This is a genomic window from Rhizobium sp. 01N424, assembly GCF_056399485.1.
In genome coordinates, this window is record NZ_JBFTRK010000015.1 from 57,672 (window position 1) to 111,129 (window position 53,458).

Annotated in this window: 54 protein-coding genes; 35 read left to right on the forward strand and 19 right to left on the reverse strand. The window is 57.0% G+C overall.

Annotated elements, in window-relative coordinates; all coding sequences use genetic code 11:
- The first annotated feature begins 1,668 nt into the window (after positions 1 to 1,668).
- The 5 genes from mctS to AC1DNK_RS26670 all read left to right on the forward strand — a co-directional run bounded on the left by mctS (position 1,669) and on the right by AC1DNK_RS26670 (position 6,134).
- Positions 1,669 to 3,048, forward strand: coding sequence for a two-component system sensor histidine kinase MctS (gene mctS, locus AC1DNK_RS26650; protein WP_477944107.1), 1,380 nt, complete (start codon positions 1,669 to 1,671; stop codon positions 3,046 to 3,048).
- A complete protein-coding gene (gene mctR / locus AC1DNK_RS26655; RefSeq protein ID WP_477944108.1) occupies positions 3,045 to 3,695 on the forward strand; it encodes a two-component system response regulator MctR in 651 nt (216 codons plus the stop codon). Before mctS ends, mctR begins: the two co-directional genes overlap by 4 nt.
- Before the next feature lie 191 nt (positions 3,696 to 3,886).
- A complete protein-coding gene (locus AC1DNK_RS26660) occupies positions 3,887 to 4,087 on the forward strand; it encodes a DUF3311 domain-containing protein (RefSeq protein WP_112444283.1) in 201 nt (66 codons plus the stop codon).
- Positions 4,077 to 5,555, forward strand: a complete 1,479-nt coding sequence (gene mctP / locus AC1DNK_RS26665) for a monocarboxylate uptake permease MctP (RefSeq protein WP_477944109.1) — start codon at positions 4,077 to 4,079, stop codon at positions 5,553 to 5,555. The genes AC1DNK_RS26660 and mctP overlap by 11 nt, the downstream gene beginning before the upstream one ends.
- A 354-nt stretch (positions 5,556 to 5,909) precedes the next feature.
- The gene (locus AC1DNK_RS26670; RefSeq protein ID WP_477944110.1) at positions 5,910 to 6,134 is read left to right on the forward strand and encodes a hypothetical protein; all 225 of its coding nucleotides are present in this window, start codon (positions 5,910 to 5,912) and stop codon (positions 6,132 to 6,134) included.
- 43 nt (positions 6,135 to 6,177) lie between these two features.
- Here AC1DNK_RS26670 and AC1DNK_RS26675 read toward each other — a convergent pair whose 3' ends face one another.
- Both AC1DNK_RS26675 and AC1DNK_RS26680 read right to left on the reverse strand, forming a co-directional pair.
- The gene (locus tag AC1DNK_RS26675; RefSeq protein WP_477944111.1) at positions 6,178 to 6,549 is read right to left on the reverse strand and encodes a response regulator; all 372 of its coding nucleotides are present in this window, start codon (positions 6,547 to 6,549) and stop codon (positions 6,178 to 6,180) included.
- Between the two features lie 163 nt (positions 6,550 to 6,712).
- Positions 6,713 to 6,949, reverse strand: a complete 237-nt coding sequence (locus AC1DNK_RS26680; protein WP_477944112.1) for a hypothetical protein — start codon at positions 6,947 to 6,949, stop codon at positions 6,713 to 6,715.
- Between the two features lie 227 nt (positions 6,950 to 7,176).
- Between AC1DNK_RS26680 and AC1DNK_RS26685 the strand changes: the two genes are divergently transcribed.
- Both AC1DNK_RS26685 and AC1DNK_RS26690 read left to right on the forward strand, forming a co-directional pair.
- On the forward strand, positions 7,177 to 7,437 hold the full coding sequence (locus tag AC1DNK_RS26685; protein WP_112599132.1) for a DUF982 domain-containing protein: 261 nt from the start codon (positions 7,177 to 7,179) through the stop codon (positions 7,435 to 7,437).
- Complete coding sequence (locus AC1DNK_RS26690; protein WP_477944113.1) at positions 7,437 to 7,757, forward strand: SDR family NAD(P)-dependent oxidoreductase; 321 nt, start codon at positions 7,437 to 7,439, stop codon at positions 7,755 to 7,757. The genes AC1DNK_RS26685 and AC1DNK_RS26690 overlap by 1 nt, the downstream gene beginning before the upstream one ends.
- 315 nt (positions 7,758 to 8,072) lie before the next feature.
- Here AC1DNK_RS26690 and AC1DNK_RS26695 read toward each other — a convergent pair whose 3' ends face one another.
- The 3 genes from AC1DNK_RS26695 to ku (AC1DNK_RS26705) are packed head-to-tail and all read right to left on the reverse strand — an operon-like array spanning position 8,073 to position 10,149.
- Positions 8,073 to 8,414 (reverse strand): DUF982 domain-containing protein, encoded by a 342-nt coding sequence (locus AC1DNK_RS26695; protein WP_477944114.1) that lies wholly within the window; start codon positions 8,412 to 8,414, stop codon positions 8,073 to 8,075.
- 3 nt (positions 8,415 to 8,417) lie between these two features.
- The gene (gene ku, locus AC1DNK_RS26700; RefSeq protein ID WP_477944115.1) at positions 8,418 to 9,230 is read right to left on the reverse strand and encodes a non-homologous end joining protein Ku; all 813 of its coding nucleotides are present in this window, start codon (positions 9,228 to 9,230) and stop codon (positions 8,418 to 8,420) included.
- Positions 9,231 to 9,240: 10 nt separating this feature from the next.
- Positions 9,241 to 10,149 carry a non-homologous end joining protein Ku gene (gene ku, locus AC1DNK_RS26705; protein ID WP_477944116.1) on the reverse strand — a complete coding sequence of 303 codons (909 nt, stop codon included), beginning with the start codon at positions 10,147 to 10,149 and terminating at the stop codon, positions 9,241 to 9,243.
- Between the two features lie 599 nt (positions 10,150 to 10,748).
- Between ku (AC1DNK_RS26705) and AC1DNK_RS26710 the strand changes: the two genes are divergently transcribed.
- Positions 10,749 to 11,975 carry an adenylate/guanylate cyclase domain-containing protein gene (locus tag AC1DNK_RS26710; protein ID WP_477944117.1) on the forward strand — a complete coding sequence of 409 codons (1,227 nt, stop codon included), beginning with the start codon at positions 10,749 to 10,751 and terminating at the stop codon, positions 11,973 to 11,975.
- A 52-nt stretch (positions 11,976 to 12,027) separates the two neighbouring features.
- On the opposite strand, the gene AC1DNK_RS26715 is transcribed toward AC1DNK_RS26710, so the two are convergent.
- The 3 genes from AC1DNK_RS26715 to AC1DNK_RS26725 are packed head-to-tail and all read right to left on the reverse strand — an operon-like array spanning position 12,028 to position 15,228.
- Positions 12,028 to 12,876: a TIGR01459 family HAD-type hydrolase gene (locus AC1DNK_RS26715; RefSeq protein WP_477944118.1), complete on the reverse strand. Its 849-nt coding sequence runs from the start codon at positions 12,874 to 12,876 to the stop codon at positions 12,028 to 12,030.
- A complete protein-coding gene (locus AC1DNK_RS26720; protein WP_477944119.1) occupies positions 12,869 to 14,149 on the reverse strand; it encodes an FGGY-family carbohydrate kinase in 1,281 nt (426 codons plus the stop codon). Before AC1DNK_RS26720 ends, AC1DNK_RS26715 begins: the two co-directional genes overlap by 8 nt.
- Positions 14,146 to 15,228, reverse strand: coding sequence for a class II aldolase/adducin family protein (locus AC1DNK_RS26725; protein ID WP_477944120.1), 1,083 nt, complete (start codon positions 15,226 to 15,228; stop codon positions 14,146 to 14,148). Before AC1DNK_RS26725 ends, AC1DNK_RS26720 begins: the two co-directional genes overlap by 4 nt.
- A 192-nt stretch (positions 15,229 to 15,420) precedes the next feature.
- On the opposite strand from AC1DNK_RS26725, the gene AC1DNK_RS26730 reads away from it, so the two are divergent.
- From AC1DNK_RS26730 to AC1DNK_RS26755, 6 genes are all read left to right on the forward strand, one after another.
- Positions 15,421 to 16,197, forward strand: coding sequence for a DeoR/GlpR family DNA-binding transcription regulator (locus AC1DNK_RS26730; RefSeq protein WP_112389163.1), 777 nt, complete (start codon positions 15,421 to 15,423; stop codon positions 16,195 to 16,197).
- Positions 16,197 to 17,603, forward strand: coding sequence for an FGGY-family carbohydrate kinase (locus tag AC1DNK_RS26735; protein ID WP_477944121.1), 1,407 nt, complete (start codon positions 16,197 to 16,199; stop codon positions 17,601 to 17,603). Before AC1DNK_RS26730 ends, AC1DNK_RS26735 begins: the two co-directional genes overlap by 1 nt.
- Positions 17,600 to 19,144 carry a sugar ABC transporter ATP-binding protein gene (locus AC1DNK_RS26740; RefSeq protein ID WP_477944122.1) on the forward strand — a complete coding sequence of 515 codons (1,545 nt, stop codon included), beginning with the start codon at positions 17,600 to 17,602 and terminating at the stop codon, positions 19,142 to 19,144. Before AC1DNK_RS26735 ends, AC1DNK_RS26740 begins: the two co-directional genes overlap by 4 nt.
- A 29-nt stretch (positions 19,145 to 19,173) precedes the next feature.
- Positions 19,174 to 20,157 carry an ABC transporter permease subunit gene (locus AC1DNK_RS26745; protein WP_112389160.1) on the forward strand — a complete coding sequence of 328 codons (984 nt, stop codon included), beginning with the start codon at positions 19,174 to 19,176 and terminating at the stop codon, positions 20,155 to 20,157.
- Between the two features lie 65 nt (positions 20,158 to 20,222).
- On the forward strand, positions 20,223 to 21,161 hold the full coding sequence (locus AC1DNK_RS26750; RefSeq protein WP_112389159.1) for an ABC transporter substrate-binding protein: 939 nt from the start codon (positions 20,223 to 20,225) through the stop codon (positions 21,159 to 21,161).
- A gap of 77 nt (positions 21,162 to 21,238) precedes the next feature.
- Complete coding sequence (locus AC1DNK_RS26755; RefSeq protein WP_477944154.1) at positions 21,239 to 22,138, forward strand: sugar phosphate isomerase/epimerase family protein; 900 nt, start codon at positions 21,239 to 21,241, stop codon at positions 22,136 to 22,138.
- Positions 22,139 to 22,301: 163 nt separating this feature from the next.
- On the opposite strand, the gene AC1DNK_RS26760 is transcribed toward AC1DNK_RS26755, so the two are convergent.
- Complete coding sequence (locus AC1DNK_RS26760) at positions 22,302 to 22,679, reverse strand: hypothetical protein (protein WP_477944123.1); 378 nt, start codon at positions 22,677 to 22,679, stop codon at positions 22,302 to 22,304.
- Between the two features lie 188 nt (positions 22,680 to 22,867).
- Between AC1DNK_RS26760 and AC1DNK_RS26765 the strand changes: the two genes are divergently transcribed.
- A complete protein-coding gene (locus AC1DNK_RS26765) occupies positions 22,868 to 23,632 on the forward strand; it encodes a 3'-5' exonuclease (protein ID WP_477944124.1) in 765 nt (254 codons plus the stop codon).
- Between the two features lie 266 nt (positions 23,633 to 23,898).
- Here AC1DNK_RS26765 and AC1DNK_RS26770 read toward each other — a convergent pair whose 3' ends face one another.
- Positions 23,899 to 24,132, reverse strand: a complete 234-nt coding sequence (locus tag AC1DNK_RS26770; protein ID WP_477944125.1) for a hypothetical protein — start codon at positions 24,130 to 24,132, stop codon at positions 23,899 to 23,901.
- A 42-nt stretch (positions 24,133 to 24,174) separates the two neighbouring features.
- The gene (locus AC1DNK_RS26775) at positions 24,175 to 24,738 is read right to left on the reverse strand and encodes a transglutaminase-like cysteine peptidase (RefSeq protein WP_477944126.1); all 564 of its coding nucleotides are present in this window, start codon (positions 24,736 to 24,738) and stop codon (positions 24,175 to 24,177) included.
- A 183-nt stretch (positions 24,739 to 24,921) separates the two neighbouring features.
- On the opposite strand from AC1DNK_RS26775, the gene AC1DNK_RS26780 reads away from it, so the two are divergent.
- Positions 24,922 to 26,586 carry a hypothetical protein gene (locus AC1DNK_RS26780; protein WP_477944127.1) on the forward strand — a complete coding sequence of 555 codons (1,665 nt, stop codon included), beginning with the start codon at positions 24,922 to 24,924 and terminating at the stop codon, positions 26,584 to 26,586.
- Between the two features lie 189 nt (positions 26,587 to 26,775).
- On the opposite strand, the gene AC1DNK_RS26785 is transcribed toward AC1DNK_RS26780, so the two are convergent.
- Positions 26,776 to 27,273 carry a hypothetical protein gene (locus tag AC1DNK_RS26785; RefSeq protein WP_477944128.1) on the reverse strand — a complete coding sequence of 166 codons (498 nt, stop codon included), beginning with the start codon at positions 27,271 to 27,273 and terminating at the stop codon, positions 26,776 to 26,778.
- Positions 27,274 to 27,477: 204 nt separating this feature from the next.
- Between AC1DNK_RS26785 and AC1DNK_RS26790 the strand changes: the two genes are divergently transcribed.
- Both AC1DNK_RS26790 and AC1DNK_RS26795 read left to right on the forward strand, forming a co-directional pair.
- Complete coding sequence (locus AC1DNK_RS26790) at positions 27,478 to 27,750, forward strand: hypothetical protein (protein WP_477944129.1); 273 nt, start codon at positions 27,478 to 27,480, stop codon at positions 27,748 to 27,750.
- A 157-nt stretch (positions 27,751 to 27,907) separates the two neighbouring features.
- Positions 27,908 to 28,912, forward strand: coding sequence for a lysylphosphatidylglycerol synthase transmembrane domain-containing protein (locus tag AC1DNK_RS26795; protein WP_477944130.1), 1,005 nt, complete (start codon positions 27,908 to 27,910; stop codon positions 28,910 to 28,912).
- Between the two features lie 568 nt (positions 28,913 to 29,480).
- Here the strand turns inward: AC1DNK_RS26795 and AC1DNK_RS26800 are convergent.
- Positions 29,481 to 29,903, reverse strand: coding sequence for a pyridoxamine 5'-phosphate oxidase family protein (locus tag AC1DNK_RS26800; protein WP_477944131.1), 423 nt, complete (start codon positions 29,901 to 29,903; stop codon positions 29,481 to 29,483).
- A 246-nt stretch (positions 29,904 to 30,149) separates the two neighbouring features.
- Positions 30,150 to 30,530 (reverse strand): hypothetical protein, encoded by a 381-nt coding sequence (locus AC1DNK_RS26805; protein WP_477944132.1) that lies wholly within the window; start codon positions 30,528 to 30,530, stop codon positions 30,150 to 30,152.
- Positions 30,531 to 30,821: 291 nt separating this feature from the next.
- Between AC1DNK_RS26805 and AC1DNK_RS26810 the strand changes: the two genes are divergently transcribed.
- The 3 genes from AC1DNK_RS26810 to AC1DNK_RS26820 all read left to right on the forward strand — a co-directional run bounded on the left by AC1DNK_RS26810 (position 30,822) and on the right by AC1DNK_RS26820 (position 34,977).
- Entirely contained in the window at positions 30,822 to 32,678 is a 1,857-nt protein-coding gene (locus AC1DNK_RS26810) for a flagellin N-terminal helical domain-containing protein (RefSeq protein ID WP_477944133.1), read from the forward strand.
- A 621-nt stretch (positions 32,679 to 33,299) separates the two neighbouring features.
- Positions 33,300 to 33,710 (forward strand): helix-turn-helix domain-containing protein, encoded by a 411-nt coding sequence (locus tag AC1DNK_RS26815; protein WP_477944134.1) that lies wholly within the window; start codon positions 33,300 to 33,302, stop codon positions 33,708 to 33,710.
- Positions 33,697 to 34,977: a type II toxin-antitoxin system HipA family toxin gene (locus AC1DNK_RS26820; protein WP_477944135.1), complete on the forward strand. Its 1,281-nt coding sequence runs from the start codon at positions 33,697 to 33,699 to the stop codon at positions 34,975 to 34,977. The genes AC1DNK_RS26815 and AC1DNK_RS26820 overlap by 14 nt, the downstream gene beginning before the upstream one ends.
- Positions 34,978 to 35,602: 625 nt before the next feature.
- On the opposite strand, the gene AC1DNK_RS26825 is transcribed toward AC1DNK_RS26820, so the two are convergent.
- On the reverse strand, positions 35,603 to 35,890 hold the full coding sequence (locus AC1DNK_RS26825; protein WP_477944155.1) for an ArsR/SmtB family transcription factor: 288 nt from the start codon (positions 35,888 to 35,890) through the stop codon (positions 35,603 to 35,605).
- A 286-nt stretch (positions 35,891 to 36,176) separates the two neighbouring features.
- Between AC1DNK_RS26825 and AC1DNK_RS26830 the strand changes: the two genes are divergently transcribed.
- From AC1DNK_RS26830 to AC1DNK_RS26840, 3 genes are all read left to right on the forward strand, one after another.
- Positions 36,177 to 37,073: a LysR substrate-binding domain-containing protein gene (locus AC1DNK_RS26830; protein ID WP_477944136.1), complete on the forward strand. Its 897-nt coding sequence runs from the start codon at positions 36,177 to 36,179 to the stop codon at positions 37,071 to 37,073.
- Between the two features lie 162 nt (positions 37,074 to 37,235).
- Entirely contained in the window at positions 37,236 to 37,439 is a 204-nt protein-coding gene (locus tag AC1DNK_RS26835; protein WP_477944137.1) for a hypothetical protein, read from the forward strand.
- Between the two features lie 1,334 nt (positions 37,440 to 38,773).
- Positions 38,774 to 39,466, forward strand: a complete 693-nt coding sequence (locus AC1DNK_RS26840; protein WP_477944138.1) for a hypothetical protein — start codon at positions 38,774 to 38,776, stop codon at positions 39,464 to 39,466.
- Here AC1DNK_RS26840 and AC1DNK_RS26845 read toward each other — a convergent pair.
- Positions 39,431 to 39,643 carry a hypothetical protein gene (locus AC1DNK_RS26845; RefSeq protein WP_477944139.1) on the reverse strand — a complete coding sequence of 71 codons (213 nt, stop codon included), beginning with the start codon at positions 39,641 to 39,643 and terminating at the stop codon, positions 39,431 to 39,433. The two genes, AC1DNK_RS26840 and AC1DNK_RS26845, sit on opposite strands and share 36 nt — an antisense overlap.
- 124 nt (positions 39,644 to 39,767) lie before the next feature.
- Positions 39,768 to 40,004: a hypothetical protein gene (locus AC1DNK_RS26850; RefSeq protein ID WP_477944140.1), complete on the reverse strand. Its 237-nt coding sequence runs from the start codon at positions 40,002 to 40,004 to the stop codon at positions 39,768 to 39,770.
- 592 nt (positions 40,005 to 40,596) lie between these two features.
- Between AC1DNK_RS26850 and AC1DNK_RS26855 the strand changes: the two genes are divergently transcribed.
- The 10 genes from AC1DNK_RS26855 (at position 40,597) to AC1DNK_RS26900 (ending at position 48,921) form a co-directional block, all read left to right on the forward strand.
- On the forward strand, positions 40,597 to 41,022 hold the full coding sequence (locus tag AC1DNK_RS26855; protein WP_477944141.1) for a hypothetical protein: 426 nt from the start codon (positions 40,597 to 40,599) through the stop codon (positions 41,020 to 41,022).
- A gap of 107 nt (positions 41,023 to 41,129) precedes the next feature.
- Entirely contained in the window at positions 41,130 to 41,708 is a 579-nt protein-coding gene (locus tag AC1DNK_RS26860; RefSeq protein ID WP_477944142.1) for a hypothetical protein, read from the forward strand.
- A gap of 29 nt (positions 41,709 to 41,737) precedes the next feature.
- Positions 41,738 to 42,277 carry a hypothetical protein gene (locus AC1DNK_RS26865; RefSeq protein WP_477944143.1) on the forward strand — a complete coding sequence of 180 codons (540 nt, stop codon included), beginning with the start codon at positions 41,738 to 41,740 and terminating at the stop codon, positions 42,275 to 42,277.
- 355 nt (positions 42,278 to 42,632) lie between these two features.
- The gene (locus tag AC1DNK_RS26870) at positions 42,633 to 43,319 is read left to right on the forward strand and encodes a hypothetical protein (protein WP_477944144.1); all 687 of its coding nucleotides are present in this window, start codon (positions 42,633 to 42,635) and stop codon (positions 43,317 to 43,319) included.
- Between the two features lie 674 nt (positions 43,320 to 43,993).
- Positions 43,994 to 45,469, forward strand: a complete 1,476-nt coding sequence (locus tag AC1DNK_RS26875) for an N-6 DNA methylase (RefSeq protein WP_477944145.1) — start codon at positions 43,994 to 43,996, stop codon at positions 45,467 to 45,469.
- Entirely contained in the window at positions 45,459 to 46,382 is a 924-nt protein-coding gene (locus AC1DNK_RS26880; RefSeq protein WP_477944146.1) for a hypothetical protein, read from the forward strand. Before AC1DNK_RS26875 ends, AC1DNK_RS26880 begins: the two co-directional genes overlap by 11 nt.
- Positions 46,383 to 46,926: 544 nt before the next feature.
- Positions 46,927 to 47,499, forward strand: a complete 573-nt coding sequence (locus AC1DNK_RS26885; RefSeq protein ID WP_477944147.1) for an alpha/beta hydrolase — start codon at positions 46,927 to 46,929, stop codon at positions 47,497 to 47,499.
- Positions 47,500 to 47,795: 296 nt separating this feature from the next.
- Entirely contained in the window at positions 47,796 to 48,089 is a 294-nt protein-coding gene (locus tag AC1DNK_RS26890; RefSeq protein ID WP_477944148.1) for a hypothetical protein, read from the forward strand.
- Between the two features lie 88 nt (positions 48,090 to 48,177).
- Entirely contained in the window at positions 48,178 to 48,360 is a 183-nt protein-coding gene (locus AC1DNK_RS26895) for a hypothetical protein (protein WP_477944149.1), read from the forward strand.
- A 126-nt stretch (positions 48,361 to 48,486) separates the two neighbouring features.
- A complete protein-coding gene (locus tag AC1DNK_RS26900; protein ID WP_477944150.1) occupies positions 48,487 to 48,921 on the forward strand; it encodes an N-acetyltransferase family protein in 435 nt (144 codons plus the stop codon).
- 530 nt (positions 48,922 to 49,451) lie between these two features.
- Here AC1DNK_RS26900 and AC1DNK_RS26905 read toward each other — a convergent pair.
- Positions 49,452 to 49,679 carry a hypothetical protein gene (locus AC1DNK_RS26905; RefSeq protein WP_477944151.1) on the reverse strand — a complete coding sequence of 76 codons (228 nt, stop codon included), beginning with the start codon at positions 49,677 to 49,679 and terminating at the stop codon, positions 49,452 to 49,454.
- A 703-nt stretch (positions 49,680 to 50,382) separates the two neighbouring features.
- Positions 50,383 to 51,572 (reverse strand): IS3 family transposase gene (locus AC1DNK_RS26910; protein WP_112988616.1). Its coding sequence is split into 2 segments (ribosomal slippage): positions 50,383 to 51,320 and positions 51,320 to 51,572, totalling 1,191 coding nucleotides; the frame shifts between segments, so codons are not numbered across the junction.
- 366 nt (positions 51,573 to 51,938) lie between these two features.
- Between AC1DNK_RS26910 and istA the strand changes: the two genes are divergently transcribed.
- Positions 51,939 to 53,458 (forward strand): IS21 family transposase (istA, locus tag AC1DNK_RS26915; RefSeq protein ID WP_477944152.1); only part of this gene is annotated, 1,520 nt, incomplete at its 3' end.

The following is a 53,458-nucleotide window of genomic DNA, read 5'->3' on the forward strand; positions in this document are numbered from 1 at the left end:
CCTTATCGAAAGGTCGGGATTGCCTCTTCAATTCTGGACTCAATAGTTTCGCAACCGATTCGTTCCTCTTCGGGAATTCGGCGTCTAAGGAAAGTCACGACTGACGTATTGGCTTATGGGACGGGTGCGCTAAATTGGGAATGGGCTTGATGCTGATCCTCTTCGTCATCCTGTCCGCTCCTATGCCCATTCCTGAGCATCACCTTTGGCGCCACCTCCACGGCGCTATTTTTTGCCTGGATTTCTTGACGAGCCGCTAAGCCCCGCTACTTGCTTACGGGAACGTATCCAGCTTTGACCCAAGCACGCAACGTTCACCGCTGACCTCCCTTAGATAAGCAAAGAAAAACCCTCACAGTGGCTGTGAGGGTTTTTCTGCGTTTATCGAAATGGAAGGCCGCCTCTCAAGGCTATCTAGCGTGAGACGAACTGCAAAATCACGTTTCGGGCGGATGTTGGTTTGAAACGCTCGGCATTGTCGTCGGGACGTCTGTGACCTGGACGCTCCCGGCCACGGGCGCGATTTATATCCTCGCCGCAGTTGCCGACGTGACCACCGGGTCTACATCAGGGCCGACTAGCGATCGGGACCCTCAAGCAACCTTGCTGGCGAACGCCTCTGCTATTTCAGCAGCTTCCAACCTGGCAGACGTCTTGTAAGGGTAGTGTTTCCAGCACCAGTAGTTTTGCTGAGCACCTTTGCCAAAACCGAACCCTGCCCAATCCCCGCATTCGCACTTGTGGGCGACGAGAACAGGTGAGCGCTGGAGCGTTGGGCGGTCTATGTCACTCATTTGGCAAGCTCTATCTGGAGGAGAGGGCAAAATTATATGTTCCCTTTTTGTTCCGATCACTTTAGAATGTCAACTCTTTGATAAGGATCACAGGGACCAACGTTCATGGGCAAACGCTTGACCCAAACGACCATAGATCGTGGATGGCCATATCAGGTTGCCATCCTAGCCGTCCATTCTGAAGGGAGCCTTGCAGATGAGCAGGCTCTTTACTGCAATCGGTTACTCCGTTGCAGTATGATCAACTCAATCACCTTCGAGGGACAAACCTACAAGGTGAACTGCTTCGCGACGCGAGCGGGAGCGGAAGCGTTCATCTCGAAGTTCGGCGGAGAATGGTTCGACCCGCGAGAGCGAGGGCGGGGCGTGAATGCTGACATGTGGCTAAAAGGGTCTAGCTCGCGGTCGACGCCAGGTTCAAGGCCATGATTGACCAAGCCTTCACGGTCGCATGATTTTGCGCCGCCGTGCAGCTTGTCGAACAAAGGAATTGGATGCTTAGCGTATTTGTTTGCTCGATGTGGTCTGCGGGTCAGCAAGATCGCGACCGAATGGGTTTGCAGCGACCAATAGGGATAAAATGAAGATCGCGGCCGACAGGGAGACTGGTCGGGATGTCATGCTGAATCCTGAAGAGAAACGCGAACGCACTACCTATCGCGCTCAGAAACTGTAGGGTCCAAGTGTCGAGCATTCGTGAAAACGAGAGGATTATCTCTGCCGCCCGAGGGTCTCTAGGCGTTGCAATAGTGGGACCCTCCCAAGCGACAAGGTCGGCGGACGGTCAGTGGCTGCTTGACGCAAGAAGGGGTTGGCAACCTACTCGCCTGATTCCAGCCCCTGAGGTAACATCAGTCGATCCACGGGAGGCGAGATGACCTTTATACAAAAGCTTATGACGTTGGCCGTGGCCCCGCTGATAGTCGTGACGATCGCCGTCACCATGTTCCTGACTTGGCAGTCCACGCGCCTAGCAAGATCGAACATCGAAGCGTTTCAACAAAGCATGCTGAGTTCAAAGCAAGCCGAGATCGAAAACCTGACACACGTTGCCCTGTCCTCGATCAACTCGATCTACTCCACTGCAGCGCCGGACGACGTTGAAGCCAAGGCACGCGTATCGGAAATACTCATGTCTCTCGACTACGGCAAGGACGGCTATTTCTTTGTGTATGACTTCGATGGCAACAGCGTTGTCCATCCCCGACAGCTCTTCAGAAACGGCAAGAACTGGATGAGCCTCGTCGATCCCGATGGCGATCGGGTCATCAGCGAACTGATTAAGACAGCGCGCGGCGGTGGCGGTTATCATCGATACAAATGGCAACAACCATCGACGGGCGCGCTGTCCGACAAGATTTCGTATGTTGTCGCGTTGCCCAAATGGAATTGGGTACTCGGAACGGGAGCTTACCTAGACGACGTGGCGGCACAGGCCAGAGCTGCCAACTTGGCGATCCAGGATCGAACCCGGCAAAGTTTCGTCCTTGTTGCATTGTTCGCGTTGCCTGCTGTGTTCATCGTCTTCGCCACCTGCATTTTCGTGACTTTCGACCAGCGAAAGCTCGCAAACGCCGTGCAAAAGCAGCTGACGCAACGGGTGATCGAAACCCAGGAAAGGGAAAGGTCGAGGCTCGCCCGCGAGCTGCATGATGGCATTTCTCAGGAATTGCTGGGCGTCAGGTACGCGATGGAACTGGCAGGCAGGCGTGCTGGCGACGTTTCGCCCGAGCTGAACCGCGCGATCGAAGAAACCATCTCGACGCTCAATACCACTATCCGTGAGATCAGAAACATATCCCATGACCTTCGGCCTCGCGCCCTGGACGACATCGGCCTCGTAGCCGCGATCAAAAACCTTTCCGAGAAGTTTTCTGCTCGTTCGGGAGTCGCGATCTCGCTGGATGCGGACGGCTTCGTCGATGATCTTGTTCCCGATGCGCGCACGGCACTGTTCAGGGTGACCCAGGAAGCATTGAGCAACGTCGAACGACACGCCGGCGCGAGCCGTGTGGCGCTCCGCTTATGGAATGAGCGTGGAAGAACCCGCATGCAGATATCCGACGATGGGCGGGGCGTCGATTTCAGTCGAACCCCACAGGCAAGGGGGCTTGGAATGGAAAACATGCGCGAGCGGATAGGGCACTTCGGCGGCGTCCTTTTGATCGACGGAGACGCAAACGGGACGCGCCTGCTTCTCATGTTGCCGAAATCTGCCAGCCAGCCGGTCGCTGAGAGCGGGGCAGCAGCGTGACTGGGCCAATATCGCTTATCCTGATCGACAACCACCCCGTTGTCGCCGAGGGCCTTCGCGGAGTGCTGAACACTTACTGCGGGATCGAGGTGGTTGGCGTGGCGTTCGACGTTGAGACGGCCTTGCCCCTGGTTGCAGAGAAACGGCCGAGCGTTGTTCTGCTGGACATCAACATGCCCACGATTAGCGGGATTGACGCCATCTCAATGGTGAAGGCTCACCACCATGCTGCCCATGTCGTGATGCTGTCGATGCACGACACCCGCGAGTACATCTCGTCGTCGATCCTCCGCGGAGCCTCCGGTTACGTCCTCAAGGACGTCCCAACGGCAGAGATCGTAGAGGCGATAGAAGCCGTTGCCCGCGGCGAGACCTACTTCTCGCCTGCTATTCGCGAAACCTTGCTTAGCCAGGGGAGAGAGGCGCAGCCGGAAAAGATCACCCAACGAGAACACGAGGTCGCCACTCTTATCGCAAGCGGCAAAAGCAACCGGGACATTTCAGGCGTGCTCGGGATTTCCGAGGCCACCGTCGAGACCCACCGAAAAAACATCAAGCGTAAACTTGGTGTCTCGTCCACGGCAGAATTGGTTCGTTTCGTCCTAGAACATCCCGAGCGCCTTGTTACACTACCCAGTAGTGGGTAGATGCCGGCCAGAATGGCAGATCGGCCTCTTGTGATCTGACCGCTCCAAGGCTAGCCCATGACATGCGCATGGGGGAGGACCTGTGCCTGGGGAGGAACTCGCGTTGCGTGCGGCCATAGGACGATACGCTGACGATCGGTGCCTCTCCGGCCAAAGCTGATTTTGGGCCGGTTTTCGAGAGGATCGATGACGTGGACACTAAACCCACCAGTAAAGCAGCGCTCTGGCTGCTAGTAATTCCGTATATTGGGCTCCTATGGGTGCCCTTCTACAATTTCAGTGAGCCGTCGCTTTTCGGCTTTCCGTTCTTCTACTGGTACCAGCTCGCGTGGGTGCCGATCACCGCTTTCCTGATCTGGATCGCCTATCGGAGCGTGCGCCATGACGACTGAGATCGACACCACGGCGCTGGCCGTCTTCATCTTCTTCTTCATCCTGGTCACTGTCATGGGCTTCGTCGCAGCCCGTTGGCGAAAGCCCGAAACGCTTGCCCATATCGACGAATGGGGCCTTGGCGGCCGCTCGTTCGGCACTTGGATCACCTGGTTCCTGGTCGGCGGCGACTTCTACACGGCCTACACCGTGATCGCGGTGCCAGCGCTCGTTTACACGGTCGGTGCGTATGGCTTCTTCGCACTGCCTTACACGATCATCGTCTACCCCTTTGTCTTCATGGTCATGCCGGTTCTTTGGAAGCGTGCCAAGGACTTCGGCTATGTGACCGCAGGTGACGTCGTGCATGGCCAATATGGCTCGCGAGGCCTTGAGCTTGCGGTCGCCGCGACTGGCGTTATCGCGACGATGCCTTACATCGCTCTTCAGCTGGTCGGCATGACTGCCGTCCTCAAGGGGCTTGGTCTTCACGGCGAGCTTCCGCTGGCTATCGCCTTCATTGTGCTGGCGCTCTACACATACTCTGCAGGCCTGCGCGCTCCGGCATTGATCGCTTTCGTCAAGGACATCATGATCTATATCGTGGTGATCGCGGCCGTGGCGCTCATCCCCTCGAAGCTCGGAGGCTATGCCAATGTTTTCGCTTCTGCGGACGCCGCTTTCCAGGCAAAAGGCTCCGGCAACCTGCTGCTCGGTGGCAACCAATATGTCGCCTACGCGACGCTGGCGCTCGGTTCCGCGCTCGCGGCCTTCATGTATCCCCACACGCTGACCGGCATCTTTGCCTCCAACAGTGGCAATACGATCCGAAAGAACGCCGTGCTGCTGCCCGCCTATACCCTGCTGCTCGGACTGTTGGCGCTGCTCGGCTATATGGGACACGCAGCCGGTCTCAAGCTTGACAGCGCCAATGATGTCGTCCCGGCTCTGTTCAAAACCCTTTTTTCGGGGTGGTTCTCCGGATTTGCCTTTGCGGCGATCGCCATCGGCGCACTCGTACCGGCGGCTGTCATGAGTATCGGCGCGGCCAACCTCTTCACGCGCAATTTCTGGAAGGCCTACGTCAACCCCCATGTCAGCGATGCGGGTGAGGCGAAGGTCGCCAAGATTACCTCGTTGGTCGTCAAGATCGGCGCTCTGCTCGTCATCCTCTTCCTGCCGACGCAGTTCGCGCTGGACCTGCAGCTCCTCGGCGGTATCTGGATATTGCAGACGCTCCCGGCGCTGGTCTTCGGCCTGTACACGAACTGGTTCCGTGCCCCGGCCTTGCTTGCCGGTTGGTTTGTCGGGTTCTTCGGGGGGACATATCTGGTTTGGGACGCCGGGTGGAAGCCTCTCCACTTGATCGCCTTCGGCAACGTCAGCTTTACGATGTACACGGGCTTGCTGGCGCTCGCAGCCAATATTTTAATCGCAGTTGTGCTGAACCTAGTGACTTCCAAGCGTTCCGTCTCGACCGCAAACTGATTGGCGATTTCTGATAAGGGTGAAGGCGAACGGCGTGCCTTCACCGCCACCGCTTCGTCCAGCATGCGCGGGTGTCTGCTAGCCCGGGATTCTGGACAGGGCCTCGCTGCTACCTTGGACACTCTTCCGAGATGGTCGGCAACCGTGGCCCGGCGGCCTAAGGTCGGCAGAGGTTCGATCTCCTCGTAAAACCGAACCTCCCCGTGGTCGCCTTCTCAGCGAAGCGCAACGCCGGCGTTTTAGGCACGCGAGATTCAGCCGTCAACGGCCGTCAGGGCGATTTTCGGGATACGCAATTCGGTGCTGGAGGAACCTATCAGTGCCGAGACGATTAACGTCCAAACAGGAAAGCCAATGACCCGCGAACAACTCGACGCCGATTTATTCCGAGCAGCTTGGGTTGCCGGTATTAACGCTGTAACAGACGATGCAGTCGAGAGCCTGCAATACTTGGCTATGATGGCTAGGCCGTCGAAAGCTCGCTACCAAGCAACTACTGGCGATCTTAGGCGCGATATGGACGCCGTTCTCGAAATCGGATTAGCGAAAGTCCAGCGGAGCGGGGAATTCCCGGGCTGACCGTACATACCCTGCAGCAACCCTATTGGCAACGGGCTAGCCGCTAACGACCGATAACCTTGCGCACGATCTTGATCAGGGTTTCGGGATCAAAAGGCTTTGTCAACCACCCCGTCGCTCCGGCCGCCTTGGCCTGTGCCTTCACATCGCCATCGGATTCCGTCGACAGGAAGATTATCGGGACGCCCGCTCCGATTGGCTGTTTCCGGATTGCTTCGATCATCTGCAAGCCGTCCATGCCGGGCATGTTTAGATCGGTGATGATCAGGTCGAAGACGTCCCGTTGCGCTGCGGCTAGACCTTCAGCGCCGTCGCTGGCCTCGACGACGGAGTAGCCTGCGTTGGAAAGTGTGACATTGATCGTAAGGCGGATGCTAGCAGAGTCGTCAACTGTTAAAATGCGTGCGAGGGTCATTCAGTCTCCAGGGTGCGTGAAGGTGAGGGTGGCAAAATCGGGGAAAACCTCTAGCTATTTGTGTTCCCCCGATCCTGATCTTGGGATCGACCCCGAAATGAGGAAGTCCTGCCAGCGTCATGATCGCGATCTGCAATGAAGGAAAGGGAAAAGCCCCTCATCGTCAAGGCCGCTCAGACGTCTTGAGGTCCAGCATCGCGGTATCACGAACAAGCCGCGCCAACTCCCGCTCATCGTGGATGCCGAATTCGAACCAGTCGACCAGCATCTTCGCTGTGACCCGACCTTCGTCGCTGCCCTTGTCACAAGACCGCTCCGCGCACCAATCGGACAGGATGCGATCCAGTACCAGCATCGTTTCCGCAGTCAACGGCTCTCTCGGCCAATCGGTCGTCGCCATGTCATTCCCCCAGCTTTCCGTCACCGTATCGACTATAGCGCAGTGGCAACACTCGCTGTCAAATGGGAGGATTTCGGGGGCCGGTTGAAATGAGGTCGAACTGACCGGGGGAGCAGAATGATCACGCGTTTGCCGGCCGCACGAAGCCGATCTCGTTCAACACCGATATGAACGGGAACGATTCTTGCACGGTTTTCAATCCGTAAAGGTGATGGAGCGCAAGTGTCATGAATCGGTACAGCTCGCATGAGTTTTCGACGCTGATGTTGGTGCTGGAGGATCGCGAAGCGTACAAGATCAGGACGCTCGACGACATGGCTACGGTGCTGTTGAATCTATGGCCTGACGAGGACGGTGAAGACTACGTCATCGCGATCAAGGCGTGTCTAGACGCTAAGCTCGGTGAGGTTGCCCCTGAACTCGCGAGGCGGGCGCTCATCAAAGCCGCGGAAGAGGTGGGCGTGGGAGTAATCACGATCGTGCATTGATGGGCGCAGGAGCAGTTCGACGTCAACGTGTTCGGGGTCATGGACGTTGTTCGCGAAACATTCCACATTTTCGCGAAAGCCGTTCAAGCCTCTACATCAACGTAAGCTCGGGCGCTGGCGTCGTCGGCCTTCCTATGATTTCTCTATACAACGCTTCAAAGTTTGCCTTGGAGGGATTCTCAAAATTGCTATTCTACGAACTCGCGGCTCTCCGCATCGGGGTCAAGATCGTTGAGCCGGGTGGGGTGCTAGTTCGGCCAGTGCAGCGGCCAAGAGTTCTCTTCAACGCTGGCGGCGGTGGAAGATCGGCGCTTTGGTGAGCTTCGCCGGACACTTGCCACTCGCGCCATCTGGGTCGTTCCGAACACGGAACCTCGGTGCTCTTACTGGCTCAGCGGACCGAACAATTCCACCCACCGCCTCGGCATCGGCCGCGCGACAGCTGGAAGCGGCCGGGTTTGATGTGACCTTGAAGGTGGTGAAGGGCGTCGGACACATGATTTCGGTGGAAGAGGCGGAAACGGCGTTGCGGTTCCTTGGCCAGCTCGCGATCGCGCTCCTTGGTGTCTGCTGCCTGAAAGGCCGTCAGATACCTTTCGTTCGCCTTTCATCACGGCGAGAATGGTCCGCCTTGCCTATCCTAGCTCAGGATGCCTCCAACTAACCGGCGAACGTCTCCTCTTAGCACCCCTCCGATTTCTGATTAGCTGTTCGTCATCAGGCAGGACTTTGAGGTGTGCATCGCGAGCGGCAGCGACGAAGGCCTTCCGGGCCTGCGCCGGCTCAAGCTCGCCCTGTAGCGATCGCAAGCCGGCGGCGAATGCGTGCCGCCATGACATGTCGTTGACTCGACGCGGCCATTTCTCAGAAGTCAGAATGCCCAAAAGTCCTTGAATCGTGGATGCGGTCGCAAAATCCTGGTTGCCGGGCAGGGCAACGGCGATCTCCTTAATCGACGTCACAAGGATGCCGTCCATCGCTCACCTTGCCTTTCCTGACTTCAATTCTGCCGCGACTGATTTGCGAAGTGCATCCATGATGTTGACGACATTGGACTTGGCCGAAGCATCCGGCTTGCCCCTTGCCGTCTTGTTGGAGGGCTTCATCGCTTTCTTCTTCTTGGCAATAAGCTTGAGAAGGCTATCCTGTATGGGGTCGCTGGCCATGTCAGGTGACCAATGCGCGGATTTCTTCTTGATGAGTTGCTGCACGAGTGGGATCAAATCGGGATCGGCCTCGTTGTCGATGTCCTCGAAGTAGGATTCTTCCGGGCGAACTTCATCGCCGAACCGCAACGACCAAAGGACGATGCCTTCTTCCCGGGGCTCGAGGATCACGGCCCGCTCACGCCGCCCGATAACGAGCTTCGATATTCCGACGACCTTGTCGGCTTTCATTGCGTCGCGGATGACGGCGAAAGCCTCGTTGCCCACCGAATTGTCCGGCATAAGGTAGTGCGGCTTCTCGAGATAGACGGAAGCAATGCTGTCCGCGGGAACGAACTTTTCTATGTCGATCGTCTTGACGGTCTCGAGTGCCACCGCGTCAAGGTCTTCGTCGGTGAGTATGACGTAATCATTTTCACCCCGAGCGTATCCCTTGGCATCGTTCCCGTCCTTGACCGGCTTGCCAGTGACGGAGTCGATATATTGCGAGACTACCCTGTTTCCCGTGAGCCTGTTTAGCGTGTGGAATCGCACCTTCTCCGACTCCGAGGTCGCCGGGGTCATGTTCACCGGGCAGGTGACCAGCGAGAGCTTTAAATACCCTTTCCAGTAGGGGCGAAGTGCCATTTTCTAGCTCCTAACTTGCTTTGCGCTGCGGAACAGCCTTGGAGGAGGCGGCCTTTTCGGCTGCTCCGCGCGCGGCGCGCTGCCTGCCAGTGCCAGCATTGGCATTGGCCGCAGTGCGTTTCGGTTTTTGAGAGGCGGTTTTCAATAGCCCCGCACTCTCGCGTAGGGCGGCAAGCAGGTCGCTCGGCTTGGAAACCTCGACGCTCTTGCGCTTCGGCAGCGCCTTTCCCTCGATCTTTGCCTTCACCAGCTCGGCAAGCGCCGCGTCGTAGCGGTCTTCGAATGACGCCGGATCGAACTCGCCCCGCTTTGTGCCAATAATGTGCTTGGCGAGCGCGAGCATCTCGCCCTCGATCTTCAGCTTCGGCATTTCCTCGAATGCCTTCCTGGAAGATCGGACCTCGTAGTCGTAGTTCAGTGTGGTTGCCACTAGACCGTTGCCTTGCGGCCGGATGAGAACGGTTCGCATCCGCCGAAACAGCACGGCCCTCGCGATTGCGGCGACCTTCGACTTCCTCATCCCGTCTCTGAGGGCCGCGAAGGCGTCAGCGCCCATCTTGTCCGGCGTCAGATAATAGGGCTTGTCGAAATAAATATCGTCGACTTCCGAACTCGGGATGAAGGCTTGAACATCCAGCGTCTTATTGCTCTCGGGGATTGTCGCGGCCATTTCCTCCGGGTCTATAATGATGAACTGGCCGTTCTCAATCTCGAACCCCTTAGTCTGGTCTTCGCGCTCGACACGTTCTTCGGTCTCGCTGTCGATGAAGACGCGGTTGACCCGATTGCCCGTAACCTTGTTGATGGAATTGAAGGTGATGCGCTCTGACGTGCTGGCCGCGGTATAGAGGGCGACGCCACAGCTTACTTCACCGAACTTGAGAAAGCCCTTCCACTGCGCTCTATGTCCCGATGCCATACGCCATACTCCGAATCACTAATACGTGACTCAAAGACGTGCGAGCGTGATTCGTTCCGACTCAAAACGAATCATTTTTCAATGGCTTATGGAATCTTCTTAGGAAATTGATTCACGCCGAAACGCTGGGGCGTCGGTCTCGTGTAACGACGGCAAGAGCAGCTGCTGGCGCGTACGCAAGGTACGGCCGCTCCACCGGTAAGCGAGGGAGCCGGTACCGCTGACGGCGCCCAGGAGCCGAGACCAACCTATTGGTTTTTGACGCAGGTCCGTCTTCGTCATCCTGTCCACTCCTATGCTCAATTCCGAGCATCACTTTTAGCGCCTCCTCCACCGGCGCTATTTTCCTGGATTTATTGACGCGCCGCAGCATGAGATCCACGCTTCAGTTGAAATCGGCGCTTCTTCGCTCGTGTCGCCGCCAAGACGAACAATGCAGCGCCCCCATCCTCGATCCGGTATCGAACTTAGCAGCTGCGTCGCCTATCGAAAGTCGTGCGCCAATGCTGGTATGCAAAGGATAGAAAGCAAAACGCCCGGCATAATTTTCTTTCCCCGATCAAATGACGCGCCTAGAATGTGATCTTAGGAGAATTTCGGTGTACAATATTTCGCATTTCCCCCCAGGCAGGACCGACGGAAAATGGCCCTTAGAGCGTCGTGCGGTTCTCGACTGGCTTGTAAACGAGACCTATTCCCAGCGATTTCTTGACAATCTTCTCGTCGATTTGTGCGAGCGTCTGGTTGCTGGCGGTGTTCCGGTGGCTAGGTCTTCGCTTCACCTCAGGATCCAGCACCCCCAGTGGCAAGGTGCGAGGATCCTGTGGCTGCCGGGTGTACAAAATGCCCATATCGACACGTTCGACTACGACGTTGATACTACCGAGATGTTCCTTCGTAGACCGGCCACGGAAATTTACAATGGAGCATCTGAAGTTCGGCAACGCCTCGACCTGCATGACGATGGCATGGGCCAGTTTCAACTCTTCTATGAGCTTCGTCGAGAAGGGTTCACCGACTATGTCGCTTGGCCGATCGATCACACATTGGGCAAACGCCATGTCATAACTTTCGCGACCAGGCAAGTTGGCGGGTTCTCTGAACACGAGGTGAACTACCTGCGGGATCTGTTACCCGCGCTCGCGTTGGTCAGCGAAATCCGGATGAAAAACGCTATGGCTCGCACCTTGTTGGAGACTTACGTGGGCCCACATGCGAGCGCCGAAATTCTTGCGGGTGCCACGACGCGCGGCAGCGGCAAGACCGTGAGCGCCGCGATCATGATTTGCGACCTCCGCGATTTCACGGCGCTATCCGATATTTGGCCGCGCGATGACGTTATCGAAATTCTCAATGGCTATTTCGATGCCTTATGCGAACCCATAGAAGCCAGAGGCGGCGAAATCCTGAAGTTCATGGGCGACGGACTCCTTGCTATCTTTCCACTGGATAATCCGAACGCCTGCGCAGACCTCCTGCAATCCATCGAAGACGGTCGCAGGCGCATGGACGACTTAAACCTCAAGCTAGCAGGTTGGGGGAAAACGCCACTAAGGTATGGAATCGGCGTTCACGTTGGCGATGTCATGTATGGGAACATCGGTTCCCGAAAGCGGCTGGATTTCACAGCGATTGGTCCTGCAGTCAATGTCGCCTCCCGCTTGGAGGAGCTTACGAAATTGCTCGAGCGGCCCGTCCTTCTATCTTCCGATTTCGTGCATTCAGCTAGCCTGAACGAAACATTTGTAGAGCTTGGGCCGCATTCCCTTAGGGGCCTCGCGTCGCCGGTAAGGGTGTATGGAATTGCCGATCCTTCAACCGCCTGACATTTTGCTCAGGACAGGCGCTCGCACCTCCTGTTTATCGCTTAGCTGCCGACTATGTCCCGAGGTTCCTAAAAGCCGGCATTATATAGGTTGCTTCCGCGCGAACCGAATTGAACAAATGCGCCAGTTGCTCGTCAGTGTTCTCCGCGAGTATTCCGGTACGGACAAGCGCGGAATCAAACCCGGACGTTTTCGCGCCGAGGATGTCGTGCTCGATGCTGTCACCAACGCAGACGACGCGGCGTCGATCGCTAATGCCGGCGATGCGTACAGCATGCTCGTAGATCTCGGGATGTGGCTTGCCAAACCAAGTCACCGTTCCGCCCAATGCCTCGTAAAGCCGGGCTATGCTCCCTGCTCCTGCGAGGGTAGCTCCATTGTGGAGCTTGTGGATGTCGGGATTGGTACAAACGCAGGGAATGTGTCTCTCGGCCGCCGGACGTATCATTTCGCGGTAATCATCCATCGCGATGCGCTCAGACTCGCTGCCCGAAATTATGATGAGCTGAGCATCCAATGCGTGTTCGGTGGAGACGAGGCCAAGACGGTCGGCAAGATTTCGATCTCCACCGCTTGAAATCGTGAGGCAGGTCGAACCGCGAACAATCGTCGATCCGGGGGAAGAGAGCACCGTGTAAGCGACATCGCCCGAGGTTACAAAAAAGTCGAAGCTGTCCGCAGCAAAACCTAGCTTGACCAGGCGCTCGGAGTTGTATTCGCCGTTTCTTCCCGAATTAGAAAGGATGACTATCATCTTGCCCGCGGAAGCCAACCGAGACAACGACTCGATGGCTCCTTCGTAGGGACCGGTGTCGTCTCTTAGTACTCCGAACTGGTCGACAAAAAAGACATCGTATCGGTCCGATAGCTGTTCCAGGGTGATCGGTAGCGGTTCACGCATCTTCGTCGTCCAGATGGGATAGAACCATCGCGGCGGTTCCTGTTGCGGCTTCGACTGACTTGGCTGGCAATATATCGATGCCCAGCGCTTTTGCCCTCATTCTTGTCCAAGCCGGATTTTTCGCCCCGCCGCCAACAGTTCTGAGGCTTGCCAAAATAGGAGAACCGAGTTCGCGCAGCCGTTCGTAACCGAGCCGTTCGATCTCCGTCATCCCCTCCAGGAGAGCCTGAAAAAACATACCTTCGTCGGCTGGTCGAGGAGTGAGGCGCGGCAAGTAGTGCGGGTCGTTGACCGGAAATCGCTCACCGGGCCGCAGAAGCGGATAGAAATCCAGCCCCAACCGTCGTTCAGGATCGATCGTGCGTGTCAGCTCGTCCAGGCGTTCGTCTCCGATCAGAGCGCGCAAGACATTGCCACCGCTATTCGAAGCGCCGCCAACCAGCCAGAAGTCGCCAACACGATGGGAATAGATGCCGTATTGTGGGGCATTGATCGGTTTGTCAGACGCGAGTTTAAGTACGATCGTAGATCCAAGTGCGGTCACGGCATCGCCAACACTTGACGCGCCCGTGGCTAGAAATGACGCGCACCCGTCCGTCGTTCCTGCATGGAATGTGGCGGACTGGGGAAGTCCAAGCTGATGAAGATAGCCTCCGACCGATGCGATTGGCTCGCCTGCGCGATAAACTGTCGGAAGTTTAGATATATCCATGTCAGCGGCCTCAAGCCAAGCCGGCCACAAGCCTTGGTTCAGATCGTAACCCGTCTTGAGAGCGTTGTTTTCGTCGCTGATCCTCCCGGGGCACCCGAGCTTCATCAAAATCCAGTCGGCTTGGTGCACCACGGTTGCGACAGCCGGAGCTTTCGAAAGGTGGACGGCGCGTGCAAGACCGGAATTCGCACCGGTCGCGGTTGCGCCTGATGGTGCGTTTGCAGCGATCCGCTCAACCACCGCAATGTCGGGGCAGGGCTCATTGTACATGAGCACTGATCCGCTGGGCTGGTTCGAAGCGTCGAGTGCCAGCACGGTTCCGGAGGTGCCATCGACGGCCACACCTTTTAGAGAGGTGAAATCCACCTTCTGGGCTACGGATTGTAACGCCTCCTGCACCCGGATCCACCATGCCTCTGGTTGGCGAAGTTCGTCTGGCGATCTGAAGGGTGATGAAGCGAACGCGACTTGATTGCCGTCTCCGTCGATGGCAGAGGCGCGAGCGCCCGAAGTGCCGATGTCGATGCCGAGTGCAACGGCCTGGTTCGATTTTTTGGTCACGCAGGCTGCCTCACCGAGCCGCGGTCGAGTGCTTGGCGATACTGCTCGGCCTCCCAATGAGTCAGCTCATGCTCGTCGCTCTTGGAAAGATAAGCCACGGCTTTGCCCTCCGGAATTCGGCTGACGACTTCGGCGAGGCACCGGGCCATGACTTCACCACCGGCGGTAAGGGCGCTGGAGAGCAGGACGCCCTTACCGGGAACCAGGAGCATTTTGGGAATATCGCGTCCTTCTCGTGTCAACGCGGCCTCATAGTCCGTCGCGCTTTTCCCGTCTTCGAGCACACCAATTTCGGTGCCGAGAAATATCACGTGATCAGGATAGAGGGAGCCGCCAAGCGCGGCCGATCGGTTGGTCTCCGACAGAGCGATCGAGTGACTTCTACTATCATGAGCAGGGCGAAAGTTCGATCCTTGCGCCATCGTCGTCAGCGCTTCGATATCCAACCCACCAGATTGACGTGGCTCAGATGTCAGAGCAACCGTCACCCTTCTAATTCTCGCCGCCACTTCTTCGACCGAGTCGCCGCAGACGATTATGCCATGATTGAAAAGGATGAGAACATCGGGCTTCGACGCTGCGGCTTTCTCGATTTCGCGTGCGAGCGGCGTCCCCGGACGCCGGTAGGGTATCATGCCCCATTTGAGGTCCGTGAGAAGGCTCATTCGTGCACTCAGTTCCTCTTCGCGATCATCTAGAACAGAAAGTGCTATCGCGTTCACGCAGTGATAGTGCGCGACCACCCGACTGCCGAGTGCAGCGTGGAAACTCGTTTCAATCGATGGTCGTAAACCGGTGGAGTTCAGCTCGGAAACGATGAAATCGGTGGATTTCTCCGCGCGCGGATCGCTATCGCGCAAGGCTCTCACCAGCGGATCGACGACGACGGGAACCATTATGTCTTGATCTTCGGCTTTGGAGAGCCACGTGCCGGAGGCCTTCACCCACATAACGCCGTCCTGCTTGATGGACGTGTTCCCGCCCGCGCCTTGGGTTTTGAGGATGTCATTTCCAATCTCGCGCGACAAGCGAAGGAAGGCTTTGAAAGGCGCTGTACCCCTTAAGTCGGTTTTTGACACGTCTCTATCCTCCCAAGTTGAAACATGCTCGCTCCGGCATCTGCTTTTTTGAGCAAACTTTTTCGTGATCCTATTTATATGATTGAATGTCGTCAACAGTGAAGAAATGTAAGCTTCGGTATTGCGATATAGGCAACGCTGTGATTATTGTTACTCATTGACGCTGAGGGAGAAGCGTCACGGAGGATTGAATTGAACGATTCCGATCGACATCGTCTGATCACGGAGCTACTTCGCGAGAGGCCGTTTGCGTCTGTCCGAGATTTGCAGGAGCGCCTTGGCGTTTCTCCGGCGACGATCCGCCGTGACATCGACAAGCTGGATGAGACCGGCGTCGCCCGAAAAGTTTATGGCGGGATATCGGCGAATGAATCGTCCGCTTCGGCACGGTTGTCGGCGCGGCCCTACGATGAGAACCGGGACATCGCAGTCGATGCCAAGCGGGCGATTGCGGAGAAGGCCGCGAGCCTCGTTCGTGACGGCGACTCGATCATCGTCCATGCGGGATCGACTTGCTATCAACTCGGCTTGCAGTTGGCGCGCCGAAATGTCCGGCTCTATACCAATTCAATGCCGCTCGCGGCCTACCTTGGCGAGCACGGCACCTGCAATCTGACACTGGCGGGCGGAGTGCTGTACCGCGAACCTGGCATCGTCCATGACGCGTCGGCCGGAGCGCCTGACTTCTTTGCTTCGCGGTTCTTTCTCGGTACGCAAGGCATTGGCAGCGAAGGTCTTCTGGAATCGCATCCCCTCCTGACCAAGGCCATCGGCGAGCTCAGCAGCTGTGCCGACGAGATCGTGCTTTTGGCCGACAGTAGGAAGCTTTCGATCCAGCCACGCAACATCGTCCTCCCTCTTTCAAGGATTGGTACGATCGTTATCGATGATGGACTTTCCGACGCCGGAGCGAAGATGCTTGAAGATGCCGGCGTCACGATCATGATCGCCACTCTCGGAGGACAGTGATGACGGCTTCCAGATCAGTTGCGGTATTCGATCTTGGCAAAACGAACTCTAAGCTCTTTATTTTCGGGGAGGATGGGTCAGTGCTGTCGGAAGATCGCACAAAACCCCTTTGGATCGAGCATGCAGGCCTACGCGTGCTCGACGACGATGCTCTTTTCAGCTGGATGAAGATAGCGCTATCGAAGGCGATTGAAGACCATGGCGTCGGGCACGTCATGTTCTCGGGCCACGGGTGCACATTTGCACTCGTGGAACAGGGTCGTCTCGTTCACCCGATCCTCGACTATGAGCAAGAACCTCCACAACCACTTGCAGGTCGCATTGACATGCTAGTCCCAACATTTAACGAAACCTACTCTCCTCGGTTGCCCCTTGGGTTCAATTACGGACGACATATGCTTTGGTTGGAGGCTAGGAACCCGGACGACTTCCGGCGCGTAGAAGCCATCCTGCCTTATCCGCAATTCTGGTCCTGGAAGTTTTCCGGCAAGATGGTCTCCGAAGTTTCCTACGTCGGATGCCATTCCCACCTGTGGGCACCGCTGAAGGAGGACTTCAGCAGTCTGGTCGATAGTCGAGGCTGGCGAGAAAAAATGCCGACTTTCGAGCGGGCAGGGGCGGCGCTCGGCGAATGGGACGCTCTTGAAAGAGGCGACTCTCCCGGCTCAATATTGGTCCACAATGGCGTCCACGACAGCAACTCCGCCCTTTATTACTACCGCTCCATCGGCTTCGATGATTTCACGCTGGTATCGACCGGCACCTGGGTGGTCATATTCAATTCCGCTTGTCCTCTAGAAGCGCTTGATGAACATCGAGACATGCTCGCCAACGTCACTGTAGACGGCAAGCCTACCCCAACGATCAGGTTCATGGGCGGCAGGGAGTATGATCTTGCCAGCGGAGGTTGGAACAGGAGCGTGAGTATCGACGCGGTCTCCCGGGTTATCGCCAAGGGAGTATTTGCACTGCCATCGTTTGCACCTGGCGGCCCGATGCAAGGTTGCGAGGGACGATTTGTCGGCCCTGAGGTCGACGGTGAAGAACGTGCAGCCGCCGCGCTACTCTACGTCGCACTAATGACCAATTTCTCACTCGATCTGATCCGGTCGGCTAACCCGATCGTTATCGATGGCGGCCTTGTAAAAACAGGTCTGTATGCCGAGCTTCTCGCGCAACTGCGGCCTTCCCAAGCCATTTTCACCAGCGCGACTGCTGAAGGCAGCGCGTTCGGTGCGGCTGCACTGGTCTTCGAAACGATGAGTAAAAAGCCGTTCGCAAACAAGACGAAGATGGCTGAACCGCTGCAACTTTTCGGGCTTGAGGCTTATGCCGACACGTGGCGCGCCTTGGTGGAAATCGAAGGACCCGATATGGCGACGCCCAAGAAGGAGCTTCACGCATGAGCGCAACCGACACCAAAACTTTTGGGCCTGTGCTGGAGATGAGGAACATCAGCAAGACCTTCGCAAGCACGAAGGCGCTGACGAATGTTTCACTCACCGTATATCCAGGTGAGGTTCACGCTCTCATGGGGGAAAACGGCGCCGGCAAGTCGACGTTGATGAAAGTACTTTCCGGCGCGTATACGGCCGACCCTGGCGGCGCGGTTCTGGTGGACGGTAAGCCCATCGTTGCTGGAGATCCGATCAAGGCCAAGGCCAACGGTATCTCTGTCATTTACCAGGAGCTTTCGCTCGCACCCAATCTTACGGTTGCCCAAAATATGTTTCTTGGGGCCGAGCCCTCTCGCTACGGCGTTGTCGACAAAGCCGCCGCCCGCGCAAAGGTTGCGCCGATCCTCAAGCAGTTGGGTATTTCCTTCGGTCCGTCTCAACTCGTCGCGACGCTATCTCTTGGCGAGCGGCAGATGGTGGAAATTGCCCGCGCTTTGACGACGAATGCAAAAATCATCGTCATGGACGAGCCGACGACTTCCCTAACCTCGAGGGAAACGGAGCGGCTTTTCGAAGTCATCGGCGGGCTGAAGGCACGCGGCATCGCCATCATTTATATCAGCCATCGAATGGAAGAAATCTACGCACTCGCCGATCGCGTCAGCGTCCTGCGGGACAGCGCGTATGTCGGAACGCTAGAGCGCGAGAATCTCTCGGCTGAAAAGCTCGTTTCCATGATGGTGGGCCGGGACCTATCCTCGTTTTACAAGAAGGAGCACGGCGCTCCACAGCAAGCCGCCAAGACCATTCTGTCGGTTAGAGGCTTGGGTGACGGCCGCCGCGTGCATGATTGCTCATTCGACGCGAAGGCAGGCGAAGTGCTTGGCATCGCCGGCCTTGTCGGTTCGGGACGCACTGAGCTTGCACGCCTCATCTTTGGAGCCGATCGCAAAGTGACAGGCACGGTCACGCTCGAAGGTGTTGAACTCGCAATCGGCGGTCCGCGGGACGCAATGGATGCGGGTATTGTCTATCTGACGGAAGACCGGAAAGGTCTCGGCCTTTTCCTTGACATGACGATAACTGAAAACATCAATATCGGTGTCATTGGCAAGGATGCTGGCCGCGGAGGCATCTTGAATTTTTCCGCTGCGAAGGAACGTGCTGCTCGTGCAATAAAATCGCTTTCGATCCGCACTCTGAGCGCAAGCGTGAACGTCGGAGCGCTTTCCGGTGGCAACCAGCAAAAGGCGCTGATTGCGCGGTTGTTGGAAACCAAACCAAAGGTCATTATTTTCGACGAGCCCACACGTGGCGTCGACGTCGGTGCCAAATCCGAAATCTACCGGATCATCGACGAACTGGCACAGACCGGGATCGCCATCGTCGTGATCTCTAGCGACTTGCCTGAAATCCTTGGCATTGCTGACCGCGTCCTCGTCATGCGCGAGGGCCGCATCGCTGGAGAGGTTTTGGCGACGCGGGACCAGCCAATCAGCCAGGAAGCTATCATGGCCTACTCCACCGGTTCGGTATCCAAAGTTGCCTGAGACCAAAAGCGAAAAGACGGGATGAGTATATGACCGCGACACCCACTGAACAGACGAATGCCAACAAGGCAAAGTTTCGATCGACATTGACCGCGCTCGGTATGCTGCCGGTGCTCGTGATCTTGGCGATCGGCTTTCACCTGTTGAGCGGACGGTTTCTCAGCGTCAACAACCTGTCCATCGTCACGCAGCAAGCTTCGATCAATACGGTGCTTGCAGCCGGTATGACGTTCGTGATCCTCACTGGCGGCATCGACCTGTCCGTCGGATCGATCCTGGCGGCGTCGGCGATGGTTGGCGTCATCGTTTCGCTTTGGCCCGATATCGGTATGCTGGGCATTCCCGCCGCTATCGGTGTGGGACTAGCCTGCGGCGTCGTCAACGGTGTCATTATCTCGTTTCTCAAGCTTCCACCGTTCATCGTGACGCTCGGGTCGCTGACCGCCATGCGCGGCATTGCGCGCCTTCTCGGCAATGACACAACCGTGTTCAACGCCGATCTTCCGTTTGACTTCATCGGTAACGGTTCGCTGCTCGGCATTCCCTGGCTGGCGATCATCGCCCTCGCAACCATCGTCATCTCCTGGTTCATTCTCAAGCGGACAGTGCTTGGCACCTGGATTTATGCCGTAGGGGGCAATGTCGAAGCTGCTCGGCTCACCGGGATCAAAGTTCCGCTAGTTCTGCTTTTTGTCTATTCGATGTCGGGCCTGCTGTCGGGCGTAGGCGGCGTTATGTCGGCTGCACGCCTCTATGCCGCAAATGGCCTGCAGCTCGGGCAAGCCTATGAGCTCGATGCCATCGCTGCGGTCATCCTCGGCGGAACCAGCTTTGTCGGCGGTGTCGGGTCGATCTGGGGGACGCTGATCGGAGCACTGATCATCGCTGTGCTCTCCAACGGCCTCATCCTCGTCGGTGTCTCGGACATTTGGCAGTACATCATCAAGGGACTTGTCATTATCGTTGCCGTGGCACTTGACCGCTACAGGCTGAAAGGACTTAGCCGCACATGACGTGCGACTTGAGGGACCGGGGTTACCGGATCACGGGCGCAGGGAGCGCCATTATGGAGGAAAGTATGCGTTTGTTCTCTAAACTGCTCATGGGCACTGCCATCGCGGCCGCGATTACGATGCCGGCATCGGCAAAGGATCTGCAAAAGATCGGCATCTCCGTCGGTCTGCTTGGCAATCCGTTCTTCGTGGCAACGATCAAGGGTATCGAAGACCGCGCAAAGGAGATCAATCCAAATGTTCAGGTCACCTCGGTTTCCGCTGACTATGACCTCAACAAACAGGTTTCGCAGATGGACAGCTTCGTTGCGGCCGGCGTTGACATCATCATGCTGAACGCTGTTGACGCCAAGGCGATTGCCCCGGCTGTCAAGAAGGCCCAGGCAGCCGGCGTTATTGTCGCCGCCTTCGACGTGTCCGCGCCGGGCGCTGATGTCACCGTCATGACCAACAATATCAAGGCCGGTGAAGAGGCTTGTGGTTATATTGTCGATCAGCTCAAGGGCAAGGGTGACGTTGTAATCATTAATGGTCCGGCCTCCTCGTCGATCATCGATCGCGTCCAGGGCTGCAAGAACGTGCTTGCAAAAAGCCCTGATATTAAAATTCTGTCGGACGATCAGAACGCTCAGGGCTCACGCGATGGCGGTCTTGCGGTCATGCAGGGTCTCCTCACCCGGTTCGACAAGATTGACGCGGTCTTTGCGATCAACGACCCGACAGCTATCGGTGCGGAGCTTGCAGCCAAGCAGCTGAACCGCAACGAATTCTTCTTCACTGCCGTGGACGGCGCACCTGACATCGAGAAGTCACTCGCAAGCGGTAACTCGATGATCAAAGCATCTGCATCGCAGGATCCGTATACGATGGCCGGTGACTCGCTAAAGATGGCAGTCGATGTACTAAACGGCAAAAAGCCCGCCCAAGACACCGTACTCCTCGATCCGCAGCTCATCACTGCTGACAACATCAAGGACTACAAGGGCTGGACAGCGGCCCGCTAACCCGTCCTTCAGACGATCCGCCGATGCTCGACATCGACGGATCGTCACGAATTCATGAACGAACAGGAATTGTTTCGATGGCTAAAATAGGCGTTCACTCTTTTGTCTGGAGTGCCGGGTCCTCTAAAGACGAGCTGGAGCAGACGCTCGTTCGCTCTCATGAATTGGGTTTCAAGCTCGTTGAGTTCTCGTATCTCGACCCGGAGCAGGTTGATGTCAAATGGCTGGCTTCTCGCATCAAAGAACTAGACCTTGACGTAGCTGTCAGCATGGGGCTTCCACTGGATGGCGACATATCCAGCGAAGAGCCGTCTGTCGTCGCAAACGGCGAAGCAATCCTCGACCGCGCCGTCGCACTCGTAAGTGAACTTGGTGGATCCAAGCTCGCCGGGATTCTGAGCTCAGCTCATGGAAAACAGGAACAGGCGCTGACACAGCGGGGCTGGGACACAAGCGTGGAGACGTTAACTCGTGTAGCCGAGCGTGCCAGCCGGTCCGGGGTCACGTTGAACCTGGAAATCGTCAATCGCTTCGAAAGCAATATGCTAAACACCGCGGCGCAAGGATTGGCGTACATCGCCGACACCGGCGCGTCGAATGTTCTGCTGCATCTCGACACATTCCATATGAACATTGAGGAAGCCGACGTTGGGCTCGCGATTCGCAATGCAGCCGACAAGATCGGCTATGTGCACATTGGCGAAAGCCATCGCGGCTACCTTGGGACAGGTAACATCGATTTTTCGGCAATTTTCGATGCGCTCGTGGCAATCGGTTGGGACGACTACGTAACGTTCGAGTCCTTTTCAACCAGCATCGTGGATAGAGATCTCTCGTTGAAGACTGCAATCTGGAGAAATCTGTGGGACGACAATGTAGCACTTTCGAAGCATGCACGATCCTTCATCCAACTTGGGCTTGACACAGCAAAATTGAAAGCGCAGTTGGTTAAAGCGAAACATTTGTCCTGGAAATAGCGGCGAATTGGGCTGCAACCAAGCAATCCCCTCGCTAATCGCGCGGGGGGAATGCCGATCATGGACATCGGTTCCAGATGCCTGCAACAATCTTGGGTCGAATTTTATGCAGGGCCATACTGAGTAGGTATCGGCATGGGAATGGCTGAGATCAGCTATCGGCCTAAACCGGCCACTGCTGCAGGAATGAGAAGGGCACCCTTGCGCCGCCATGGTGGTCACTCGAAGGGCTCTTCACATTCCCATAACCGGACATGCCGTCTGATCTAGCCGATGGCGTCTCGAAGCAATGCCTGTCGCCGTGTACGCCTGCGGTCGTCGCCGTTTGGGCAGCTTCGGTAGCCTGCTGCTTTCCTTGGGAAACAGGGCAGACCATAAACGAGATGTTTGCGTGGCTATCGAAGTGCGGAAACTGCTTGCGATAACCGCCACGCTCGCCGATATCGTGCCCATGGTCGGTGGTGACAACAACGGGCGTGTCGTCCCCCATGCTTTCTTCATCCAGTCTCTGAAGTAATTTCCCGAACCATCTGTCGCTCATCGTCAACTTCTGGCGAGCTCTTCAGGACGGCGACGCCATCATGCGTGGCGTGGCCACATTGGTAGCAGCCAAACTTGTCGGAAACCCTGCCTGGCCCTAGTTCAGTTCCGGAACCCGGAAACCGCGCTCAAAGATTGGGTTCGAGTACGGTGAGAATAGCTGTGATCGGCAGGTGCTTCGGATAGCGGATGGCGCAGATACCAAAACAGACCATTGTCCGTGTGATTGACCTCGAGACTGGTGGCAACGGTCCGCATGACGTGTGCGAAATCGGTTGGCAGGATGTGATACAAACGGACGACGGTCGCTGGCAGCTCGATCTCGAGCGCGGTTCGCTCCTGGTCAATCCAGGCCGTCCGATTTCCGCCGAAACGATGGCCGTCCACCATATCCGTGATAGCGATGTGGCGGGAGCGCCTCTATGGAAGGAAGTCGCAGCTTCGGTGCTTCAGCCCACCCGACCGGTTGTCGCGTTGGCTGCCCACCGCGCCAGTTTCGAGCAGCGTTACTGCACCCCACGCTTGACGGGGGGCGCACAATGGATCTGCACGTGGAAATGCGCGATGAGGTTATGGCCGCATCTGCAACGATTTTCGAACCAGATGCTTCGCTACCAGCGAATGCCTGAAGGCCTTATACACAAGCTAGGCCTGCCAGCTCATCGGGCTATGCCGGACGCCTACGTCACCGCGCACCATCTTCGGGACATGCTCAATGCGTCGTCAGTTGAACGGCTGCTCGCGTGGAGCGCTGAGCCGGGACTTCTGCCCCGGGTGCCATCCGGACCTGAACGCGGCAAGTCTTGGGATTTGATAGACTCTAAGGTCGTCGAGCAGTTCCTGATGGATCGTGATCGAGATGTCCGGTTTACCGCCGAAACCGAGATGGTTAGGCGAGGAACAGCATCGGTAGCTAACGTCGATAGCGAGCCGACCCAAGGCAGCTTGCTGTAATAAAATGAGCTGCCACGGCGCGGGATTGACAACGCAAAGCCATGTTGCAAGCTTGTCATTTTCCTGGAATTGCAGCAATTCAGGCTCATTCTGATGGAGACCGAGCAAGCGTCCCAACCGAGGCGGAAATTACGGTCTCGAGTAAGAGCGGTATCAAGCGGCCTTGCGTACAGTATCCCGACTGGCGAGGGAGGTCCAACTCTGGAGGAGCCTTGCTACAGCCAACTGCTTTGGAATTAGGTGGACCGGCGTATCTGCTTGCGCTTCTATGGAAGCCTCGCCTCCTCAAGCATGATCGAAAGGCAGGCCTCCGACAGCCCTTCATATTGCTGGTGTATCTGCGCATATTCCTTTCTTAGGCGGATCAGGAGCGCAAGATACTTGGCGTGCCGATCGGCAAGGCCCAAAGACTCGATTTCCGCGTCGAGGGCGGCGATCTTGTTCTTGTGCTCTTCGAGCCCTTTGGCAATTTGGTCGAAATGATCTGACAAGGTGGCCATGGTGGTCCGGTCTCATGAGACTGCGAGCAGAGCCCGTGGTGGTCAAGAAAACTCGCCAGCTCTGGGGCCGGCCAGCGTTACGTGCCACGACGATCTGCTGTTGAAATCCTGAGTCGCAAGATATGTGTAGGGCGTGCGGCGCCAGGGCTTCACGCTGTTGTTGAGGTTGTCCAGGACATAGTCGGTGCCGTCGACGCGCGCGATCAGTACGACGTGGTTCTGATCCCGAGGCCCGATGACGACAGAAAGAGCAAGCTTTGTTGCCGGAAATCCGGCGTCAATCAGCGCTTTCATCTTCGCCAAAGCGTAGTCTTCGCAATCACCTCGCCCGTTTGTCGGCAAGGTCCAGATGTCGCCTCCAACGTCATTGACCGGCGTGACGCGACGATTCACCGTTCGCGTCGCGTTTTCCAGCATCGTCATCGCGGTGCGGGGATCGACGTTGTTCCCGCCTTTTTGGCGGCATAGCCAGCTGTATTTTGCGCATGCCGATGCAAATCCTACCGGCGCTCCAACGGCGCGGGCCGCGGGTAGAAAGTCTCCCCCAAATGCCTGAATTTGCGCCGAAAAGAAGATTAGAGAAAATAGTCCAAACAGGCGAGCCATAACCGTCGTCTCGATTGCAGATGCGGTGACGATACGTGATTCGGAGTATTTTTATTAAAATATTATACTTAACTATATCTTAAGAACTATACAGGTCATCCACAGATTATTCTTCGGATTAACGCTTTGCTAATATAACAATAGCCCTTGTTAGCGATTTGTTAACTTTGGGAGATATCAACAATGATCCGCAAAGCAGCGAAGTATAGCGTCGCCGTTGCTTACCTTCTGGCAAGCAGCAGCATGGGCATGGCAGCACCTTCCGTTCTGAATTGTAAAATCGCAATTCCCGGTACCCTCGAGTATCGGCTGTGCCTGCCGACCGCTGCAGTGATGGATTCGAGTTTCGACGACGACAATGGCAATGGCGGCCAGCAGAGGAAGTCGAGCGGTGGAAAGCAGGCCTCCAACCCCGTGGCGCCTGGTGGCAGCCAGGGCGAGGGTGACGGCGAAGGAAATGGGGGCGGTTCGGGCAACGGTGGCGACACCGGCAATGGCGGTGGAGACAACGGCGGCGGCGACGATGGAAATGGCGGGGATGACGGCGGCGACCCCGGTAATGGCGGCGAAGGTCCTGGCGGAGACCATGGGCATCATCACGGCGGACATCACGGCCACCATGGCGGCGGCAAGCACGGCCATGACGGCCCCGGCAGGGGGCATGGTCACAATGGCCGTGATCGCGACCATGATCACGAAGGCGGAGGCAAACATCATGGCAACAACGGTGGCGGGAAAACTCACGACCATCAGGGCGGTGGAAGGGATGATCATCACAATGGCCCGAGCAAGGGGCGCGACCACGACGACCACGATCACGGCAAGGGCCGCGGAGATGATCATAAGGGGCGCGACAATGATAAAGATGGGCCGAAAGGCGATCGTGACGGCCGTGGGGAAAATAACAAGGATGGACGTGGCAAGGGTGATCACGACAACCACACCAAGGCTGGCGATGGCGACAAGGGCAGCCGCGGCGACGACCGTAAAGATCACGGCAAGAATAGGAACGATGGGCGCGACAAAAGCGGTGACAACGGCCAGGTAGGCTCCAAGGATCCACGGGGATCGCAGGGGAGGCCTAGGGGCAATGACCAGACGCATGGCGGAGGTCGTCCCGACAAGCGCGATGGTGGCCCGACCAGCGATGGCTCTAAGGGGTCGGACGGAAAGCAAGGTGACTCCGGCGACAAAGGCCGATCGGACCAAAACGGCTCGAACGACGACAAACCGGGTCGCGGCGGCAAGTCAAATGACGGTTCGCCTGGCACGGACTCGTCTTCGGGCAATACAAAGAACGACGGCGCGCCGGGCGGAACGGGTAGCAAGTCATCATCCGACAACAAATCTAGCGGCGATGGTGACAACCGCGGATCTAAGGGTAGCAGTGACAACAGCGGCGGCCCCAAGGGCGGCAGCGACAACGGTGGTGGCTCCAAGAGCAGCAGCGATAATGGCGGCGGCTCGAAGGGCAGCAGCGACAACGGCGGCGGTTCCAAGGGTGGCAGCGATAACGGTGGTGGCTCCAAGGGCGGCAGCGATAACGGTGGTGGCTCCAAGGGCGGCAGCGACAACGGCGGCGGTTCCAAGGGTGGCAGCGACAACGGCGGCGGCTCGAAGGGCGGCAGCGACAACGGCGGCGGTTCCAAGGGTGGCAGCGATAACGGTGGCGGTTCCAAGAGCGGCAGCGATAACGGTGGTGGCTCCAAGGGCGGCAGCGATAATGGCGGTGGCTCCAACGGCGGCAGCGATAACGGCGGTGGCTCCAAGAGCAGTAAAGATAGTGGCGGTGGGTCCAAGGGCATCGGTGATGGCGCTGGTGGCTCGAAGAGCGGCGGCCGAGGCTGAGATCAAGCTGATCGAGTGATACGCGAAAAAGGCCGACACGTTGTCGGCCTTTTTTCGTATGACGTGACAAGTTTCGGCCTGGGCTTTGCGGGAATCTGTCAAGGTCCGGAGATGGATGGGCTTTCCGTCAGACCTTTGCACCTGGTAATCAGGGGCGTAAATCCAGGTCCAAACTGCAGACGTGTCAGGTCAAGCATTGACTGCGGCCAAAAGCTGCGAAAGCTTTCTGCCATTTGACCTGCATTCAAAAAGACCATCGGCCACCGCCCTGCAATCGACGAACTTGCCCCTCAAGGCTTTAGTCATGATGACAAAAGCACGTGTTCCGCACGCAGTGCGTTTGCCGGCGTCCTCGCAAATTTTCCGACGCTCCAGCGGTTTCACACCGGCAAGAACAATCCGCATTCCATTGGCTTCGAACGTAGCTCCATCGATGATCGTGAACATGGTTCCCGCCCGAAATTTGATCGGGTAAGCATCAACGGCTTCGCGACCCGCTATCCGTTGGTAGGTCTGCTTCGAGCGATCAACCCGCACCGGGATCGATGTCCAAACGGGCTGAGCCTGCGTATCCAGAACCGTGGCTTTCACCGGACGCTCTGTGACGGCCGAAGCAGCACCCATCGCGATGAAAACAAGGCCGATCGACATGGCGATCTTTCCGGCTGCGGCAGCAAAACCGTTCATGGTGCAGAAATCTCCTACATTCTGCAGCCTAGAATGCGCCAATGATGATCCGGTTCATTCGCGCGCTAAGATTTTATCGATTGCCTGGAGCACGGGCTTCACATGCGGCGGAGAGAGATTTCTTGCCGCTACACTGGAGCATGACGACGGTCTCATCCTGCGATAAGCGTGATGCCCGGCTCGCTATAGCTTCAGAAGTCCGCGTTGCTCGCGTTAGCGTCGAAACTCAATTCGCTTCAGCGGAGGCCGCTCCTGCGCCGTAACATCGAAGCTCTCGACAAACTGAAGGATGCACCCTTTCCGGCATCCGCGGTGCCAAACTGGGATGCTATCGACACGCCCCAGACGCTCGGCGAAATCTCGACGATGGCGGATGAGGATTTCAGAAATTTCATCAATGAGTTCGATATTTTATCTGCGAAGCCGGCTGAAACTCATCTCGATGGGATTGAACCCTTACAAGTTGAAAAATGTTAAATTCGTCCGCCAATTCGTTCTTGCGCACGGGATCTAGGAGATGCGCGGAGAAACAGAAGACTTGGCTGCGCCTGCGCAGGATGGCGAGCGTCAGACGGCACAGCGCGCAGCTATGAACACTGGGCAGGCGAGTTCGCCCACACCCTAGGGAACCAAATTGACCGAATGTCCGTTCGAAGGAAATATTTTCGAATCGCGAGCGATCATGACCCGGAAACAGATAATTACCTACGTAATGCTTCTCGTCGGTTTCGGCGTCGCCGCATTTCTTCTCTATCATACGTTTCGGGAGTATTCGCTCAGCGACATTGCGAAGTCTATCAGCGAAATCCCGGTGTTTAATCTCGCGATGGCACTATTGTTCGCACTCGGCTCTTATGTCTGCCTCACCGGGTTCGACTGGGCAGGGGTCCGCTACGTCAAGAACGATCTCGCCTATCCAAAGATCGGCCTCGCTTCATTCATCGCTCTATCGATAGGTCAAAGCGTGGGGATGTCGGGGTTGAGCAGCGGAGCTCTCCGATACCGCTACTACGCGCACTGGGGGATGAGCACGGAAGATGTCGCCAAGATTGTTCTGTTGTCGGGCGTGACGGTCGGCATTGGCATGGCTATGTTGTCCGGCATTGTCATGATTTTAAATCCGGGCGACGCTGCCGGGGTCCTACGATTAGGTGAGCGCACCGTCAGGATGATCGGGATCGGGTGCATGATGACTGTCGCGGCATACTTGGTGCTGGCAGCCCTTTTGAGAGCACCGCTCAGAGTCCGCTCTTGGACGTTCCAGATGCCGACATTGAAAATCGCACTGGCACAGATCGTTATCGGTACGATCAATTTCGCTTTGGTTTCCGCATGTCTTCGCGAGGTCATGGCAGCGAATGCCGATGTCAGCTACCTGAAAGCTGCGACAGCGTTTGCGCTGGCCAATGTCGCGATCCTCATCACGCACGCGCCGGGCGGCTTGGGCGTTCTCGAAGCAACCGTGCGACACGTCATGGGCGATCAGGCGTCCATCGGATCACTCGTGGCATTCCGAGCGATTTACTTCTTCATCCCGTTCTTCATCGGGTTCCCTCTGTCGCTGACCGTCGAGGCGACATTTCGGGCACGCAAGGCAAGGATCGGTTCGGCGGCGGCGCCCGAGCCTGCTTCAGCATGATCATCGACGCCCGTTGCCCTTGGCGCGGCGACGGGCTACCAATCCCCCACAATCGCGATCACTGGGTGAGCAAGCTATCTGGACGGCCGTGATACGGATGGGTCCTGGAGCGAGCGTTGAAAGACATGTCCTCTCCAAGGGCCGCACCGTCCGATATCATCGTCGAAACAGCTATGAAATGATGCCACGCCGCCTCGGCGCAGCGTGCTTCTTTCGCATAGGGTCCTCGACTGTCACGAGTGCGATAGCCATTTCGCGCCACGTAGCGGCAAGTGGCGACGTGCGACGGCGTATCGCGAATGCGCTTCATCCTTGATGCGATCGAGGACGTCAGACCAGAACTCACCGTTTTCCGGCGGAGGACCCGGCAGCTGGGAAGCGACTGTGCCGTCGGCCTCGTGACGCGTTGCAAAACCCCACATCTGCCGATCGATTGATCGAGCGACTATCGACCAGCGCTCCTTCAGGGCCGTATCGAAACGTCGCTCTTCTCTTGTCGCCACGCGCAAGTTTAAACCAGTCCAATGCATTGACTCTGAAGATGACCCCAAAGACTGCCCTGCCGTCGTCATTCTCCGGTTCGGCGCTGGTCGGGCTGGTGGGCGCCGTATTGCCCGGTGGCCCCCAGTGTATAAGTAGCCCTCGTCCAAGACGGCAGACGGCTCCAGGCGTCCACCGCGATCTCAGTCTCCAGAGGATAGAGGAATGCGGTGCCTTGAAGTCGAAGCTGCAACCCCTTTTCGGGGTCGAACCCAAGAACGGTCGCTGAGGAGTTGTTGCCGATTTCGGTCCATTTCTGGCTTCGGATGTCGGTGTGGATTTCCGTGGTGCGCCGTTTCGGGTCCGCAGATCGCAGAACGACGAGGCGAGCCTGAGGACGATTGTCCACATCGACGGTGCAAAGGTTGACGTATCGAAAACCGGATAGAGCTTCCTTACCTACCCTTTCAAGGGCATGCCAAGTTTCTGTGTCTATTTCGGCTAGGTTCATCCGGTGAATTGTCCATATTGACGGAGTCGTCCCGACCCTAGCGCTGTCGTTGCAACCAACATCTCAGTTCGGCATCATCTCAGCATGTGTGTGGACTGTCGATGCATTAGGCAGCTCTCGTGTGGCTTCCGTCAATATCCAGGCTATGACCGCTAAAGGTATCAGCAGCTGAATTGAGCGCTGAAGAAGGCTATCTTTCCAACGAGCGATCGCCGGTCCTGAGTTCGAACCCGAGCGCCGGGATCGCTACCTGAGGATGCCTGGGATTTCGGCGCCATCTGGCCCAAAAGATCCATCAGCGCCGTTGCACCCGGTCGCATCGACTGAAGCACGGCCGTCTTGGGTTGAGCCGAAGAGTTTGCCGCCCTCGGCCAGGTCCTGGGCTTCGATCCCCGAGATGCGCATGGCGTTCTGAAACTGCTCATAGTCGATTTGACGTTTGCAGATGCGAGCCAAGGCTGCTGCCTGCGAAAGTGCCCGGGCGACGGTGAGTTGATCCTTGTCGCCCAGTATGGATTTCAATCTGTCGTATTTGGTGTCGGCGCGGACTGCCTCAGCGGATGGGCCCGCGACGACTGACAGCATCGCGAGCAGAGCTACCGCCGCGTAGGCAAATGGTTTGGCCATCCGATCTTCCTCCCGTTCCTCGTTCACATGTAGAATGGTTCGGCCCGAGCGAAAGACAACTGCAATCCCGCTTTACCGAACGCTGGGCACTGGGACCGCTGTTGAGGGCGGCTTTCCCACGGCATGTTTTTTCCACTCAATGTTGCGAAAATCGAGCTGCCAATTGTCTAAACGCGCTACCAAGTAACATTTAGCCGCAGTCATTAACTCTCGATTAACACTCCGAATGATTGTATTCGCATATTCACACAAGCTCATGACGAGCGATTCAATCCCATATCCTGAGCCCACATGACCAGCATTCGAACGAATGAGGGCGCGATTTCTGCGCTCCAAAATCTCCGATCGCTTTCTGCGAATCTATCCAACACCCAGGAGACAGTCTCGACAGGGCTCCGCATCTCAAAAGCCGCAGACAATGCAGCATATTGGTCGATCTCAACGACAATGCGATCCGATCAGCGCGCCGTTTCGGCCGTATCTGACGCCATGGGGATTGGTGCAGCGAAGGTGGATACGGCATACACGGGCATCACGTCGGTTGCGGAAATCATTTCAGACTTCAAGGCGAAAATCGTCGCTGCGAAGGAGGATGGAGTGGACAAGGCCAAGATACAGACGGAGCTGGACCAACTGAAGGCACATGTCCAGAGCATTGCTAATTCCGCAAGCTTCTCCGGGCAGAACTGGCTCATCACGGATGTCGAAGACATTCACGACGACGATATCAACAAGGTCTCTGTGGTGTCTTCTTTCGTGCGATCCTCGAACGGTTCGGTAGCGGTGAAGACATCGGACATTCACTTGTCGGAAATCTCACTGTTTAACAGCACGGGTGGCGGCCTGCTGCAACCTGACAACCGCGCCGTCTGGACGATCGGGGGAATACGTTCGTTCGACACCTTTGGCTCCTCTGCCACGGACAAGACCGCCTACTACACGGACGAGAACAGCGGCTGGATGTATCCGCGCCAAGCGGGCCCCTCGACCGGGTCTTTCTTTCTTAACAGCTTTCCTGTGGGGTCTCCTCTCGACTTCAACGCGGCGGGGGCGGAGATCAGCTTTGATCTCACACTAGACAGAGAGGCGTCGAACCCGGGCAACCTGCCCGGTGCAACGGGCAATCTGCAAGAACTCCCGGGACCCTATTATCCAGGATATTCGACCCACATTTCAATCACCAAGGCCGAAATCGATTCCTATGACCCAAGCCTCGATGGGGTGATCTCGACCAACACCCAGTTCGCGGCAGTTCTCAATTCAGTTCTCAATGCGCATGGCGCCAGCGTCGACGCGTCATACGGGATGTGGGATCCCCCTCAATCGATGCACTGGGTCCATGACCCGAAGGCGATGTCCATCCAGACTTTGGAAAGTCATGGCGACGGCTCCTATGTGGAGATATCGAACCTTGCCAGCGTGGGCGTGAGCAACGGCGGACTGAAGGAGCAATTCGACTTTGGAGCGCGGGGTTCAGGCCTTGCCCTGTCTTTCGATCCATTTGCGCTGAGTATCGACGGTGATAACAAGGATGGCGTTAGCGTTAGCTTCGATTTTTCCTACAATGGCGCAACGCCAAAGTCGTACACCTTCGACAGGACCTATGTGAATACGCTCCTCAGCAAGGAAACAGGCAAGATAGAAACCAATGCCGAGATGGCCACATTGCTGCATTCACTACTCGATGCGGACTGGCCCGACCTCGTCATCGAGGCCAGCGGGACCGATACGGTCATCATAAAGTCCGATCCTGATAAGGACAGGAAATCAGGAGCCGGCACCAATATCCAGTTCGACCATGTCCGTGTCAGCATTGAGCCATTGCCTGCGATGAGCTTTATGAAGATCGATATCGCAAAGCGACCAGAGGCGATCGATAATTACTTGAACTATCTGGAAGTCGTGGGTCAGAACGTCACCACGGCGGCGTCGATTCTGGGCTCTCTGCAGTCCAGGATCGATATGCAGTCGCAATTCTCTGCCAAGCTCTTCGACTCGATGGACAAAGGCATCGGCCTCTTGGTCGACGCTGACATGGAGGAGACCTCTTCCAGACTAAACGCGGTTCAGGTCCAACAGCAACTCGCGCTCCAAGCCCTGTCGATTGCGAATGCTAGGTCGGCCAACGTCTTGTCCTTGTTCCAATGAACCTTCAATCTCAGGTAACGGCGGCCGGCAGCGAGTGTCGGCTTGCTCTACCTCTCCTTTGCGTCTTGTCCGCAGCATTCTCGTGAGGAACCATCTGGCCGGGGAAATCGCCTCGCCGGATCAATGATTGCGGTCGTTCCAGAACCTGCGATGGCGCAATCCAGACTAGATCATGACGGAACCGAATCAGCTCCCACGCTCTGATCCGGCCTCCGCGGGCAGTCTCGCGTCACGGAAAGCTTCGAAATTCGGGTGCCCATTGATCGAATTCACGTCGAGATTGACGGCATTGCACGCTACCGACGGGCTTTTAGCGTCGATGACCTCGCTGCGTTGCTCATGAGCTCCAGCTGGCCATTTAGCGGGAAGGCGGATCTCTTTTCACCGCGCGCTCGCTTGACGCGATGTCTTTCTACGTCGAGGCAGATGTCGCCCTGATGCGCTTGTCGAAGCGGCTCATGCGGCCGGGATGAACGTGTTGCCCGACGACCGCGCTCGGTTAAAGATGGCGATCTGACAGAGAGATGCCCCGCAGGGGTAGGGCGGGGCGCACAAAGATGCAGCAGGTAGATGCAGCGAAGATTGTTTCGTTTTATAGAAAAATATAGACATAAGTTCTCTATGCAGAAATTGACAGAAGTGCGATGTTTCGGTAAAAAGAAATATTATATCACATTTTCGGTTTATGGAATGAGTATCAAAACTGAGATCGGAAGACAGGTATCAAGTTTTCGCAGGAAGCGAGGGCTGCGTATCCACGATCTTGCACAGAGAACAGGAAAGAACCCCGCTCGTATCAGCGAGCTCGAAAATGGTAAGTCCAATAGCACGGTAGACTTCCTCAACGAGATCGGAGCAGCATTGGGGCTAACGCTGATGTTCGTGCCAAATGACAGGCTTGCCGATGTGCAAGCAATAATTGGTATTCCTGACCGTCAAATAGCACCGACCTACGACATGCCGACTGTTTTCGATGAAGTATTCATCGACGACAGCGAAACCGGCAAGGAAGGCCTCGATGCTGATCGTTAACCGTGCCGGGTTGATAGGGATCACGTTCGCAGTAGCGCCAGGGAAGGAGCTGCGGGTTGGATCATTGATGCGTGAGCCATCAGGGACGGTTAGATTCTTTGTTGACGATGGTTACATCGCTCTTGGCAAGAAGCGTCCGCTTGTCAGTGTCTCATGGCGAGGTGCAAATGAGGAAGAAACCGTCGCTCGCTTGAGGGCGACGGGAGATAAGGTAATGTTTGGTGGCTCGTTACCTTCCTTCTTTCAAAACCTTCTGCCAGAGGGTGCGCTTCGGGAGCTCGTCGAGAAGGAATTCGGTGCTGGAGCGTTTGACAATTTCGATGTGTTGGCAAAACTAGGCGAGGACTTGCCCGGCGCGCTGATTGCTCGCCTGGAGGCAGGCAGTCCAGCGCTTGCGGCGCGAGTAGACAAGCAACCGGCGACCAAACCTGCTCCTTCTGAAGAGATCAGATTCTCGCTTGCAGGTGTGCAGCTGAAATTCTCAGCGACAAATCGGGCTGCGTTGACAATCCCTGCGAAATCCGGAGAGGGCCACCTCATACTCAAGACCCCATCTCCCCAGCACGCATTTCTTCCAGAAGCGGAGTGGACCGCGCTAAAACTTGCTGCAGCCGTCGGCGTGCGCGTTGCGAACGCGAATTTGATTGCACACGAGCAGATAGACGGAATCCCTGCCGAGTATCTGTTAAAAGGCCAGCTCTCTCTTTCCCTCGAGAGATTTGACCGGGGACCAGAGGGGCAACGAATACAGTCCGAAGACTTTGCCCAGATTGTCGGCGCGATGGGGGATCAGAAATATACCAAGGCCAATGAGGCAACCGTCATGAACATCGTTCAGCGGTTTTGCTACGACGGCAGGGGTGAGCTTCTTGAGAGCGTACGGCGTATCGTGGTCAATTTGCTGCTTGGAAACGGTGATGCTCACTTGAAAAACTGGTCATTCTTGTATCCCCGGAGCGGAGAAATATCTCTGACGCCCGCCTATGATATCGTGCCGACGTTCCTTTATGGTGATGCGAAGATGGCCCTGGAATTTGGAGGTACGAAAGATCCGAATCTAATCGGATTACGCAAGTTCGAGCGGGCGGCGGGTGCGCTCAAGGTCGCACCAAAGGTGATAATTGATCAAGTCATCGAAACCGTTCGAAAAGCGGTGCACGCTTGGCCAGCGATAATTGACGAAGCGCCCTTACCCTCTGAAATGAAGGGCAAACTTCTTTCTCGCTTGTCCACACTCTCCCTCGTGAGAGAGGTTGTTTCAGCGTAGCCAAAACTCGCCGATCAGATGAGGTGATGATTTGCGCTGAAAGCTGACGCCGGACTGCGGGAGACTTCTCAGTGCAAATCCCAGGTCAGCCTTCTGGGGACCGATTGGTGCACTTAGCAACGAGGTGGGCCCGGCGGGAGTGCGTTCCAATGCACGCGGCCATCGCGGATCGCATCCACGTCAACCTGATTCTCGCTTCACTTGATTGCAAGGAGAGAGTGGAGTGCGATCGGCCCTCGGCATCGTTCTGAACCCAACCGGCCGATTTGCGCTCCATCCGCGGCGTGTAGTCCCTAGTGGCGGCTTCCGGAAGGCTTAATCCGTTTTGCCAAGGTGTGGTGTCAGAGGGCTCGTTGCATGGTGCTTGCCACGGCATGTTGCGTTGCCGTGCCTCACCCCGCCCGATATCTGCCGCCGCTACGCGTCGGGCGGGGTGAAGATCATGAATTTGCCGTCAGTGGCGTTTTTTTTACTTAAGCCAGCTGCTGGAAATGCTTAAGGCTAAGACAGTTGAGCGAGGACAGCGGTGATGGCGCATAATATTAGCAATAGATAATATATGAATTGCCAAACACGAACAACTCAAGAACGTGTTGCGAACGCGAGATACAATCTGAGGGGTTATTCATTCGGCGGTCTTTTGCCCTTGAGGTGTCGAGGCGTTGCGCCGTGATCGGTTGCCGACGAAAATCTCATCCAGAACCGACAACATCTTGAGAACGCGAGGATCGCGCGTTGCGTAGTAAATCGTCTGGGCGCTCCGTCTCGTGGAGACCAATTTGTCGTGCCGAAGCTTGGAGAGATGCTGGGATAGCGCTGATTGCGAAAGCTCAACATACTGCTCAAGATCGCCCACGGATGTTTCGCCTCTCGACAACGCCAGCAAGATCTTTAACCGGTTGGGATTGGCCATAGCGGAAAGAAGAGCGGCTTTCTTTTCAGCCAATATCTCGTTTTCGTCGCTCAAACTGACGCCTTCCGTAAGGGGATGTACCGCAATTGCGGCTAGCGATAATCTACCTGCTGCAAAAACGAAAGCAACCAAAGATCATTGTTGAGGTCCGCGGTTCGCGCTGAGAGTTATTCGCTTAACGATGCCAAGCACTTGGGCTTGACGTTAATGAGCTGAACATCTTGAAGCTTGGCGCAACGCTGGCGTGGACGAGAACCCGCACCGGTGCGTCGAAATGGAGGCAGCAATGTCGGTCAATGACCTGAATGACCTTCGATACTTCACCGCTGTTGTCGCCCATGGCGGCTATTCGGCTGCTAGCCGCAGCCTTGGCATTGCAAGATCGAAACTCAGTGTTCGCGTCCAGAAGCTTGAGGATGAGCTAAGCGCGCGGCTGATAGAGCGCTCAACGCGCAATTTTCGCGTAACGGAGATCGGAAGAGATTTCTATGAACGCTGCGTCGCGATCCTGCAGGCCGCCGAGGACGCGAGAAATGCAGTCATCAGCGCGCAGGCGCGGCCGCAGGGGCTTGTCCGGCTAGGATGTCCGATGCCATTCGTTGATCTCGTCGTCACCCGGACGGTACAAAATTTTCTCAAGCGCTATCCGGATGTTTCCGTTCAGGTGGTCGGAACTGAGCACAATAGTGATCTTGTCGGTGAGGGGATCGATGTGGAAATCCGTTCGAACCGCACGCGTGAAACGCAATCCAGCATCGTCATGCGGCGTTTGGGCAAGGCGTCCTCGGTCCTGGTTGCCAGCCCGGACTTCCTGCAAAGGGCTGGCCCTATTGCCTCGATTTCTGAACTCGAACAGGCTCCTTTGTTGACGGCGACTAGCCTCAATGATGAGGAACACCTGCAGATGTCTGGCCCAAACAACGAAGTTGCGATTGTCAGGAAAAGGGCTCGCCTTGCTTGCAGAAGTATTCCCGCTGTCATGGCGGCGTTGCGCTCAGGTCTCGGTGTTGCAATATTGCCGGAGGTCACCTGCCGTGACGATCTTGCGGCCGGGCGGCTTGTCCGGATCCTTCCCGATTGGAGCCCGGCGGACGCCGAGATCTATCTTGCCTTTCCGACCCGCAAGGGAAATTCCCCAGCCGCCCGTGCGCTAATCGACTTCTTCGTTGAAAATACTGAATAGACGGCCATCAGGCCCAAAAATCCGGGTATCCGGCTTAAGCCGAACGGCCAAGGTGATTTTAGCCTCCCAGATATTAGATAGTGATGGCGCAATGGATGCACGTGGCGTTCGTTCCAGGCGTCTTCGTGCAGGTTGAGGGATAACTGAAACAACGAGCAACTTATGACGGGCGAACCTAGTGGCATCCGCGATCATATTCTTAAGACGATCGACACCATGGAAAATCTTGGGTCGTCGCACGAATATGGCGTTCGCAAGCAATTTAACAGAATGATTGGCGACCAGTACGAAGCATTGATTGCCGTCAGTGCATCGGAACTCCGCGAGATGGCGGGAGAGCCATCGGACGAAATGTGGGTACCGTGATGAGGCGGCTGATCGTATCTGAGGTTCTGACAAGTCTGATTGTTTTGACGATGCTCATCGGTTTCGTCCTTTATGACCACGCCGAGCCCGTTGGCTTCCTGTCGATCTGGTAAGATCAGCGGTATATTGATGGTGCCGGCGCGTCGCATCGCTCCAGCCATCCTACAATGTTGGGTGCGTTTTTCCGACCGTTGGTTGTCGGCCGGATGATCGCAAATGAACAGCATAATCGGCGGCTTGAAAGCCTGTACGAAAGGCGCAGTTCTTTCGCGACGTTCCCTCGCGCCGCGCGAGTCGGGCACCTTAACCTTACCTGATAAGCTTACCGGCAGGATCAGTTTGATCCTTCCTGCCGAAATTGCTTGTCTTCGCAGACAAAACAGGGGACGTCGACAATGAGAGAAAAACTGGAGATCGTCGGTGCGGTTACCGCCATCATCATGGTCATCGGCGGATTCTGGGGCGGCTTGGCCTATCTGGTGCTTTGACCGACAATTAGGAAGCTCTCTCGGAGCGACTGGCCGGCAGCAGAGGCAGCGGCTATCCGCTTAACGGCTTTACAGTCAAGTTGACAACTATCAGCACTGCGACCGGAACGGCGGGTTTGCCCATTTCCGTGCCGGGATAACCCTCGATAAGGTTTGATCTATCTGGTCGAGCGAAGCAAGCCATTGCGGGTCCGCATCAAGCATGCAGACTATCATCACGGTGAGGATCGCCGTCCCTCGCGCGCCGCTCCTCCTCGCCCATTTGCGTTTGCACGGCCTTCAATTCACGTTATTCACATAATCATTTCGGATGAATTGATTACCCCCAACGGGTCTGCAAAGGTTCAGCCGACCGTTCGTGTGCTGTTTTTGTAATGCGTAAGTAACCGTACATGGCGCGATCGGGCTGGTATGGCCCAACCGATAGTGGAGTTCGGCTAAGCTCATTTCGGTCCACATAGGACACCCGAGGTGCGCCTATTCTGCCCTCCTGATCGAGACCCGCCCTATTAACCCCAGGGCGGGTCTTTCTCGTTGGAAGGGCGCAACGTACCAACGACGCGATCGTCGCGGCCAAACGACAGTGGTGGCCTCATAAGGCACCGTGCTGCGCCTGCCGAGAGACGTTGATTGCCCTATCGACAGACCGAGCGTCGCGCTAAACGCTCCCGTTCCTGGGCAAGAGCATGCCCCGGCTCCATCCGCAGAAAGCGCGAGATTTCCAAGCCAGATACCGTCAAACTCTGTCGCCACTCTGATGTTGCGCAAACGCTCGACCGCGACGGAAGGTTTCCTCTGCCGTCAAAGCGTGCTAGTCAAGACTCAAAGACGGACCCGTTTTCTGACATGCCGGCAGCCGACATTGTAAATCAGCGATTTGGGCGGCTCGTGGCGGTTTCGCGTGCCGAAAATGCCGGCAAGCACACGCGATGGAATTTTCGCTGCGATTGTGGTGGTGAACTTACCGCGTTTCTCGAGCCTGTTCGTTCTGGCCGAACGCGGAGCTGCGGGTGCCTGCGCGCCGAGGCAAACCGGCAGCGATCATTCAAGCATGGCCACCGTTGCGGATATGCGGCGACGCCGACGTTCAAGGCCTACCAGGGCATGAAAGGCAAATGCCTCAATCCCAACGATCGCTGCTATGCCAATTACGGCGGCGCCGGCGTAACGATCGATCAGCGCTGGATCAACTCGTTTGAAACCTTTCTGGCAGATCTCGGAAAGCGTCCGAAAGGCGCCGTCTTGCGCCGGACCGACCTGAGCAAGCCATTTGGGCCCGGCAATTGCCGGTGGGCGCGCAAGCGCCGCACGAAGAAACTGGAGCCTGTCTGGTTCGTCGAAAACGGCAAGCGCTTTTCCGTGACGTCGTTTGCAAAGCGCGTGGGTATCGACCCCCGCAAATTGCGTGATCGGATGGCCGAGTTTGGGGAAACACCCGCAGACGCCGCGCAGGCGATAAACCCAAGCCGGCCGGGCGAACCCGTCCCCCAGATCGACTACCGCTTACGTCAAGGCTTGCAGTTTCGCGAGAATCCTTAACGCCTCGATCCGGTCGGGCTCCCAGAAGGTGAGGGCGATCGTGCGGGGCGTTTCCGACGATAATGAAAAAGCCTCATGATTAAGCCCGATTTCGGCCAGGCGCCCGCGTAGAACAAACCTGTCCCTGATAAGACCGCCAAGGGGATTTTCGACGATATACTGTGTTGCTTCCAGCATGTTACCCTCCAATTGCTCTTGGAGGAGATAGCGGACAGCCGCGGCGTGGTTCAAATATAACCCGCTGTTAATATTAAGTTGCAAGGTAAACGCTAGGACGCAGCCAGTATGGCGAGGTCTGATATCACGTCAGGGAGAAGCGCGGCTTGCGGAATGCGGGTCCGACCAAGTAGATCGCTCCCGCAATCAGGGACAGATGGCAAAGTGGCACTAGATGCCAGATCGACCATCCCCCGTATACGACAGCAAACACCACGAACCCTGCCGAGACGAATGGCGCGACAAATATCGATGCCAGAAATACCGCCGTGACGGTAACGGCGAAGATCGAATGGACGATTTGGTAGAGCCCGGCGCGCATGACCCGATTCGATACAATAGTTTGCTCCCGATGTCTTGCCCCATATTGGGGTAAAAGGCCGGATTATCACGCGAAACCATACCGACCCGCATTCACACCAGGATGACATGGCGTATTGTGTCGTTGCGCTCGTGCAAGAGAGGTGTCTCAAAACGGCTGGGCTTTCACCCGAATTTAAACCTATTGCGAACTGCTTGTGGAGCGGAGAACGCCGCGCTTGGAGCGACTCAGCTGCGCGTTCCAAGTTGCTTCGCCGCCTCGCGGCAGGAGCCCGCTGACCCCCGCTTGACGCGCGGCGGGCTCCGCATTTGATCCGTGTCAAAACGATAGCCGGCCTCAGTAGTTTGTCAGCTCCTCGTTTCAGACGCTAGGTTCAGGTGTACCTCCTTGCCAGACATAATCGTGCGCCATCGACATTTCACCTGACCGTGCGCAACCTTCTGATCGATGCGTCCGCTGTGAAAGAGACCGGAATAAACGAGGTCGCCTTCGGACAAGATTCGCTTGCTAGTCATTATGCCGTCCAAGCGGCTCGATTGACTCTGCGCGTTGGACATCCGACAACATGTTCGCATTTAAAGGGAGAAAACCGATGGCCGACGAGATTACCCAGAACCCTGCTGCCGCCGACACGGCGGCTGTTGCTCCGATTGCATCTGCTCCTGAAAAGAAGAAGCGTGCTCCCCGTACGCCTAAGGTTGCGCCCAGTGCTGCTCCTGTCGCAGCTGCCACGACCGGAAGAGGGCGCAAGAGCGCCGCCGTAAAGGCTGACGAGACCAAGCCAGATGCCCAGCCTGTGGTACGCCGTAGAGGCAAAGCCAAGGTGGAGGGTCCAAAGGTTGATGGGCGCAAGCGCGCTGCGGCACAGACTGCAGCGACGGTCGCGATTTCTTCCGCCGCCGATGAGATGACCGAACTCCTGAAACTTGAAGACGAGAACAAGCGCCTGCGCAAGCAGCTCGGTGACAAGCTCCGCGCCGAAAATGTCGACCTTCGCAAGAAGCTCGGCGTCAAGTAATTACCAGCGACGGCGGTTGCTCAGTCTGCCGCCGATCCTAGATCCCTAAGGTCTGGCAACCGGGTTCGCGCCGCGGCCCCGGCTGCAATGTGTTCGGGGTATATCACATGAAATCACCATGGAAACTTCTGGGCCAGTTCATCTCGCGCCGCGATGCGAACAGGGAGAGCGGCGAAGAACATCTCGCACTGGATGAGGATCCTGCCGGCAAGACGGTGCAGGCTCCTGCGTCGCCACAGACCCTGGTCGACCTTCAGCCCACCTTGAGCAACAGCGGCATCGACGAGGATCGTTCTGCGGGGAATGCGTCAGCTGTTAGTGATGGGACAGAGACTGGCAAGACGCCATTGGCAGTAACCGCTGGCGAGGCAACGCCGCCGCCCCCGGTCAGGCAGCCACAGCAAAAGGCTCGTGTGCCAGGCAGAAGGGCTCAACAGCCGCAAGCCAATACCGCCGAATCGGGCGCGCCGCCTGCAAATAAATCGACCACGCCGCCGGTTTCCAGGCCGGCCAAGCGCTCCAAATTATGGGCTGGCGTTGAACCGCTGAAAGCTGAACCGGCTTTGGTTTCCGAAGCTGCCGAGCTGGATGACGAGATCAGACAATTGAGGCGCCAGTTGGCTGCCAAGTTGCGCGCGCAGAACGAACAGCTTAAGGCGATGCATGCGCGTTTTACACGCGGCTGATGGACCCGAACACGTGACATAGGAATGACATGAGAAGACAACAGCGAGCCTTCGTTGTCGAAGTAAGGCAATCGCGCCGCCGAACCCGTGGCACAAAAGCCTCCATCTGGAGCGGCACTGACCTTGAGGCGCTGACGCGCGAAACTGAAGCGGACAGGGGCGAGGAGCAGGCGCCTGCTGTTTCAGCCAAGACCTTGCCCCAAGTGGTTCCATCCGATCATCGCGACAGGTCCGTGTCTTTAGAAGGCAATGCAAAGCAAGCATTGAGTTTACCAGCTGAAGCAGAGGCACGAGAGACACAGCGCGAGGCTTTAGCGTATGGCACCGCTCAAACCGATAGTGCCGCCCGGGTTGTCCATACCGTTGCTGCCGCCAAACAGCCCGGCAAGCCAGAACGTGTTTCGCGATCGCCGGTCCGGCAGCGACGCGAAAAACAGCTTGCCGTCCTGCGTGCGGACGAACTTTCCGAACTCGAAGCAGAGAACTATCGCCTGCGGCAGATGCTGCATGCGCGGCTGATTACGGAAAACGCAGAGCTTCGGGGAAGGCTCGCGCGGTTCAACACCTGAAATTCGCTCGATATTAAAAGGCCGTGTCCAGTTCGTCCGAGCGAAGCGAGTTTTGCAAGTCGAGGTGAGAAAAACCAATCAATTGGCGGAAGTCCCTGTATTGCGACTTCCATCCTCTCTCCGCCGGGAATGGCGCGCTCATAGGTCGTCACCGCTTGGGAGGTGAAGGGCTTTAAGGCCCGCTCATTCTGTCAAATATGATGGCGGCCCGGCCCTTGAAAGCTGCCCGGTCGGGTCGCATTTTAAGAGAAGCATTTCCAATCGCTTCCAAGCGAGGCACACTGCAGGAGCCGGTCGTGATTCCGTGCTGCGTGCGACCGATGCAAGTCACTTCTCGAACTTTACGAGGTGGGTGTTGACGCAGTTTTTCGAGACAACTCAGGGCATCATGGTGATCGGCGCAATCATCGGAGCGGGCGGTTATGCGGCCGGTTCGATTGTGCCGAGCGCGTTACGATGGGCGCGTGGAGGGCGCAGACGCGTCGAGAAGGCGGCCGCCCGCAGGTCCGCGATGCTGACCGTCCTTGCTTTGGACGATTTCGTTGGCGCCGCTTACGCCGCAGCCAACGACGAGCCGGAGTTCAACCCGGTTAACGAGGGTGAATTCGTCTTTCACACTCCCGACCCCATTCTTGCGCTGCCTCCGGCTCAAGATATCATGTTGCTCGGAGACGAGTTTTTCAACGAGACCCTGTGGCTTTCCAACCGCGTCGCCAACCTTGGGAACGCGCTGGAAAGTCTCGATCTCTCGAGCCCCGGTTTCGACAGCTTCTTTGAACGTCGCCAGGAAGGCTATGCGGTTCTAGCCGCAAAGGCGATGGATCTTATTGAACGAATGTGCGCCGAGTTTGAACTCCATCTTCCGGAGAAGCCCGACTATTATCAGCAGCGCGAGGGGTTGGCATCGGTCGTGCAGGCGGCTGGCGAACGGCGATTGCGAGCTAAACCAATTTCCGGTCCGCTTCCGGCCAACGGATCCAATGTCACGCAGCTCTTCCCCACGACAGTCGACGAGGGCTCGACGCCGGGTGTCGGCGGCTAGAGGAACGACATTCCGGTAACGTTGCAAAGCACCATCTGGCAGGCTTCGAGTGTTCATCTGCCGGTCAATCCTGTTCAGTTTGCCGCAAAACAGCGCAACTCTGATTAATTGATTTCCGTTGCCCGTGGCGCCCCGAGTTAGGAAACAATGTTGACGTCCTCATGATAAAGGACGCCAGCCATCACGTGAGTTTCGTTCGACAGGTTAAGACAGAGCTACTGTGACGGCTGTAGAACAGCAGCGTCCAACATGGCAGATGCCTGGACGAGATGGGAGCTTGTTCATTTGCCCGGACAAGCATCGCCACAGCAGCGAGGGCAACGTATCCGGGCTTGTTGGTCGAGGCGCTGCGCGCCGCATGTACGCGGGTGCTCTGCGTCTGTCGGATGAGCAAAACGGCCTTAGCGTAAATCTCCCGTCTTGGAGTTTTCCTGAATACCAATCGCCGCCTCCTGTCCAACGGTGCCAGGCTGCCCTGCATGTCTTTGTCGGCTGACGGTTTACTCTCGACGAAATCTGTCAAAAGGACGATTGGCGAGTTCGTCCCCAATTCCACACCGACCACCTTCAAGCGAAAAAAGCTTCTAGGCTAAGAGACGCTTGTTCTATTTATGTTCTTGAAACTCAGGCCCGTCTATGTTTGAAAAGCACTCCCATTTCCCTAAGGTGGCGCCATGGACACAGGACAATCGATTCGACCGCCGCAGAAGCAATCGGGCGCGTATTTCACGCCGGATGACATCGCGGCCGCCCTGGTGCGTTGGGCGCTTCATCATGACGACGATCGGCTGCTTGATCCATCCTGTGGCGATGGCAACTTCCTTGTCCACCACCGCAATTCCGTCGGCATCGAGCAGGACTTCGTCTCAGCGCGCTCTGCCATGGACCGCGCTCCCTGGGCGCTCGTGCACGAGGGCGATTTCTTCACCTGGGCGGCCGAGACGTCCGAACGCTTCGAGTGTGCAGCCGGCAATCCGCCATTCATCCGCTACCAGACATTCAAAGGCGACATGCGCAAACGCGCTCTCGCCCATTGCTTAGCGAATGGCGCACGCTTCAGCGGCCTGACATCATCATGGGCGCCGTTCTTGGTGTCGACAGCTACGCTTTTGAAGGCCGGCGGCCGTCTGGCTTTTGTCGTGCCGGCCGAGATCGGCCACGCACCATATGCTGCGCCGCTGATCGAGTATCTCGTCGCCTCGTTCCGGCAGGTGAAAATCGTCGCCGTGCGCGAGAAGCTCTTCCCGCAACTGTCCGAAGATTGCTGGCTTCTATATGCTGACGGCTTCGGCGAAAAGACCGATCGCATCGAACTGTCAATCGTAGATCGGTATCGTCCAGCCGCGCAACCGCCCGCGGCAACAACCTTTGTCGACGTCGGAGAGTGGCGTTCTGTATGGAATAGCAGACTGCGACCCTACCTGATGTCGGAAGAGGTAAGAGGGATTTATCAGGCAGCCGGGGTTGATCCGGATAGCCGTCGGTTTTCGGAATTCGCGGCCGTTGGGATTGGTTATGTCAGCGGCGACAACGATTTCTTCCACCTGAAACCGTCCCTGGCTGAGAAACTCGGGATCCCGTCACAGTTCCTGAAGCCCTCGGTGCGCAACGCGCGTTCGCTCCCGAAAGATGCTATCACCCCGTCTACGGTGACGGACTGGCAGGCCAATGACCAGGCAATGCTGCTGCTCAAGATCGGCCGCGGACAGGAAGTGCCGGCCACAGTCAGGCGCTATCTCAATAGCAATCCTGGTCGCGAAGCCCGGCAAGCCTATAAATGCCGGGTGAGGGACCCATGGTATTCGGTTCCCGATGTCCAGGAACCCGATTACATCCTTCAGTACATGTCGGGACGCGCAGCGAGCCTGGTCAAGAACGACGCAGGTGTTACCTGCACAAACAGTGTCCACGCTGTCAGGCTGCGCGACCGTAAGCTCGCAGCGAAACTCCTCCCCTCGTGGGAGACACCTTTTGTTCGGTTGAGCTGCGAAATTGAAGGCCACGCGCTTGGAGGTGGAATGCTGAAGCTGGAGCCGCGTGAAGCCGGCAACATTCTCTTTCCGGCTGGTCGCTTGATCGGAAAAAAGTCTGCCGAGGCGATCTCTGATTCCATCCAGACGCTTCAGCGCTGGAGACACTATGTCGACTGAAGTCGAGGGGAATGTCTGCCGCTGGACGACTGAAGCCGACGCGCTCAGGGAATTCGCAGAGTTCTCAGGCAAGACGCAGAGTGCCAGCCACATTAAGCCTCTGCATTGGTATGTTGCCTGTCGGCTTGTCCTTGAAGGCGGTTTCGATCCGGTCGACATCACACCGCGGCCGCCGTTTAGGGTAGAACGCAGATCTGGCCGCGCGCCTATTCTCCACTACGATCCATCTGTCGCTGGCGGCGGTGAACGGACGGTGCTCGGCGGCCTGAAAACCAAGAACGTCGATGTCGTCGTGACCAGAGAAGGGATCGGCCCGGTTCTGGCTGTCTCATGCAAGGGCGTAACCGGCGCGTTCCGTAACCTGACCAATCGCATGGAAGAGACGATCGGCGAATGCACCAACCTGCATATCACCTATCCGGCTCTCGTCCTCGGCTATCTCGTCCTGCTGCGGGCAAACCGACAGACGGAACGCGCGCTTGATGTCGCTGCCGAAGCTGTTGATGACGTCAGCAATGAGACCGCCCCGGGAAAGGCCTTGGCGGCCAACGACATCGCGATTGCAATCGGCGGCGAGCCGGTCGCCGGGATCGTCCGCTTCCACAATGCGCTGCGCGAGCTCGTCGGGCGCCGTGGCATCCGTGACGATGTCAGCCGCTATGAAGCAATTGGTTTCGGCCTGGTCGAAATGGAAGGCCCCACCAAGAACAAGCTTTTCGAACCTTTCCCCCCTGAAACCAGCCCGCTTGCGACGACCAGTTTCTTCGAGACACTCTATCTCCGTTACGACGAGCGCTTCGTTACCAGCGCGCCAGATCTAAGCCGCGTGACACGTAGGCTTGAGTGGAATATCAGTTCGCCGGCTTTGATGCAGATCGACAATCAGACGTATGGCGCCAGAACCGCTGTGTAGTGGTGCTCCGCGGCGCTAAGCTATATCGGTTTAAAAAAGGGAAGGTCGCCCTCCTCAAGATTGTAAAAGGGCGGATTGTTCGTGAACTTCAGCTGCTGCCCAGCAAAGCGAATGAATGTCGCCGATATCAGATCTGCGCGAATACTCGATTGTAGAAAGCATCATAGCCTGCACCACAAGCCGCTTCAGATAGGTGGAGTTCTTCGCCTTCGTGCTTAGACTATTTCAGACTGAGCGGCCGGCCAAAAAGCCTGTGGGGAATCGGAGCCGGGGATTTCTTCGCGACTTCACCGCTCGGCGGCAGCAAGCCGATCGAGGAATTCAAGGCTAACCTTTTGCCGTCGGCCAAGGCAGCGCTCGACGAGCTAGTCTGGTGGGCGAAGGCTACCATTGCGGCGAAAGCCTCGGACGCGTAATCTAGTCCAGTGATACAGGACGTCGCTCGATCAACGCGAGGTCGAGTGAGGTCTGCTATCGGCCCGCAGCCGTCATCAATTTGTCGCTAGCGGGCGATATAAGTGCGGTAACTCAACCTAGGAAGAGCATGCTGACACTTCTAGCACTTCATGGTTCAGGCCGAGACGAAACCGACCTGTTGGAGTTCTGTCACCAGCTTACATCTCAGGCCCGCGTGATCGCTCCTCGTGGCCCTTTTGCACAATCAGGCGGGTTCACCTTTTTCAGACGCCGTCTGGACCGCAGCATCGATGCTGCGGAAGTCATCGGACTTGCGAAGGATTGGGTTTTGCAAGAGGACGTGACGCATCTCCCGACCACGGACGAGATCGTTCTCGTGGGGTATTCCAGCGGCGCTATATTCGCCGAGGCGCTCCTTACAGTCGCTTCTGACAGATTCTCGGGGGCGATCCTCATGCGCCCCGAGCCACTCTCCCGGAATTTCGACCTCTCGAACGTGCCAGAGAAACCGATCCTGATCATTGCAGGAAAGCACGATGAGCGCAGACGGCACGATGATGCTGCCGTTCTTGCCGAACAGTTCATCAGGGCTGGGGCCGTCGTTTCGCTGCATGTTATTGATGCTGGGCATGGATGGTCACATGACAATGCAGACGTCACGCTAGCACGCTCGTGGCTAGCTAGCGTCGCTACCATCTGACGTCCGTATTTGGCGGACATATTCGTGGAATAGTCGCGCTGGCCCTCGTTTGATGCTACGCCGCTGCGTAGGCCGATCAGTATGGCGGAGCTACTCTCGAGTTTGGCTTCGATGGTGGTGCGGCCCGCCTAAAGCGAAGGCGAGGTAACGCGCTGCATCCATCGCGCCCTTGAAGTAGGCACGCTCTTCTAGCGAAGATCCTGTCCGCGACCGCTTAATGCTCGCCGCTGGTGATATCACGACGACGGAAGATTGACAGGAGTAGGGTGAACGCCTGAAATTCAGGCATTGGCCGGGTGGCAGACGCACTTCTCTTCCTTTTCGCGGCCCACCTCGGACGGAACGAATTTCTTTCCTCGCCGTTCATGAAGGAATCAAGTCGCAGACGGAGCACGAAGGTGTCACGCAACAAAGATAACGGCATCGACCTGAAGGCAAGCAGAGCAAAGAAGTCGGCACGTCAATTCGCTCATGGTGGCAATCCCGCGCATAAAATCCTGCCGGAGCTGGCGGTCAAAAACGACGTGCCGCCGCCTGCAATGGATGACTATACGATGATGATGATCCAGGCGATGGAAGGCCGATCGTGACTACAACACCATCCGCATGAAAAATCAGACGGACGCCGTATCCTTTCTCTATTTGGCGCGCTCTCTCCCGGCATTTGAGGAAACATCCATGACCGAGAATTCGGCACCGCAGCCCATCGACTTGTCCAACCTTCGGAAGCTCGAGTCCCGCCAAGGCTTCGCGCAAACGGCACGAAATTTCCTGACAGCGGAAAAGCGTAGACGCGAGGCGAAGAAAGAACGCCACGCGCTGGCACTGGAACAGGCTCGAAACCAGGGTCGTCAACTCTAGCGTAGTCGTGCTGCCTCGACCTACAATCCCGGTGCGGCCGCCTATTAAGACGGCCGGCGGTCGATCACCTTGCGGAGCGAGGTTACAGTGAAGATTCGGACAGCAGGGCCTGAAGACGCTTTTCCTATGAGTGAGATGCTCAAACAGCTGGTTGCTGCCGGAAAGCGAACGGCAAGAGCAGACGTCGAATTCGTCCGCGAACATTATATCAACAATCCAGCTGGCATCCGCTGTTCGCTGGCCGAGGACGACAACGGAAACCTACTCGGCTTTCAATCGCTGATCCGAGCGACTGATGACAATCCCTATGGGACGCCAGTTGGATGGGGCATCGTCGGCACGCATGTTTCTCCAGACGCAGCCAGGACTGGTGTCGGGCGCGAGTTATTCGAGACTACTCGACACGCGGCCATCGAAGCGGGGCTTGGGAAAATCGAGGCCTTTATTGGAATGGGCAACGACATTGCACAGGCCTATTACGAGCGGATGGGTTTTCGAACGTATCGGACAACCGGAACGACGGTTTGCAAGTGCTGGTCACTAGATGGTTCTGGTCCCTGACCTTGCATGGGGCTCTGGCGGTTGGAAGACACTATCCCGTTCTTGCTCTGCATCACGCATCGATCATCACGGCTGATCTCAAAACTTCGCTTCCATCCTACCGAGACTTGTTTGGGCCGGCGGATATTCCACAGCCTGAATTTCCGATGAGGGACGGCTCGGGTGCGCGATTTGCAGCTGCACCCTGTAGACAAGAAGGAACGTCCCGCGAGTGGCCGGCGATTGATCGCAACAGTTGGCATTTCTCATTGCGGATAGATGACGTCGATGGGGTCGTTGAGCGCTTAATTGCTTTCGATATCACCGAGGGCCTCGATGGCGATCCCGAGCGCTTGCTTTTCTCCAGCAGTTGGGTGGCTGGTTTTCCGTATTTGTGCGATCGTCAAAGGCAGTTGGCGCCCTGACATCTGCCGTTACGAAAGAGCTTGTAAAGCGGCCCAACACCCCGGAATAGCTGCCGGCGGGCTGCTCAGTTATCGAAGTATGTCGGTTTCCCGTGTAAGCACCGATGCGCAAATTTTCGATCAGGATTACAGTAGCGGGCTGGGCTTGCCCTCTCTTTCGCAATTATTGAGTTCATTTGAAATGTCGCGCGCGTCCGTTCTTCTTAGTTTAATGAAGTCGCGGCCGTTGGAAGCCGCTGGAAGACCGCTCAAGCGATCCATCACCGTCCAGCCGTCCTCGCCCGGGATTGCTTGGTAGCGATCTTCTCTGACATGGTTGCGGCTATCGGCCGGTCTGGCATCCTTAAAGGACATGAGAAATCACAGCAGCGATCACGATGAGAAGTCCCATCCCAATTCCCGCCGTCCATAGTATACCCTTCACTCTGGGATTGGTGCGGATGTGCGTGTTTATGTCAGGCTTTGGCGGCTCCGCGGCAGCCGGCGTGTCAAGGTAGCGTGTCATGCTCTTCTCCATATTCATGCAGTAACGACGGCGAGAGCGGTCTGTTCCACCGATTGACTCGACAGGAAGGCGACGAGACCCAGAGAAGGGTGGATAGAAATGCGATGCGGCACTCACACGTGCTTGCGTAGAAGGCTTATTCACCTGGGACCTCAACTCAGACACCGTGTTACGGGCATGCTCCACTCGCAGCGCTTTTTGCCTTTCATGCCCTTCGTGCTGAGCGGGGCCAACCATATTGTGCTATCTCAATGAGCGACACGCCTGAGGTCGCGCGCGCCATTCATGAAGCAATAGTCACGGGTAGGTATACAAGCCGGACTATCGCGTAGTTCGACCCGATGGCAGCCGTATTTGCGTCTCTGCATTTGGGCGATGCTTTCGTGACAGTGTTGGTACGCCGTCGCACTATGCCGAGATTGAAGCCCGACCGTGCCCGGAAGACCAAAGACGCCACGCTTTTTTGGAACTGTCAAAGGCGCTTCAATTCGCGTCTGTCGTCTTCCGGATCTTCAGCGATAAGGCCATCGCCTTTGACCTGCCACTGAAGTTTCATCCGGCTGCGATTAGAGCCTCGGCGGTTTTTGATACGCCAAATGGCGGGGTGGGAGCAACCGGCGGAAACGCGAAGCTTCCATATTGCGTAGCGTTGGAGCCGGTTGCGGCGATGATCCCGGCATAGTCCGCCGGGGTTTGGTATCCGAGCGATGAGTGCGGCCGGAAATTGTTATAATCGTCGGCCCATTCTGCGATGGCGCTGCGGGCATGATCGAGCCCGAAGAACAGGCTCTCGTTGAGCAGCTCGTCGCGCATGCGGCCGTTGAAGCTCTCGACATAGCCATTTTGCATCGGTCTTCCCGGCGCGATGTAGTGCCACTCGACCTTGTGATCCTTCGACCAAGCAAGGATGGCATTCGAGGTCAGTTCGGTCCCGTTGTCTGAGACAATCATGCCAGGCTTACCTCGTCGCTCGATAAGCGTCGTCAGTTCTCGCGCGACACGGCGACCTGATATCGATGTGTCCGGGATCGCCGCCAGGCATTCGCGCGTGACATCGTCGACTACATTGAGGATGCGGAAGCGCCTGCCGCAGGCGAATTGATCGTGGACGAAATCCAGAGACCAGCGGGCATTGGCCTTTGCTTCGACGAGGATCGGCGCACGCGTGCCGACGGCACGCCGCCTGGCTTTCCGTTTGCGCACGGAAAGACCTTCCTCGCGATAGAGCCGATAGATGCGATTGACCCCGGAAGGCTCTCCGTCTCGCCGAAGCAGAATGAACAGCCGTCGGTAGCCGAACCGTCGTCGCTCGTTGGCTAGATCGCGCAGCTTCGCTCGCAACTCGACCTCAGGCGGCCGAGAGGATCGATAACGGATCGTCTTTCGATCTGCGGATATGATCTGGCAGGCCCGCCGTTCCGAAAGACCCATGATGGCCTTCAGGTGCGCGACAGCGTCACGCTTGGCGGCAGGCCCTACCATTTTTTTGAAAGAAGCTCGCGGAGTGCGGCTGTATCCAGCATCTGTTCGGCAAGCAGCTTCTTCAGCTTGGCATTCTCGTCCTCCAGAGCCTTGAGACGCTTGGCCTCAGACACTTCCATGCCGCCATATTTGGCTTTCCAGTTATAAAAGGTCGCCTCGGAAATCCCGTGCCTACGGCAAAGATCAGCCGCTTTCGCTCCGGCTTCCTGCTCCTTCAACACTGCAATGATCTGCTCTTCCGTAAATCGCTGCTTCTTCATAAGTCCGTCCTCAATGGGCCGAACTCTAATCCATTCTGGAGGAAATTCTCAGTGGCAGGTCACCTTCATCGAGCGAGCCACCATTGCCCAGGCAGAGCTTCGCTTGAAGGCAGCGTGAAGCCTCGACATCAGGCGTGTGAGGAAAACCGGTCTCAATCATGCGTGCCATCTGCCAAATGTCACATATCAGTGCCAAGTTGTAGATTCCGATGATTCACCGGACGGCATTCCGATCAAAAACCGGACACGATTCCGAGAATTAGCCGGACGCGATTCCGATTTGATACCGGACAGTTTTTCAACGTAAGCAGTGCCCCTGGGTCAGCAACCTTGGCATGCATTTCCTTTCGAACGTTAGGAGATGGCATGTCGAAGAGACGAAGGCTGACCATGAGACAACTACGACATTTGCTTCGGCTGCGATCAGACGGCGTGAGCGTTCGCGATATTGCCGATCTGCTCGGGATTGCCCGCAGCACGGTGCAAGACGGGATAGGGCGAGCTGCGACTGCAGGGCTGTCCTGGCCTTTGCCCGCCGATCTGACGGACGACGTCCTGGAAGGCAAACTTTTTGCCCGGCAAGGCACTAAACAAGGGTTACGGCGACTACCAGAGCCGGATTGGAGCGTCGTTGCGGTCGAGCTGAAGAAGCCCGGCGTGACGCTGACGATCCTGTGGGAGGAATATCGGGCCGTCCATCCTGATGGCTACGGCTTCAGTCGGTTCTGCGACTTGTTCCGCGGCTTTGAGCGGCGTCTGACGCCCACGATGCGGCAGGTCCACATTGCTGGCGACAAGGTGTTCGTCGATTATTCCGGCAAGAAGCTGCCTATCGTCGATCGCAAGACCGGCGAGATCCGCGAGGCGGAGATCTTTGTCGGCGTGCTCGGCGCATCAAGCTATGCCTTTGCAGAAGCCACCTGGACCCAGACCCTGCCGGACTGGATCGGCTCGCACGTGCGCATGTTCGCCTTCTTCGGCGGGGTGCCCCGCCTGATCGTACCGGATAATCTGAAGTCCGGCGTCAACAAGGCGAGCTTCTACGACCCAGAGATCAACCGCAGCTTTGGCATCATGGCGGCCCATTACGGCGTCGGCGTGCTTCCTGCGCGACCGAAACGGCCGAAGGACAAGCCAAAAGTCGAGGCTGGGGTTCGTTTCGCCCAAAGCTGCATTCTCGGCCGGCTGCGCAATCAGACCTTCTTCTCCCTGGAGGAAGCCAATTCCGCCATCCGCGGAGCCGTCGAGCGGATCAACACGCACGTCATGAAGCGCTTGGGCCAAACCCGCCAGGAGATATTCGAGGCCATGGAACGCCCAGCACTCGCGGCTCTCCCGGCAGAAGACTACGAGTACGCCGAATGGAAGCTGGCGCGGGTGTCGACGGACTACCACGTTGAGTTCGAGCACTATTTCTACTCCGTGCCCCATACCCTCATCCGCCAGCAGGCTGATATCCGGGCCACGAGCCGCACGGTCGAGGTCTTCTTCAAAGGCAAGAGGGTCGCGGCTCATCAGCGCCGTTTCGGCGGTTCGCGCTTCGGAACCGATCCCGACCATATGCCCAGCTCGCACCGCCGCTACGCAGAATGGTCTCCCGAACGCTTCCAGCGCTGGGGTGCATCCATTGGGCCTCAGACCGAGGGGCTGATCATCGCCATCCTGGCCAGCCGTCATCATCCCGAACAAGGCTTTCGAACCTGCCTTGGCGTGCTGAAGCTCTACCAGGCTATTCCGACGGTGCAGGCCGAGGCGGTGTCCGCCCGTGCCGTCGAGATCGGCGGACTGACTTGCAAAAGCATCAGCGCACTCATCAGCACCTACAAGGCACCACGACATTCCGCCGAACCCGCCGCTGTCGGCGAGCATGCCAATCTTCGCGGCAA

Excerpts from the sequence above, each read along its gene's own strand:
- mctP (WP_477944109.1), top strand. The coding sequence starts at position 4,077 with ATGACGACTGAGATCGACACCACGGCGCTGGCCGTCTTCATCTTCTTC.
- AC1DNK_RS26745 (WP_112389160.1), top strand. The coding sequence starts at position 19,174 with ATGACCGCGACACCCACTGAACAGACGAATGCCAACAAGGCAAAGTTT.
- AC1DNK_RS26680 (WP_477944112.1), bottom strand. The coding sequence starts at position 6,949 with ATGGCGACGACCGATTGGCCGAGAGAGCCGTTGACTGCGGAAACGATG.
- AC1DNK_RS26675 (WP_477944111.1), bottom strand. The coding sequence starts at position 6,549 with ATGACCCTCGCACGCATTTTAACAGTTGACGACTCTGCTAGCATCCGC.
- AC1DNK_RS26840 (WP_477944138.1), top strand. The coding sequence starts at position 38,774 with ATGCCGGCAGCCGACATTGTAAATCAGCGATTTGGGCGGCTCGTGGCG.
- AC1DNK_RS26785 (WP_477944128.1), bottom strand. The coding sequence starts at position 27,273 with ATGAACGGTTTTGCTGCCGCAGCCGGAAAGATCGCCATGTCGATCGGC.
- AC1DNK_RS26875 (WP_477944145.1), top strand. The coding sequence starts at position 43,994 with ATGGACACAGGACAATCGATTCGACCGCCGCAGAAGCAATCGGGCGCG.
- AC1DNK_RS26860 (WP_477944142.1), top strand. The coding sequence starts at position 41,130 with ATGAAATCACCATGGAAACTTCTGGGCCAGTTCATCTCGCGCCGCGAT.
- AC1DNK_RS26755 (WP_477944154.1), top strand. The coding sequence starts at position 21,239 with ATGGCTAAAATAGGCGTTCACTCTTTTGTCTGGAGTGCCGGGTCCTCT.
- AC1DNK_RS26835 (WP_477944137.1), top strand. The coding sequence starts at position 37,236 with ATGACGGGCGAACCTAGTGGCATCCGCGATCATATTCTTAAGACGATC.
- AC1DNK_RS26850 (WP_477944140.1), bottom strand. The coding sequence starts at position 40,004 with ATGCGCGCCGGGCTCTACCAAATCGTCCATTCGATCTTCGCCGTTACC.
- AC1DNK_RS26820 (WP_477944135.1), top strand. The coding sequence starts at position 33,697 with ATGCTGATCGTTAACCGTGCCGGGTTGATAGGGATCACGTTCGCAGTA.
- AC1DNK_RS26800 (WP_477944131.1), bottom strand. The coding sequence starts at position 29,903 with ATGAACCTAGCCGAAATAGACACAGAAACTTGGCATGCCCTTGAAAGG.
- AC1DNK_RS26880 (WP_477944146.1), top strand. The coding sequence starts at position 45,459 with ATGTCGACTGAAGTCGAGGGGAATGTCTGCCGCTGGACGACTGAAGCC.
- AC1DNK_RS26740 (WP_477944122.1), top strand. The coding sequence starts at position 17,600 with ATGAGCGCAACCGACACCAAAACTTTTGGGCCTGTGCTGGAGATGAGG.
- AC1DNK_RS26765 (WP_477944124.1), top strand. The coding sequence starts at position 22,868 with ATGGCGCAGATACCAAAACAGACCATTGTCCGTGTGATTGACCTCGAG.
- AC1DNK_RS26845 (WP_477944139.1), bottom strand. The coding sequence starts at position 39,643 with ATGCTGGAAGCAACACAGTATATCGTCGAAAATCCCCTTGGCGGTCTT.
- AC1DNK_RS26775 (WP_477944126.1), bottom strand. The coding sequence starts at position 24,738 with ATGGCTCGCCTGTTTGGACTATTTTCTCTAATCTTCTTTTCGGCGCAA.
- AC1DNK_RS26900 (WP_477944150.1), top strand. The coding sequence starts at position 48,487 with ATGAGTGAGATGCTCAAACAGCTGGTTGCTGCCGGAAAGCGAACGGCA.
- AC1DNK_RS26760 (WP_477944123.1), bottom strand. The coding sequence starts at position 22,679 with ATGAGCGACAGATGGTTCGGGAAATTACTTCAGAGACTGGATGAAGAA.
- AC1DNK_RS26825 (WP_477944155.1), bottom strand. The coding sequence starts at position 35,890 with ATGGCCAATCCCAACCGGTTAAAGATCTTGCTGGCGTTGTCGAGAGGC.
- AC1DNK_RS26715 (WP_477944118.1), bottom strand. The coding sequence starts at position 12,876 with ATGCGTGAACCGCTACCGATCACCCTGGAACAGCTATCGGACCGATAC.
- AC1DNK_RS26830 (WP_477944136.1), top strand. The coding sequence starts at position 36,177 with ATGTCGGTCAATGACCTGAATGACCTTCGATACTTCACCGCTGTTGTC.
- AC1DNK_RS26895 (WP_477944149.1), top strand. The coding sequence starts at position 48,178 with ATGACCGAGAATTCGGCACCGCAGCCCATCGACTTGTCCAACCTTCGG.
- mctS (WP_477944107.1), top strand. The coding sequence starts at position 1,669 with ATGACCTTTATACAAAAGCTTATGACGTTGGCCGTGGCCCCGCTGATA.
- AC1DNK_RS26865 (WP_477944143.1), top strand. The coding sequence starts at position 41,738 with ATGAGAAGACAACAGCGAGCCTTCGTTGTCGAAGTAAGGCAATCGCGC.
- AC1DNK_RS26670 (WP_477944110.1), top strand. The coding sequence starts at position 5,910 with ATGACCCGCGAACAACTCGACGCCGATTTATTCCGAGCAGCTTGGGTT.
- ku (WP_477944116.1), bottom strand. The coding sequence starts at position 10,149 with ATGGCATCGGGACATAGAGCGCAGTGGAAGGGCTTTCTCAAGTTCGGT.
- AC1DNK_RS26780 (WP_477944127.1), top strand. The coding sequence starts at position 24,922 with ATGATCCGCAAAGCAGCGAAGTATAGCGTCGCCGTTGCTTACCTTCTG.
- AC1DNK_RS26885 (WP_477944147.1), top strand. The coding sequence starts at position 46,927 with ATGCTGACACTTCTAGCACTTCATGGTTCAGGCCGAGACGAAACCGAC.
- AC1DNK_RS26750 (WP_112389159.1), top strand. The coding sequence starts at position 20,223 with ATGCGTTTGTTCTCTAAACTGCTCATGGGCACTGCCATCGCGGCCGCG.
- AC1DNK_RS26685 (WP_112599132.1), top strand. The coding sequence starts at position 7,177 with ATGAATCGGTACAGCTCGCATGAGTTTTCGACGCTGATGTTGGTGCTG.
- ku (WP_477944115.1), bottom strand. The coding sequence starts at position 9,230 with ATGGCACTTCGCCCCTACTGGAAAGGGTATTTAAAGCTCTCGCTGGTC.
- AC1DNK_RS26695 (WP_477944114.1), bottom strand. The coding sequence starts at position 8,414 with ATGGACGGCATCCTTGTGACGTCGATTAAGGAGATCGCCGTTGCCCTG.
- AC1DNK_RS26815 (WP_477944134.1), top strand. The coding sequence starts at position 33,300 with ATGCAGAAATTGACAGAAGTGCGATGTTTCGGTAAAAAGAAATATTAT.
- AC1DNK_RS26855 (WP_477944141.1), top strand. The coding sequence starts at position 40,597 with ATGGCCGACGAGATTACCCAGAACCCTGCTGCCGCCGACACGGCGGCT.
- AC1DNK_RS26735 (WP_477944121.1), top strand. The coding sequence starts at position 16,197 with ATGACGGCTTCCAGATCAGTTGCGGTATTCGATCTTGGCAAAACGAAC.
- AC1DNK_RS26810 (WP_477944133.1), top strand. The coding sequence starts at position 30,822 with ATGACCAGCATTCGAACGAATGAGGGCGCGATTTCTGCGCTCCAAAAT.
- AC1DNK_RS26690 (WP_477944113.1), top strand. The coding sequence starts at position 7,437 with ATGGGCGCAGGAGCAGTTCGACGTCAACGTGTTCGGGGTCATGGACGT.
- AC1DNK_RS26770 (WP_477944125.1), bottom strand. The coding sequence starts at position 24,132 with ATGGCCACCTTGTCAGATCATTTCGACCAAATTGCCAAAGGGCTCGAA.
- AC1DNK_RS26905 (WP_477944151.1), bottom strand. The coding sequence starts at position 49,679 with ATGTCCTTTAAGGATGCCAGACCGGCCGATAGCCGCAACCATGTCAGA.
- AC1DNK_RS26805 (WP_477944132.1), bottom strand. The coding sequence starts at position 30,530 with ATGGCCAAACCATTTGCCTACGCGGCGGTAGCTCTGCTCGCGATGCTG.